This window comes from Bacteroidales bacterium (assembly GCA_013141385.1).
Classification (GTDB): Bacteria; Bacteroidota; Bacteroidia; order Bacteroidales; family Tenuifilaceae; genus UBA8529.
Map to the genome: position 1 here is coordinate 57,672 of JABFRB010000004.1, position 40,704 is coordinate 98,375.

A 40,704-nucleotide genomic window follows, 5' to 3' on the forward strand; every position below is an offset into this window, starting at 1 on the left:
CGCATTACTAATTAAGTTCCAACTTTGGTAATCGCTAAACCCTTCATCTGGTTCAAAAAGTTTCCATGTCAATCCAAGGCTGAATTCACGGTGCTTCTCCTTGGCAAGTTGCTTTACTATTTCAACCGTTGTAAATTCTGTACCACCCAAAGGAGCATCAGGGAGGTAATACTCCTGATCCATTAGGTATCCCTTCTCAATTGGGCTAATCAAAATGATATTTTGTAATTCATTGTTTACATAAGTTAGGAAAATACGATACCTCTTCCAAAGATTACCGCTATCAATATCTTTCAATGTAACCTCTACGTTATTAACCACTTTCTTCTTTTCGCACCAAGCATAAATTACATTTTGAATCTCACGATTCGTTTTTGCATCGGAATGCAGGTATTCAACCGTTTTGCAGTCTCCCTGCTCTTTAAAGCGATTTATTAAATATCGTAATCGCCTCATTTTATTTCCTTCAAGCGAGAAATTCCCAAGATCAACAATCGTTTGTACAACACCTACGGGAGTGGAAAGCAATCCATATTTCTGTTCCAAATCGATTTTCCGTTTTCCAGAATGATCTAAATAACAAAATTGATAGCCGTTTTGACTGCAATATTTTAGGAATAGATCTATCAACTCGCTTTCACGAGACACTCCACTCTCTTTCGCCCTAAAGCTTGTAGCAAAAATGAATTGCTTATCTTTCAGAAAATGGAAAAAACACTTTTTCTTCTCAGACATAAAAAGGAAAGGCCACATTTCTGCGAGAGCCCCATCCTGATTATCATTCCCCTTGATTTCGTTAACTAAGTGAAAAAAATCGCTTGTAGGAGTGATTTCACTTTTGGCAACGATTTGATATTCGGAAAGATGCTTATTTAGGTTTTCATTACCATAATGTTTTCTTGAAAATTCTGCAAGTTTGCGTAAAGGTTGCTCTTGCTTAATGAATGGTGATTCCGATGAAGGAACAGAACACACAGATACTATCTTCTGATTGTAATCCTGAATTAGATATTCGCCGAGATCTGAGATATTTTCGTATTCGAAGAAAATCGTTTTCGGGACGCTTCCCATGTCTTTTTCTAATTCTCTAATCAGATTCAAGGCCATGATGGAATCCATGCCGTAACTGCTAAATGAGGAGTTCTCATCAATTCTATTTTTTGGTACTCCCAAAACCTTATGAAAAACGTTTTTCAGATACTCTTTCACACGTTCTCTAAATTCATCTTCGGAAGAGAATAATTCAGTTTCATGAATATCGTTTTTACTTTGAACTTCTTTTCTCGCTTCATTCTGGGTTTCAATTTGCTGATATGTTTCAATTTTTTTAAGAGGTTTATTGATTGTTTCTCGAATTTTGGATAATTCACCTTCCATAATAATCACATGTGCTTCATCGGATTCAAGAGCATGGTAAAAAGCTTTAATGCCTGATGAAGTATCCATAGCACTCATTCCAGTTTCATTGGCAATAGTTTCTTCGGTTTTAAAATCAATCTTCATTCCCCCTTCTTTCCATAAAGGCCAGCCAATAGATATAATTCTGTAGGATGTTATTCCTTGTTTAAAAAGGTCGTTATGATATTGGGCAAAAGCATCCATGAAAGCATTGGCGGCTGAATAATCAACCTGTCCAATATTCCCATAAGCACCAGAAACAGAAGAGAATAGAACCATAAAATCTAAATCAACATCCCTTACAGCTTCTTCGAGATTAATTACTCCTTTCACCTTTGGAGCTAACACCTCCTTAAATTCTTCTGAACTTTTATTTAAGATAAAATTATCTCTTATTACTCCTGCACAATGGATAATTCCATTTAAACCTCCCCATTCATTTTTAATTTCTTTAACGAGTTGTTTTACCGCTTCTTTATCCTGAATATCAACTTGTTTATAAAGAATATTCACACCTATTTTTTTGAACTCACTGAGTGCTGCCTGTTTCTCTAGGTCTAACTTCGACCTACCAGTTAAAATTAGGGTAATCCCACGTCTATTTTGTGTCAAAGGGTTTTGAGTAACTTTCGATGCTATCTCTTTAGCAAAAATAAACCCCAGACCACCGATTCCTCCTGTTATCAAATAAACACCACCCTGTTTCCAAGGAATTCTAGGGTTTTCAGAAACTTTATCTATCTCTTTAAAGGAAGCGATCAAACATTTCTCAACTCGAGAATTTGTTTCATGGAAAGATTTTTCTTCACCATTATGATAGCATATTTTAAGTTCTGAAGGACATTGGGAATTTTCCTGAAGTTTAGCAACGATTCTTTCAACAGATTCATACTCATTTATTGTGATAACTTGCCCAAACAATTTTGGGTTTTCGAGATGAGCCGTTGCCAAAATTCCAGATAGGGCTGAGAATAATTGGTAAGTTCCACGAACAGGAACAAGAACCTGAAACAAAACAGGATATTTCTGCTTTTGTAAAAGGAGTTTTTTAATGTTCTCGAACAATTGAATGGAATATGATTCAAATAGTTCATCCATATTGGTATCACTGGATTCAAAAGCGATAAAAGAAGCCTCTGGTAGCAATTGCGAGCATTGCTGAAAAAGAGTTTTATCAGGATTACACCAGAAAACTTTATGATCAGCGGAGAGTTTATTGCTTATGCTTATTTCAGGCGATATTATATCCCTTTCCTTCCAATCAGGTCTGAACATAAGAAAACCATGGGTTCCATCTGCAATAGGTTTTCTTTTTTCCTCTCTATTTCCGTTCAATACTCGGGATGAGTATCCACGCATTTTTATGCAGATTTTCTCTTTTTCATCACATAAATCGATATCCAATTTCGTTTGCTGTGAACTATGAGGTGCTATCCCCGAATTACTCGAAAAACGAATCCAAGCCCACATCGATTCTGTACATGCATCTCTTATTTCCATATTTTCAAGAGCAAAAGGTAAGAGAGGAGGAAGAATTACGCCATTCCCTGTTTTGCTGTTTTTATCCTTTTCCACTCCAAATAGACCAATAGCAGCTTGAAGTGCCGAGTCCATTATGCTGGGATGGATGGTAAATTGATGCTTTGTATGAATTATAGAGGAAGGAAGTTGTAATCTAACCACAACCTCATGTTCTCCATTAGGATTTAACCCTTTAAAAATATTTTCAATAGCTCGGAAGGAATTACCATATGAGAAACCCATTTTTTCAAATGCTTCGTAATACTCCGTTGAACTATATCCATTTTGATTGTCAATATCACTGTTTTCCGATAAACTCTTTATTCTATTTCGTAAAACATCGATATCTAAAAACTTGTCTGATTTACTTTCTACATATTGATCATCAAAAATTATGCATACCATTCCTTCGCTGTGAACAAGAGGCTCTCCCAGAGATTCTTCCGTAAAGATTTGGAATGGAATATTTATATTAGAATTTTGCGTGGTATTAAATTGATTATTAAATGCATCGTCCAATTTTTCAGGAAAAATACGAATATGAACCATTTTAGGGTTCATTACAGCTATGGGACGAATCCATACTACATTTTTAAGAAATACTAATGGCTTTTCAGCAATTTCTCCTAACGTTTGTCTAACTGCTTCATAGGCCATTTCAAGATATGCTACACCAGGCAAAATTCTTTCACCCTTTACCTGATGATCTTTAAGAAAGAATTCCTCGCCTGTAAAAAAGGAACTATACCGCTGGGAAAAGAAATCTGATTTGTTTTGGTGAATCAAAGGATGCAACTCAGGCAAACTTTTCCGATCTGCATTTGAGTAATTTACTAAACTATCTGTTTTAGCAGTTTGTCTGCTTGCAGTAAACCAATATCTCTCCTTTGCAAAAGGGTATGTCGGAAGGCTAATACGTTGGGGTTTAAAATTATCATAGAGTCTAATCCAATCCAAATTCAAACCTTTTACCCACAAGTCTAGTATTCTAAAGAATTTTTTCTGAATAATCCATTTATCAATTGTTTCTTGTAAGTCTGTATCAATACTAAAGAGAGCCAATGTTTCTTTATTGCGTTTTACTTGTCCCTGATAAAAGCCCTCAATTTGCTTCTCCCCATTGATAAAAGCCCTCAGTTTCTCAACCAGCTCAACAACAGAACTAACTACAAAACCTAAGCGTTCCTCCATTGCCTCTCTGCCAACTTGAAGTGTATAGGCCAATTCATACAAATCAATACCGCTTTGCGATTCTGCATTTTGTGATTCCAAATGACTCTTGCATGTCAGAAAATCTAATAAATCATTCGCTTTTTTTAACAGTTGTTCTCTTGTTTTAGCTGAAAGAGGTATAATGATATCGCCGCTTATTCTGGTTTCTGTATGTCTGAATTTTTGATTCAATGAGGGTATGAATTCCTTAACAACTATGTGTGCATTGGTTCCGCTATGACCAAAAGAATTTAGAGCCGCCATACGTGCTGATCCATTTGGGGATATCCAATTGGATTTCTGTAGATTAATGTAAAACGGAGAATCCTTGAATTCAATCAAAGGATTGATAGATTTAAAATTCAATAACTTAGGAATCTGTTTGTATTGCATTGACAGCAGAATTTTTATCAACCCTGCAACTCCTGCTGCTGCTGAAGTATGTCCGATGTGCGATTTTGCACTTCCAACTGCACAATACTCCTGTTTATCAGTAAATTTATTAAAAGCTCTTACCAAGGCATTCGCCTCCACAGGATCTCCCAATTTGGTTCCTGTACCGTGAGCCTCAACGTATGTGATTTGCTCAGAGTTAATATTGAATTTTCGATAAATATCAGTAATCAATTCTTCTTGGGCTGTTCCATTTGGAGCAGTAATTCCATTGCTTGCCCCATCCTGATTAATTCCTGTTCCGCAAATTACTCCATAAATATGATCGCCAGAAGCAACAACATCCTCTAAACGTTTTAAGACAACCAATCCTATTCCTTCCGAGATAATAGTGCCATCCCCTGCATTTTCAAAAGTATAACAGCGTCCACTTGTGGAGAGCATTTCAATCTCATCTAAATGAATTTGAGTATTATGATCCATGCTTGCGTGAACTCCGCCTGCTAATGCAAGATCTGTTTCATAATTCCTGAGACTTTCACAGGCCAAATGAATTGCTACTCCCGATGAAGAACAACCCGTATTGACAATAAAAGCAGGACCATTTAGATTAATAAAATATGATAAACGGGAAGCTATGATTGCATCTGAATAGCCTGTAAAACTTTCACCAATATATCCCGATGGTTCTGCACCAATAAAAACTCCAGTTTTAGATCCCGAAAGATCTTTTGGATTATAACCTGCATCTTCAATAGCCTTCCAACCTTCCTGTAAAACCAAACGTTGGTGAGGGTTCATTGACACCGCTTCTCTAGGAGAAATATTGAAAAACAGGGGATCAAAACAATCCCTATCCTTAAGAATACCTCCCCATTTACAACGCGTTTTCCCGGATTGCTTTTCAGTGCTGTAATAAAGACTTTGATCTAAATAATGAGCCGGAAGTTCCTCAACACCGTCAATTCCTTGAATTAAATTTTCCCAGAATTCTTTTACATTTTCTGCTTTTGGAAACTGACCCGACATTCCAATCACAGCAATTTCCACATTTTTTGGATCACAAATTTTGGATTCATCCGTCAATTCATGGTTGAGAACCACCTGCTGTGATGATGTAATACGATCATCATCAATCCATTCATTCTTAATTTTTGAAATATACTTACTTAATCTGTTTACTGATGAATATTCGAAAATAACAGCAGTATTCAGAGAAAGAGACAGTTTCTTATTAAGTTGATCAATAAAATTAGTCCCCGAAAGCGAATCTATGCCGTAATCTGAAAAAGCAATATCGGGATCGATATTTTCAGGGGGCATCTTCAAAGTAGCAGTAAGGCAACTAAGAATAGAAGTCAGAATATATTCCTTTATATTTTGTGGGGGAATAACTGTCTGAGTCGGTTTACAAAGCAAATCGTTATTACTCTTGTTTACTGAAGTGATTTCACCTACTGATTGTGATGATAATATTTCATACGAATCACGACTATCGGTCAGTACAAAGAGCTTTTCTTTTTTGCAATTAATCAATGATTCTGATGATGGCGATACTTTCATGCATAAAACTTGCTGAAGTCTACCAACCTGCAATTCGTTTATAAAGTGTTCAAAGCATACAAAACCATCCAGATCTTCCAAAGCATAAATATTTTCAGCTGATTTTTTCTCGATCCGATGAAGAGATTTTTTCCAAAAACCCCAGTTAATTATTCCTACTGGAAATTTAGCACTACTTCTGAGATATTGCACAAGACAATCAGCATGAGTAATACCGCTAGCATATGCTGGATACTTTGCTGCTCCAGTAAAAGAATAGGCTTGACCAGAAGAGAAATAACACATAAAATCAAGAGATTCATACTCCAATGCTTTAAAAAAAATCCAACTTCCCAGAGTCTTCACATTTGAGACTTCCATGAATTCTCTTTCCGATATTTGATCGAGAAGACATTCATGACCATCGGCCATACCAGAATAAATAGCTCCATTAATTTTATGGTATTTATTTTTAATAACCTGTATAGCCCGCTGCATCGAATCCAAATCTGTTAAGTCTCCCTCAACATATAATGGCTTTTCGGCATATCCTTCAAACTGTTGGAGTGCTACTTGTATTTTCTCAGTCTTATACTCGCTCCGTCCTATCCAAACTACAATTGCATTATACTTTTGAATTAAATGATGTGTAATAATTTGACCAACGGTACCACTTCCACCTACTAGGAGATACACTCCTTTTTGTCGAAAAGGAGATGGAGCAATTGAATTCCAGCACAACTTGTAAAAAACCTGACGGTATCGCTTCCCTGATCTAATTTTATAAAGTTCACCTCGATTGGAAGGTGGTTCGCTGATAATAGTAGAAAATAAATTTTCATGTTTTGACTGATCCTTTAAATCTTCAATGGACAAATCAAGATTTCTCACTTTGAATGAGTAGTTTCCCTGAGCCAGAGAGTAAGCAATACCAGATAAGCCAGAACCCCAAGAATTACTCTGAGAATTGTCTACGGAATAGTGATCTACTGAAAGAATATAAGTGTCGATTCTTTCCTGTATCTTTTGTTTAAGGCTTTTTATGAGGCGCAATAATTGTATTTCGTTGCGTTCCTGATGGGATTTCAGCTCTTGTAATGAATCAAATTCATGTGCCTCCTCAAACGATGATAGAAAATAACATGTATCAATTCTATCCATTTTTCCAATGCAGGTCTGGAATCCTTCCTGATCTTGAATGCCACGATACCACTCATTTTCGGAAATCTGTTTTGTTTCATTTGCCAAGCGGACAATAAGCACTTTGCAATTCTTATCCTTTTCGTAATACCTCAGAATTGTTTTTTCGAATTCTAATGAAGAACCACAGCAGACAATCAAAATTGCATTTTGTATTATTGGGCTTTGCTTTAAAACCTTCTCTTCTTCCCATTTACAGACATAACTCATTCCATCCCAATATCTTTTGGGTGTCTCCTTTAAGAGCGTTTTAGCGGATGCAACAACAGAATTGCCAGACTCTAAACTTTCATTCTTTGTAACCGTTTCGGCATTATCATTATCGAGCCAATACCTCACTTTAGCAAAAGGATAACAAGGTAGGCTAATACGTTTGGGTTTGTGATTGCGATAAAGTTTATTCCAATCCAAATCCATACCCAAAACCCAGATTTTTAGAAGTTTTGATAGTTTCTTCTGCTCAAGCAATTTATCGATGACAATTCCTTTTACCTCCTCGTCCTCGCCAATGAAATTTATAGCCTCTTTATTACGTTTCGACACCCCCTGATAAAACCACTCGATATCCTGCTCTCCCTGAATATATGATTGAAGTTTTTCGGTCAGTTCTGCCATAGTACTAACTAAAAAGCCCAAACGTTCTTCCATTGCCTCTCTACCTATTTGCAAAGTATATGCAATCTCAGCAAGATTGAGATATGATTCTTCCCTACGAATGAAAATCGATAAATCCTTAACCACCTGCCTTAACTGTTCAGGGGATTTGGCAGATAGAGGGATAATGAACTGAGATTTTATTTTATGTACTTGCTTTTCAGTATGATTCTCATCCGAAAATAAATTGGGATGAGTCGTTTGTTGTTGAAATTCCTCGTCATCTTTGCTTGCAGAAACTGATATGTCAACATATTCTTGCACAACAAGATGGGCGTTAGTACCGCTGAAACCGAAGGAACTAATAGCCGCCTGACGTCTTCGATCACTCTCTAATTTCCATTCCTGCAACTGATTATTGATATAAAAAGGACTATCCTTCAGAACTATATGTTCATTTAATTTTTCAAAATTAATGGTTGGTGGTAACTGCTTGTGTTTCAATGCCAATAGGAGTTTGATAAACCCAGAAATTCCAGCCGCAGATAAACAATGGCCTATATTACTCTTTACAGAACCTAAGGCACAATAACTATTTTTACAAGTATATTTTTTGAAGGCCTCTTTCAGTCCTTCAATCTCAATTGGATCTCCCAGTTTTGTTCCAGTCCCATGTGCTTCAACTAGCTGAATATTCGCAGGGTCAATCCGATATTTATCATAAATTTCACACAATAGCCGCATTTGAGAAACTGGGCTTGGTGCAGTAATTCCATTGGTTTTTCCATCCTGATTTATACCCCAACCTTGAATAACACCATATACTCTATCCCCATCTCTCTCGGCATCTGTCAATCTTTTTAACAGCACTACACCCACTCCTTCGCTGGGTACAAAACCGTTTGCTCTCTCATCAAAGGTGTAACATTTGCCATCAGGTGAAAGCATTCCTGCCTGTGCAGTCATTGTATGCATTGAAGGTCCAGGTATCACACAAACTCCACCAGCCAAAGCTAAATCGCTGCCACCAGAAATAAGGCTATCGCAAGCACTGGCTATAGCAACCAGTGAAGAAGAACATGCTGTATCAATCGCTATACTAGGGCCTTGCAGATTCAAAAAATAAGATATACGCGCAGCCAAAATAGAGATTGTTCCGCCTGTAAAATCAAGAGCCTGTGGTTTACGATTCGGAAATAAATGATGGTAATCGCTAGTGCCACAGCCTACAAATACGCCACATCTACTACCTGATAATGATTTAGGATTATATCCAGCGTCTTCAATTGTATGCCAACAGTTCTGTAAAAACAAGCGCTGCTGGGGATCCATACTCTCGGCCTCCATGGGTGATATATTAAAAAATAGAGGATCAAAAAGATCATATTCATCCAAAGCACCCATCCACTTGCTATTGGTTTTTCCAGGAAGCACTTTTCCCTCACTATAATATAAATCATTATCCCATCTCCCTTGAGGAATTTCGCTAATACAATCAATACCCATTGCGATATTATGCCAATATTCATCCAAATTCTTGGCTTTAGGGAATTGTCCAGCCATCCCAATTACGGCAATGGCTTGTAACTTATCATTAGAATATGCTTTCTGATTGTATTCAGAGGATAATTTCTGAGTCCTTGAACTAATATCGTGTTTCAATGAAAAAACTTCACCTAGAGCAATACTGCTCTGCGCTACACCTGCCCTAGTTGTCTCAGAAATGGAAGGTTTTTCTAGCGAATTTTCGTTTCGAATTGACACATCTTGACTTCCTAGTACATTATAATTATCTGTAATACCTGTAACATATTGGCAAAACTGATTCAGTGTAGGATAGCTATAAATGCTTGAAGCTTGAATGGATGTTTTATATTTTTCATTGATTTTGCGAATCCAACTCACACCCATAATCGAATCTAAACCCAAATCTAAAAATTGAGCGTTTTCATCAATTTCGTGAACTTGCATGTGCAATTCGTTAGCCAAAAGTTTTTTAAGATTTGTTTTTATCAAATCAAATTTTTCTACATCCAACAAAGTGGATGATCTTTCTAAAGTGACCTGCTTTTCTATTGCTTTTTCATCTAATTTAACTTGACCACAATTCTGCCCCTCTACATTCAAGAAGTTATTCTGAATATGCTCTAAGGTTTCGGGCTGACCTACAAAAGTTTTTTGATGCATTTCCACCTCAAGTCGATAAGTCTCATCAATTTCAATGCGTAAATGGTGTGTTAATTGATGTTTAAGTTGAATGAGAAAACTTCGAGAGTTTTTGGCTATTCGTTGCGCTAAACTCATGGCAGCAGGTAAAACTTGCTCCCTAGGCAATATTGGTATCTGTATTCCTCTGTATTTTAATTCACGACCACTGTATTCTTGAGCAGTAAGTAATGTTTCACGTGCTAGGTTATATCCAGTTTTGTAAGGAAAAATCAACGTAGCTCCGGCTCCTGGTGTAAACCCATAGTTCATATAAGGGCTTACATACTTGCTTTCTTCGCTCATAATAGCAAAATCTGCAAACATACCAAGTACCCATCCAGCACCTATTCCATGTCCCTGCATGGCAGCAATCACAGGGATATGGCAATCCATGGTCAACTGAAAAACTCTATTATCCGTAAATTGAACACGTCCCTTATGAATAGCCAACAATGATTCTCTAGTCCCTCCAGAAGAAAAATAATGTCCATACCCTGTAAGAACAACCACCTTGTAATAAGGTGTTTGCTCTATATGCCTAAAAACTTCATGAAGCCCGTCCATTAGTGTATCTGAGAACATGTTCTTGGCTTCCTGATCTACCATCTTTATCACTAAAATTCCTTGGGGATAAACATTAGCCTCAATAACTTTGGATTTAAGGGCAACAGCTGATGGTTGGTTGGTCAATGGATTTGAATTTTTATCCGATTCTTCGTTTGCAATGGTTGATGAATCCTTCAAACTCAACCACGGTGAGTCCGACAAAAGGTTTAACCTTTCACGAATACTCAAAACTGTTTCGGTTTTCCATGACTCCAACGTACTAAGTGGCATTCTTGCCCAAGTTTTTGCCAGTTTTAAAGCTGTTGGTAAAACCTGATTTTGTTCAGCAACAATAAGTGCTTTTACTCTATTTTTCAGTTCGTTACCTGTATATCCATCAGCAGTAAATAGTATCTCCTGAACTGGGAGACCTAATCGATATGAAAAAATTGCAATAGCTTGTTTAATTAATTCAGTTCCTGAAATAGTTTCTTGTAATAGATTATCAGTTAACCAATTCAAAGAATATCTACCATTTTCGTTGTACACGCATGCATCGCAAAACTGGCTGATAAACCACGCAGGACTTTCTGCTCCTAAATCTAAAGTCATAATAATAGGAACGGGCAATTCGAAAATTAGTCGCTGTAAATCCAACAAGTATTGATACAAAACTCCTTGTTTTGTATCTGGAATAAAATCAACATATTCACTAGTTAAGACTATTGCAGAATAATCCGATGTACTCTCTTTTTTAACTTGAGAAAAAACATAAGCCAAATCCGATACTAATTCGTCTATTACATATTCTTTATTTCCTTCCGTTTCTTTTGCCTTGCATATTTTGACAACTAGTATTTTTTTCTCATGAATCTCTAATTGAATGAACGGAGAAGGGGAATTTAAATTATAATCAACTCCTCTAGATTGATCATTATTAGAAATCGTTGGATTTATTGTATCCAATTTACAAGCCAAATCGATAATGTAACGCGATAAATGTTGCTTTAAAAGTCGAAGTGAATCTTGCGATTTACTTGCTAGGTTCAATGCCAACTTTTGTGCATATCCCTCTACTTCCTCACCAGAAAGCACTGGACATGTCCATCCTTTTTCAAAAAGTTGCATACCAGTGTAACCTTTGGAAGAAATCCCATTCAGATAGAGGAAATCAGTTGCACAAACATCTCCTAATTGTTCTTTAAAAAGACGTGTAACACTTTTATTAGGGAAAATTCCCGCATCTAAGTCAGTGTAAGTATACTTTGCCTCACTATTGTAAATCGAAAAATCGCACAAATTTCCAATTAGAAAACCAACGCCGGTGGCACTTCCTCTCATAGCGGCAATGGTAGGATAAGGAAATGAAGCAAGAATTTGATATAATTTTTGTTTTAACGCTTCATTGTCATAATCACTATGATGTTCTTTGCTGCTATTTATCCTGTCAATTTCATTTACTATTGACTCTATTTCATCGGATAAGAAAGAATATTTATTTCCTTTGATTATCAAAACCTTAATCAAGGGTTCTTGTTTCATTCTTTCCAAAACCGAAATAAATTGGTTAACTAAATCGGAGGAAAGTGCATTATTTCTTTTTGCTGTATTTATTTGAATTATGAAAATGCCATTCCCATTGTCCAAAAGATCGACAAAATCTGACTCCTGATTTTCTTTGATTAATGCTGATTGGGAAAATGTATCTGAAAGCCTAACTATTGGAATTCTTTGAATAGAATGTTCTGAATTCCATTCCTTTACCATATCTACTTTATTGGGAGCAACAAGAGAAATGCCTTCTGCTCTTTTTACATTTGTAATAGGCTGCAAAGGCAACGTTTCTAGGTCTTGCTCAGAGCGTTTTCCTGTTTCAGAAAAATTTTCTTGTAGTGAATCATTCAATTCATGATTATGGGAGTCGACTCCGTCCAACCAGTATCTTTTTTTAGCAAAGGGATAAAGCGGTAGGTCTACTCTACAGGGTTTTATATCATCATAAAGTTTGTTCCAATCCCAATCTATACCCCTAATCCACAATTCAATTAACTTGGAAATCTTTTTACGAGCAATCCATTTTTCTATAGCCTCTTTCATCTCGTCATCATCACGGATGAAACTTATATCATCCTGATTTTGCTCCACGCGTCCCTTGTAAGTATCCTCAATGTATTCTTTATTAATAAAGGCTTGAAGTTTCTCTTCCAGTTGATCAATGGAGTTTACAATAAACCCTAAACGTTCTTTCATTGCTTCCCGCCCAACCTGCAGTGTAAAGGCGACCTCGGCAAGATTAAGGTTTTTATCTTTTTTGCGAATAAATGCTAATAAATCGCAAACCTTTTGTTGCAATTGATCTTGAGTTTTTGCCGATAGAGGAATAATTACCCTAGAAGTATATACATTGTCAAGAGACATAGATTCATGCGAATTTGGGTGTTCTTCTACAACAGCATGGGCATTGGTGCCACCAAACCCAAATGAACTTATTGCTGCTTGTCTCCTTAAAGCACCATTAAGTTCCCAATTCTGCAATTGGTTATTGATATAAAAAGGGCTCTCATTTAAATCGATATGCTCATTCTGATGTTCATAGTTGATTGTTGGCGGCAATTTCCTGTATTTTAAAGCCAATAAGAGTTTAATGAATCCTGCAATCCCAGCAGCTGTCAATGTATGACCGATATTGCTCTTTACCGAACCAAGGGCACAATAACCATTTTTAGAAGTATATTTCTTAAATGATTCTTTAAGCGCCTCAATTTCGATAGGATCACCCAATTGAGTACCAGTGCCATGTGCTTCAATCAGTTGAATATTGCCAGGATCGATTCGATATTTATCGTAAACATCACATTGGAGACACGTCTGAGATTCTGGATTTGGAGCGGTTATACCATTTGTTTTTCCATCCTGATTGACAGCCCAACCTTTAATAACACCGTAAATCCTGTCATTATCCCTTTCAGCATCTTTCAATCTCTTCAAGACCACAACTCCAACAGCCTCTCCAGGGACAAAACCATTGGCTCTTTTATCGAAAGTATAACATAAGCCGTCTGGAGAGAGCATTCCTGCCTGAGAAGTCATAATGTGCATAGCAGGTCCTGACATAATACAAATTCCACCTGCCAGAGCCATATCACTGTTCCCAGAGATGAGACTATCACACGCATTAGCCAATGCCACAAGAGATGAAGAACACGCTGTATCAATTGATAAACATGGCCCTTTCAAGTTCAAAAAATATGAAATACGCGAGGCTAAAATAGAAGTTGATCCACCTAATAAGCCATGAGCACTTAATTCAACTTCTGGTGAAAGACGATGATAATCACCTGTACTACAACCAACAAATACGCCGCATTTTTTTCCCGACAAAGAATTAGCACTATACCCAGCATCTTCAATACCGTGCCAGCAAGTTTGTAAAAATAGGCGTTGCTGAGGATCCATGCACTCAGCTTCTGCTGGTGAGATATTAAAAAAAGAGGGATCAAAGAGATCGTATTCATCTAAGACTCCCATCCACTTACTATAACTCTTCCCTGGCAAAATTCCTCCCTTGTTATAGTAGTTACCTATGTCCCAACGCTTTTTTGGAATTTCGCTAATACAATTTTCTCCACTAGCAATATTCTGCCAATACTCATCAATATTTTTAGCTTTGGGAAATTGACCTGCCATGCCAATCACCGCTATGGCTTCTTCATGGGGAACTGTAGGTAAATTAAAATTTGCTTTTGAGAATGACTGAGCATTTTTTTGTTTCGACTTTTCTTTTTGTTTGCACAATTTACGGAGGCACTCCTCGGTCAGATCGGTCATTTCCTTCGCCTCATGGCTAATCACAACTTTACCAACATGTTTGCCCTGATTTACAAAGTATAGGGCTTGGGCGAGTTCATGAACTGGATAAATGCGCGAAACGATGGGTACAATCTGCTCATTCTCTACCAGATTTTTCATCGTTGTTAACATTTGATGGCAAGGGAAATTCGAGTCTTGAACTGTGGCCAGCCTGCGTATATCGATACTATAAAAAGATTGGTTTTCCAATAGAGCAGATAAATCAAGTTTTGAACTGGTCTTTAAAGCATGTACAGCGAGTTCTAAGTATCGTCCAGAAGGTGCCAGACAATCCAACCCTCGCTGAATAGCTTCGCCCGAAAGCATGTTTAATACCACATCTACTCCACTATTATTAGTAAATTTGTGAATCTCTTTATCAAATTCAGAATTATAATTCAGTATATGAGAAACGCCCAATCTTCTGAGGAAAGCTGCTTTTTCTTCCTTACTCGTAGTAGCAAATGGAATTGCCCCTCTCAGCAATGCTAATTGCAGAGCCATTAACCCCACACCACCAGTTGCAGTATGAATCAAGACAGATTCTCCTCCGCCTAGTTTGGCTAATTCAAAAGCATACTGAGCAGTGATAAAGGCAACTGGCAGACTACATGCTTCTCCGAAAGAGATATTCTCTGGTTTGCGCACTGCAAACACTTCCGGCACATTAACATGAGATGCGTGACCTCCCATAAACTTACCAGTGAGGGCTATTACCTGATCTCCTAATTGAAAGCGAGTAACTAGATTACCTAACTCAACTACTACTCCTGATACTTCAAATCCTGGAACAAAAGGATACTTAGGCATTGTAGGATATAATCCATTGACACACAAAGTATCTGGGAAATTCACAGCAGAGGCTTTAACTTCAATACATATCTCATTTGATTCTAAAGAGGGAGGTGTCCATGGTTGAAATTCAAGGTTATCCAAAGAAGTTGTGGGCTCTGTAAGAACAAACCCATACGGGTCAACAGAGGAAAAACGAATCCGTTGCTTTTTGCTTTCCTCCCTTTCATTTCCCTGAGAATCACCTAACTTTAGAAGTGATTGGTGGTTTTCATCGATATAAAATTGTTCCTCTTTACCCCATGCCGAATGAAATCTATCTCTCTGAGCCGACATCGCTTTTTCAGAAATAGAAGAAGATGAAGTTTCAGGCTTAACATCTTTTTCTATTTCGTTAAGATAATTCTCCTGAAGGAATTGGGCTAACCTATTTACCGTAGAATGCTCATAAATTTTAGCCGCTGTTAAATTGATACCATATTTCTTATTAATAATGCGAACCCATTCTACTCCAACTATGGAATCCAAGCCGAGTTCAACAAATGATTTATTGACATCTATATCTGAATCGAAAAGGTAAAGAGCTTGTGCTAGGCTGTGTTTCAATTGCTGTCTTAATTGCTCCAAACTCATCCCATTTGACTCCTTCACTGTTGCTTGATTTTTCTTTTCAAGTAAATACTGTGAAGGTGTTATTATTGGTTTGGCATTTATTTCTGTTACATCAAGATATTTCTCTTGAAGAAACTGGGCTAAGTTATTCACTGTAGAATGCTCATAAATTCTAGCCGCTGTTATATTTATGCTATATTTCTTATTAAGATCGCGCACCCATTCTACACCAACTATGGAATCCAAGCCGAGATCAACAAATGATTTATTGACATCTATATCTGAATCGGAAAGGTAAAGAGCTTGTGCTAGGCTGTGTTTCAATTGCTGTCTCAATTGCTCCAAACTAATTCTATTGGATTCATTCACTGATATTTCGCTTCTCTCTTCTCGCAATTGTGTTGATGAATAAGTCAAATTCACATCTGTTATATTCATCTCTCTTTTTTGAAGATTTAGTTGTGTAGATCTATTTTCTTTTCCAAATTGAGGTGAACTTTTATCTCCAGCCCAATGGCGTTCTCTTGCAAAGGGATAAGTAGGAGCACTTATACGGTAAGGTTTTTCATCGCTATATAATTTCTGCCAGTCAATATCAATACCTTTTACCCAAAGAGCAAGTAGACCATTATAATCATTATCGAGGAACAGTTTCTCAATAAAATCATGCAAGTCTTCATCCGTTTTAAATGTTTCAGCAAACTCGTGTTTGCGCTTTGCTTGTCCGATGTATATTCCATCTTTTTCTTCTCCACTCTCAATATAACTCTGGAGTTTTTCCGAAAATTCCTTGATCGTATAAACGATGAAACCTGCTCGTTCTTCCATCGCTCCACGTCCTACCTGCAATGTATAGGCAAGGTTAACTAGATTGATGGAAGAATTTATGTCGTACGAATCTTGATCCAAAAGATCAAGTTCTTTACTATTTTGAATGAATTGTTGCAAACTCAGTGCATAATCGCGCAAACGGTCACGGTTTTTAGCGGAAAGCGGAATGATCACAGGAACTATCGAAGCAATATTTTTGCTATATTGTTGGGGTGAAACAAACTCTTCGATAACCAAATGGGCATTGGTTCCACTAAAACCAAAGGAACTTACCGTTGCTATCCTCCTTTTACCAGCATCAACTATCCAGTCTCGGTATTCTGTGTTTACATAAAATGGAGTTTCCTCTATTCTGATATGCTCGTTAGCTTCTTCATAGTGCAATGAAGGAACATACTTCTTGTGTCTCATACAAAGCAGAACTTTAATCAATCCTGCCACACCCGCCGCATAACCCGAATGACCCATATTGGTTTTTATGGATCCTATCGGGCAAATTTGTTTTTTATTAGTATACTTCCTAAATGCCTTTGTGAGTGCACGGATCTCAATAGGATCTCCCAACGGAGTGGCTGTCCCATGAGCTTCTACATAGCTTATATCCGTTGGGTTAATATTAAACTTCTCATAGATATTGGTGAGCAATTCTTCTTGAGCAAGCGCACTCGGTGCAGTAATTCCATTGGTTTTACCGTCCTGATTAAAATCAGAACCCTTTATTACACCTGCAATGGAATCCCCATCCCTAATAGCATCTTCCAAGGGTTTTAGCAGAACAACACCACAACCCTCTGAAAAAACAGTTCCATCAGCTGATTTGTCAAAAGAGGCACATCTTCCTTTTTCCGACTGCATTCCGATTTGATAAGTGAGAATGTGCATCAAAGGAGTGAAGTTTAAATAAATACCTCCAGCTAAGGCTAAATCATTTTCTCCATTTCTAATACTTTCACAAGCTAAGTGAATTGCAGCCAAAGACGAAGAACATGCCGTATCAATTGCTAATGCGGGTCCTTTTAGATTTAAAAAATACGATATCCGGGCAGCCAAAATAGCACTTGATGTCCCAGGAAAGGTCTGAGCCATTGTATCCTGCGAATGTAATGCTAGAACCCTACCATAATCACTAGTGGAACAACCAACATAAACACCGCATTTTTTATCGGTCAATGAAGATGGTGAATACCCTGCATCTTCAATTGCCTTCCACGCTTCTTCTAAGAAAACACGTTGTTGAGGATCCATTAATTGTGCCTCATGAGATGTAATATCAAAAAAAGAGGCATCAAATCGATCAACATCATCTACAAATCCGCTACGTTTTAGAGGTGCAGTATGTTTTTGAGTAGGATCTGGGTGATACCAGTCTTTGAATTCAGGCCAACGATGCTTAGGAACGTCTTCAATACAATGAACACCTTTTTTTAGTACTTCCCAAAATTCGCGAATATCTTTGCTGGAAGGGTATCGACAAGACATTCCCACTATAGCAACGTCCCTAGTTTTTTCCGGCTTAAAGGAATCTACTTGATTGGGGGTTTTTACTTTTAAATCGCCAATTGATTTAATCGAATTTCGTATTGCATCTTCTTTTACCCGCTGAAGTTTAATAGTTTCGACACTAAACACAACTTGATTAGATTCATCAACTATTTCAAAAAACAATTCGATACTATCTTCTTTAATATCTTTAATTTCAGCATTACAATAATAGACCATGCCTGTAAAAGTCCCAGCAATAAATAGATTGTCTATTTTATAGGGCAAAAAGGCATCATCATTTACTTCGTATTGTTTAGACAATTGAAAAGGGCCAAAACTCATAACTGTTGCAAGCCCACCACTAATAATCGAAGGCTTAAGCAAAAAACTATCTTCTTTTTCAATCAATCGAATCTCGCTCTGCGCATTCCGACTGCCAAACGAAAGTTTTTGTAAAGTCTTATAAAACGTTCCAACTCTAATATTTTTTGAAGAATAAGGAAGATAATCTTTGACATTGACCTCAACTAAATCGTTGATTGCGTGCTTTTCGTATTCGGAATACAATTGTTGTTTTTCATCAGCGGGATAAATAAAACCGCTCACATGCACTTTCTCCTCGCTAATATGATCTGATAAGCTCGACTTAACTACAAACCTGAATCCTTTATCTTTTTGCTTATAAAAAATTATTCTTACATAATGATTTATACCATCTTTTCCAACAAGAGGATTTACAATAGAAACATCTTTTAGAACAATTGATGATTTGGTTTTAAAACAATTTGTAAACGCAGCATAAACGAATTCAATATAAGCATCGGTTGGTAACACACATTCTCCGAAAACAAAATGCTCCCTTAAGCAGATATTGTTTTTAAGATTAATGATGAATTTTACTGACAATTCATTATTACCTTCGAAACTTTCCTTAACCGTTTCACTAAATTGATGCTCTGACTCAAATAAAGGAATAACCCTTTCTTCTGTAGGGTTTTCCTTAACTTGGGTTCTCATCTCATTTTCCAAAAATTTTGAAAATCTTATAATATTAGGGTAACTATAAATCTCTGTAGAGATTATTTTAAGTCCATATTCCTTATTCAAACTCTTAATCCATTCCACTCCAACAATGGAATCAAGTCCCATATCTGTAAATGGTTTGATAGGATCAACGTCCTTCGGTTCCATATACAAGGCCTTTGCCAAGCTTAGTATAAGTTCTTTTTGCAAAGATTCGCTGGAGCGTTTTTTGGGGAATTTCTCTTGCTCGTTTAAATTTGTTTTAACTAAGGGTTTAACTGGAATTGGAGTTCTATCTATAACTTCGGAAAATTCATTTGATAGTTTAATTTTTTGCGGTTTACCAATTGAAGATGCTAAGGGAAAAGAAAGATTCGAAGAATTATGCTCCACAGATTGTAATAAATTAAAAGAAACAATATCCGAATCACTACTCTTGGTTTGAAAGTGACGTGATGTTTGTTTTACATCAGGCCAATAATGCTCTTTAGCAAAGGGATAGGTTGGTAATCTTAGGCGCTGAGGTTTAATATTTCCATAAAATTTTCCCCAATCAAAATCAGCTCCTTTCACCCATATTTCAAGAAGTTTGGAAAGTTTTTTATTTGTAATCCATTTATCAATAGTTTCCTTCATATCATCATCCTGATAAATAGTATTCATATTATCAGAATGCACCACATGTCCTTGATATAGATCCTCTAAATCATCGCCAATTACATAAGACTGCAATTTTTCAATCAACTGCTCAATTGAACAAACAATGAAACCTAAACGTTCATCCATGGCATCCCTACCTACCTGCAAAGTATAGGCAATAGAAAGCAAATTCATACTGATGAAACTATTTTCTCTGCGAATAAAATCAAGTAAGTCGACTACTTTCTGCTTCAACTGTTCCTGAGTTCTTGCTGAAAGAGGAATAATAACTGATGAGTTACTGGATGATGGCAAATTACTCATCGGCAAAAATTCCTTGATAACTACATGGGCATTGGTACCGCTCCGCCCAAAGGCACTTACCGCTCCTGTGAGAGGTTTATTCTGCTCCCTTTTCCATTCACATGTTTTTTTATTTACAAAAAAGGGACTATCAGTCCAATTAATATATTCGTTTTCTTCCTCACAATTAACGCTTGCAGGGATTTTGTGGTTTTCTATCCCTTTTAAAAGACTTACAACGCTAACTAAACCTGAAGCCGCTAAGGTGTGCCCGAAGTTACTCTTGCAACTAGTTAGCGCACAATAAGGATACTGCTTTTTGTAAATATTTTTACTATTCAATAAAGCAAATGTGCTATTAAGTGCATCTACCTCCACAGGATCTCCAAGTTTTGTACCTGTGCCATGCGCAACAAGATGGGTGATGTCAAAAGCATTAATTCCAAAACGAGAGTAAATATTCTCTATTAATTCTGCCTGTCTTTTCCCGCTAGGAGCTGTAACACTAGTTGTCTTCCCATCGAAATTAATGCCGCTAGCTATGATTGTACCATAAATAGAATCCCCAGCCGTAATTGCAGCCGAAAGCGGTTTGAGCATTAGTACCACTACGGCTTCTCCCACTCCTATGCCATTAGCTTTATTCGAAAAACTATAACATTGTCCATCTTCAGAGAGCATTCCTGCTTCACTCATCATAATATAATCTGATGGTGAAAGTGTAAGCGAGATACCTGCCACTAGAGCCCCTTTACATTCCCCTTGCTGTAAACTCGACACAGCCTGATGAAGAGCAACCAATCCTGATGAACAAGCTGTATTGGTAGCAATTGTTGGACCACTTAAATCTAGAAAATAGGAGAGTCGTGAAGAGATCATTGCACTACCACTTGTTGTCACTCCATTTTTCTCCGAGATCAAATGATAATGACTCTCCTCCATTCCTACAAAAACACCTATATTTTCTCCACAAAGTGATTGCGGAGATATCCCTGCATCTTCTATTGCTTTATAAGCCTCCATCAACAATAAGCGCTCTCCGGGATCCATCTCCATAGCTTCGCGTGGCGAAATTCCAAAAAACATAGGGTCAAACTCATCTACACCATCAATAACGCCTCCTTTATTGGTGGTGATTTTATTGCGACTATCTCCAACTACAGTAAAATAATCCCTCCAATCCCAGCGTGTAGCTGGAATTTCTGCAATGGCATTTCTACCTTCCGCAAGCAAAGTCCACAACTCTTCAACAGTCCTTGCTTGAGGGAAACAACCAGACATTCCTATAATGGCAATTGGCTCAAAGTGCGAATTACTTCCTACATTGTTCAATTCTGAACTTTTATCATTCACATCTACCTTAGATTGAATATGGAAAGAGTTTACATTTAGAGTGTTACTCAAAATATTCGAATCAGAAATATCGGTCTGAAGATGTTTGTAAAAATTTTGCAATTGGGCAAAGTGTTCCGTTATGTAATAATGAACCAGATGTTTAATTGTTGTCCTTTTAAAAAATAATGCGGGGGTTACATGTATTCCAAAATTAGCAGTCAAAAGTTTGGCAAACTCACCTAATCGGATTGAATCAAAACCAAAATCCATTAAACTCGTTAATTCATCAATTTTGGCAGGTGATAATTTTAAACATGCAGAAATCAATTGTTTTATATCTCGCAAGAGGCATTCTTCTAAGGAAAAACCCTGATAGGAGAAACGTTCTTTAGGTACTTCAAACTTAAGAACAGGCATGGTGTCAGAAACTCCAAAGAATAGTTCTGAGCGATAAAATTGCTTTAAAATAGAATTAACTCGATCAACATTTCCAGTCATAACAAGTGTCTGCTGATGATCTGCCTGCAAAAGATATTGCCATATATCTATTCCGTCAGCAGTTGATAAAACACTTTGTCCACTATACTTCAAATTCATTTCAATCTGATCACGACCGCCTAAACTAATACTACCTTCCTGCCATAGAGGCCAGTTAACAACTATTGTTCTACCCAATTGTTCCTTAGTTTTCTGGCGATAATACCCATGTGCCATTAAAAAACGATTTGCAATTGCATAATCGCAACGTCCTAAGTCACCCAACATTGCGGATGTAGAAGAAAAGTAACAAATAAAATCTAAGTTCCTAGCACCAAGTATTTCATCTAACAGCATGGTTCCAACGGTTTTGGAACTCAAGACTGCCTCAGTTTCAGTTGGAGATTTTTCGTAAAAAGCCTTTACGGAGTCAACACCCGCAGCGTGAATAACTCCAGATAAGTCAAGAGGCAACTCTTTACCCAAATCTATCATTGCCATCCTATCACATATATCAACAGAGTGGTATTGCACTTCTCTTGCACCTACCTGTCTTAATATCTCCACCAGTTCTTGGATTTCAGGGGACATTGACCGCCTACCCACAAGAATCAATTTTGCTTGATATTTTTCAGCTAGATAATTGGCGAATTTGAAACCCAGAGCACCACAACCACCTGTAATCAGATAACTACCACTTTGCTTAATAACTGGCTCTTGCTTTGTCTTATTTAAATCAATAGGTTTTAAGGATAATGTAAATCTTCGACCTTCTTTATACCAAAGAACACCGCTCATTTGGGTTGCATCCAACAATTGTTGAAGCGTAAATTGGGATATATCTGAGTATAACAATGTGCATTTCACATGAGGCAAAAGTAACCTTAAGGATCTCTCAAATCCAATCCAAGAATAATCCCAGCAGGTGTTTGCAAGAGAAGGATCATAATGACCTACCAAAGTAAGATGATAATTAATATTTTGCCATACCCTAACGGTCTTAAACAATTGAAATAGAATTTGAACTCCAACTTCTCCCCTATCTTTTGCCCATGTATAAACAACTTTCAGTAATGGGTTTCTTCTATCCAAATATTGATGAACCTGATCGAAAACTTTCTCTAAATCAGACAGATCATTAAAACGGCAATAAAAAGTTCTTTCATCTCTTTTTTCGAAATGATCAGCCTCGATTACTACAAAAGCATTTGCTAAATGTTCCGATTCAGTATCGTTTTCAATTTGCTTTTGAAATTCTGTATCGATAAAGAGTAGATATTGATCGGATTTATTATCTAGTTTAACTTGTGAAATTGGTTGCGCTTCCCAATATTCTTGAAAAAAAAGTTCTTTCTGTATTTCTTTAATCAAGATCGCTTGTTCATTAGAGATAACGTGATCTTCTTGCTCATTGCCAAAAGTATCTATCCAATATCTGTCCTTCGCAAAAGGATATGTGGGTAGACCTATACATTGTGGGTTGTTCTTGTCATCAATGTCATTGTAGAGTCTCTTCCAATCAATATCGACACCGGTCGTCCAGACTATTCCAAGCTGATTCCAGTCCTTTTCGCATATCGCCCGCTCAATTAATTTTTTTCCAGTCTGCCCTTGCAATAAGGACGGAATGTTTGCGTTAGAGGAACTGATCTGCCCTGACCAGACATTGGGATCATCTTTACCGTTCAACCACAGTTTCAGTTTGCATTGCAAATCATGCCAGTCTTTAACTTTGATTGCCAAACGCTGCTTCATGGCTGTTCTACCAACCTGCCAACTATAAATCGCATCAATAAAATTAACATCTCCAGCATTCTTTTCTGCCCAATCTATCACCTGCTGAGCATAAACTTGTAAGCGTTCACGATCTACCGCCGAAAGAACAAACAAGTAACTATCGCATGACCAAGTATTTATTTCTGAATGTTTATTAATGACATATTCCTGCACAACAACATGTGCATTTGCTCCACCAGATCCAAAACTGCTCACCCCTGCCACTCGTGGATACTTTGCATCCCAATTCTGATGTCTTTCCTGAATATAAAAAGGAGTATCCTCTAAAATGATCCTAGGATTTAATTGCGTGAAATTTAAATTTGCAGGCAATTGCCTATATTTCAAACTCAAAATTACTTTGAGTAAACCAGTAATCCCAGCGGCTGATTCAAGATGTCCCATATTACTCTTAATGGAACCTATCCCACATTTGGATTGACCCTCTGGTTTCAAATGAGACCATGCAGTTTTAATACCTTCTACTTCAATTGGATCCCCTAAAGGAGTACCTGTACCATGGGCTTCTATATAAGTAATGTCATTTGCTGATACTCCTGCACTCCTCCATGCTGCAACCAACAACTCACCTTGCTTTTGAGGATTAGGAACAGTTAAACCAGCCGCTAATCCTCCATGATTTATTGCACTACCCTTAATCACAGCATAAATTTGATTTCGATCCCGAACAGCATCGGATAGCGGCTTGAGTAACAACATTACAGCTCCCTCTGAACGCACATATCCATTTGCCTGAGAATCAAAAACCTTGCACCTTGCATCTGGAGATAGCATGCCGGCTTTATAATATGCAATGGAAAGTTCAGGATAACATATGAAATTTACTCCGCCTACAAATGCCATTGAACATTCGCCTGCACGCAAGGATTGAATAGCCGTATGTAAGGCCACCAGAGAAGATGAGCAAGCAGTATCAATAAGCAAACTTGGACCTGCAAAATCGAAAAAATATGAGATCCTGTTTGCTAAAATGGCAAGTGAGGATCCAATTGCATGATGAGCCTCAGTCTCTAATTTTGCATCTTGAATCAGTCTACCATAGTCGCTATTGCTAGCTCCAATAAAAACACCAGTACTTGTATTTTTCAAGGCAGATGGTAACAGAGTTGCATTTTCAATGCATGACCAAGTTAATTCAAGCAGAATACGTTGTTGGGGATCAGTAATTTGCGCTTCAGCAGGAGAAATGCGAAAAAAAGAGGCATCAAAAGTATCCCCATCTTTGATAAAACCGCCCCTATCAATACCTGATTTGTCAGCACTCATGGGCCATGCTCCTCTTTCATTGGGATAAGAACTGATAACAGAGCACCCTGAAGCGAGCATCTGCCATAATTGATCCTGTGTTTCAATACCGCCAGGGAGTCTACAGGAAACCCCGATAATAGCAATATCAGATGAAAGATTTTTTTCAATATTTTCATCAAAAGCAACAACTTGCCTGGGTAGTTTTTTTTCTGTCTGTTTTATATGATTTCCAGTTATTGTGATTGAACTCGTTGAATGAAGAAGAACTATCAAATAGTCGATCACTTTACGCATACTATTATATTGGAAAAAAAATCCAGGATGCAATTCCCGATTAAATTTTGCTGCAATTTGCTGTTGCAAGACTAGCAAATCAGATGAGTTAAGTCCCATCTCCATAAGAGGGTGCTCGAGGTCTAATGCTTTTTCAGGCGTATTCAGCAAAATGTTTACAATGCCTTCCAAAAAAAGACGAATGTGCTCTGGATTTATAGGAACTTGCGAATTATTTTCATCCATTTGTTTTTCGCCTGTATCGCATCTTTGATTCCATCTAACCCTTTGGTAAACATTATATTCTACTAAAACACCATAACCTTGATTAGCATTATCACGTGGTCTATAATTGGCCAAAGGTTTGACAATTTTTGCACCGTGCATATAATGAAAGGCTAATATAGGATCCTGCTTGTACCCCTCTTGTTGAATATATTGCTCAAAAGATTGGTTTCTTTCAACATCATAATTTTTGCACAGAGTCACACCAATAATCTTAGTAATCCCTACCATAAGACTGCATCTCTGCAACATAAACTCTAGCAATTGGTCGCCATAACCAAAATTCTGAACATTTGGATTGATATTGACTGCCAGCAATTGAATAATAGAGCCTGATGCCTGATGCAATTCCTGAATATTTGTAGCATTATATTTTTCTAACGCATCAGTATTAGCAATACGCTGACTGTAGATTACACCCAAAACCCGACCCTCCTTTACCAAAACAAATTGGCCTTGCGGATATTGTTGCAGGCGCATGCGAATTTGTTGATGGGGGGATCGTAATTGTTTTGGCCAGCAGAGTTCTTCCAACTGATAAAGACTTTCCAAATCTTCCATGGCGGCAAAACGGATTATATAATCCCGTTTAGTCAAGTGATGAAGGCTTATTCTGCAAAAATCTGCCATTTTCGGATAACGTTTCGCAGGATATGAGTTAAACAATCCTGCATTTGCAGCCAGAGTTATAAAAACTTCGGCAGTGATTAAGTATTGGTGTGAAAAATAGTGTATTGTATCGAAATAGAAGTTTTCTGATTTGTCTATATTCCTATGAACAATTTGGGCTGGTAAAGCATGCGCCTCTAAAATAAGTAAATCCGATCCAAAGATATTTTGAGCCCAAGAAGACAAGTGTCTCTTCCAATGACTTAAAACTGTAAAACTACTGAGCAACTGACCATGCTGATCAAGGTAGTAACTGGGATGTTCACCTGCTAGAATATCTAGTCCTCTGTCAATCAACCGTTTCGAGTCATCTAGGAAAAGGACATCATTTGTATCGATAGAAATGTTATGATCCAAGAAAGAGCGAAGATGAAGAACCTGCACTCCATTTAATCCAAACTTCTCTAAAGTTTGATTGATTTCATCTGGTTTATTAATATCACCTAAAAAGGTAATATGTTTAATACCAAGTGAGGTTAATGTGTTTTCAGTTTCTTTCAGAGCCTGCAGATTATAATCAACACCGATCAAATCCAGTGAAAATAATTCTAAATTCTGTCCACGAACTGTATGTTCTTTAATAGTTTGATAAATCTCCTTGAGCAGAGAGCCATCACCACAACCAACATCAATAATCGACTTGGGCTGTAGTTCCAACGGAAACTGGTTAAAAATATCGATTACAGTTTGACGAATATCTTTAAAATACGTTCCGTGTTGTAGTTCGTTAGAAACTAAATTAAGTTGTCTATCCAAATGACTTTCTTCACCATGCTGGTTTATGCTAAAAACTCGCTTACAATTCCCAAATAAAAGATCTTCCATTTCAGCAAGCATAGGTCTATACGAAGCTGCAATGTCAAATACGCTTGTCTCCAGCATGTATTTACCTGCATTGGTCAGTTGGTTTCTATCGACTGACAGCCATTGCTGCTGAATAAATAATTTTTCTATTGCTTGAGCAAGCAGTACATCCCTTTTCTTAATTTCTTCAATTAATTTATCCTGCTCCAGTTCTCTCAATACAAGAATCAATGGGAGGATGACGGCACCTTGCATCAGTTTTGATGAAAGTTTCTTTTTCATTTGCATGTGAAAAAAAACTGAACTTATTTTTTCACTAAGTATACTTGCATTTATTGGCTGCTGTACCAATTGTTTTAAATCAATTGCATAAAGCGGACTCAGATTCAAGCAAAAGGAATCATAATCTGCTTGCTCAGTTATTTGATAAGCGTCTCTGGTATTTTTTTCAAGCCAACCTAGCGACTCAAGAGCCTGAAGCGCAATTGTAAAATAGCCCTCATTTGCTTTAAGATTTTTAATAAGCCATGAACGTTCCTTAAATTTATTCTTATTGAATAATTCGAACAATCCATGTTTCCGACACGCCTCAATAATAGGGGTGGCGACATAACCATGGCAATAGATATTTAACGAACTTAACATTTTATTTACAATGTAGTATCATAATGGTAATTAGTGTCTGCAAGAAAACCACAGATAACCTTAATCAGAGGGATTGTAAAGAAATCTGCACTTTGAAAAATCTGAGGTTTCTTTATCGGGATCGAAACTATATTTGGTTTGTCCAATGGACACTTGGTTTTAGAGATATAATAATAACTGGCTAATTTGAGATTCGAGATGAAAAATGTAAGATTATATCAATTCATAGAAAACTTGCAATTTTTAACATATGGATTTTTAGAGACATAGAATTATTCCTCAAAAAAATATGAGTTTTTTGAGGAATTATCTTTTCTTGCAGATACTAATTATCATTTGAACAACAGATATTTTCATTCAAATGCTAAAGTTTGGATGATCCAATTCAAACGTGAGCAGGGACAACAGTGTTCTAACCAAAGGCATCAATGGAATATCAAAAGAGGGTATCCAAAAAACCCATTTTTTTGAAGATCCTCATTGCGAACGAATAGAAGCAATCTGCTGATCAGAAGAAGATTGTCTCTGTCGTTCCTACTTCGCAATGATGGTTTTCTAGGTTTTTTGAATACCCTCCATATTCTGGAAGAAAAACTACTTTCTATGATTTATTCCACAGGCTTCACTTCCCTTAAATCGAAATAACCGTTATACCCCTTTAAATAGATCGCTATTGATAAAACTTTTAGCACATTTTTTGAGGCACCGAGTGGATTCGAACCACTGAAATAAGGTCTTGCGAACCTTTCCCTTAACCACTTGAGTACGGCGCCTTTTTTCATTGCCCGCTAGGGCAATGGGAAGTAACAAAAAGTAATGATTGCTTACTTCATTTATTTATGATGAAATCTAAACTACTTTACTGGTTTCACCTCCCTAAGATCGAAGTACCCATTGTAACCTTTCATATAGACTGCTGCCCTATGACCAAATAGCACTACCGCCTCGGTACGGGTTTCTAACTCCGTATCGTAGAGTTCTGAGGTTACCTTAGTTCCTATTGGATAGGTTTTGTTCCAGTTCTCAACCATACTTTGCGGATCTTGCTGTCCTTTTTGCTTTGATGCAGGCTTTTCTTTCTTGGATTCCAACTCCTTGTTCTTTGCCGATGCCTCAACTTTGGGATTATCCAATACATTATCAAGGCTTTGCTCCTTATTAGATTCGATTTCCTGCTTGGGTTGATCCTTGGTAGGTTTTACGTTTGGAACGTAATCTTTCTTAATCGTTCTAATTAACTTAGTAAGAACATCTCCCACTCCAAGTTCCTCAATTTCCATCTCACCCTGATCCAATATATATGTAATACTATCCGACCACCTTACACAGTTGGATATCTGATCTATTAGGTTTTGAGCAACCTTTTCTGGCTCATATGGTTTACCTGTAACATTTGCAATTACTGGTATTTCTGGTTTAGAAAATTTTGTTTTCTTTACGTGTTTTCCAAACTCAGCTTCAGCCTCTTTCATATAACGTGAGTGAAACGCCCCGCTAGTATTCAATGGAATGAACATAGTATTTGCTTTTTGAAAAAACGCCTGCGAATTATTTACTTCTTCTTTTAAACCGGAAATTACGATTTGATTGGGAGAATTATGATTAGCAATATCAATAGTTGTAAGATTAGCTTCTTTCAAAATTTCCTGAATTTGCTTTTCAGAAGAGTTTATAATTGCTGCCATCCCACCATTCTTAGCTTGGCTCATTAGTTCACCTCTCTTTTTAACCAGTTTAAGACCATCCTCAAAGCTAAATACTCCAGCTGCCTGTAATGCATTATACTCACCTAAACTATGACCTGCTACAAAATCGGGTTTTTTTCCATCATCCTTAATTTTTTTTTGATAGGACAAAGCATTCACTACATACAGTGCTGGCTGAGTATACTGGGTTTGACCTAATTTTTGTTCGGGATCGTTTAGGCAAAGTTCTTTAATTGAATATCCCAAAATATCATCTGCCTGTTTAGTCAACTCTGCAAAATCATCAAATAGAGTCCCTCCCATTCCTTTTTTTTGTGATCCTTGGCCTGGAAATACGTATGTTTTCATAATTTTCAATTTATTTAATCGAGTTATTTTCTCATTAATACAAATCTTATTCTGTTCTATGTTTTAATACTATAGATGTGTTTATTCCACCAAAACCAAAAGAATTACTCATGGCAACATCAATTCGGTGATTAATCGCTTCGACACCACAGAATTTTAGATCTTTACGAATTGGCTCTTCCAAATTTTTATTTGGGTGAATAAACCCTTCTCTCATCTGTAATACAGTAGCTATTGCCTCAACTATTCCTGCAGAATATAAACAATGACCAGTTAAGCCTTTAGTAGCATTTAACCACAAATCCGAAGTGTGGTTTCCGAATACATGGCTAATGGCCTCTGCCTCTGTTATATCTCCCAAAGATGATGAACTTCCATGTGTATTTAAATAATCAACCTCTGAGGCTGAAATTCCGCTCTGGGCTAAAGCCGAGAGCATAGCTTTTATTTCACCATTTACATTAGGGTTTGATGAACTATTACTATCAAGGTTTATTGAACTACCTATGATTTCGGCTTGGAATGGAACCCCTCTTTGGGCTGCACTTGATTCAGACTCAAGAATAACACATGCACAAGCTTGTCCATATATAAATCCTTCATGCTGAGTATCAAATGGACGACAAGCTTTATCTGGCTGATTAGAGTATTTTTTTCCTCCCATGGCTCCAATATTAATAAATCCTTGAATATCCATAGGGGACAGATCAGCAACAATACCAACCACTAAACATACATCTACCAAACCGAAAAGAACTTGCTGATAACCTTTAATTATACCCACATTTCCAGTTGCAGAGGCACCACCAACAACAAATCCTTCGCCTTTGATGTCGAATAACTCACTTAGAATCCCCACTTGATTTGTCTCTAAAAACTCAAGCGCATATCGGGGGGAAAGATACTCAGGGTTTTCCCTAAATTTTGGAATTAAATTGTATTGGTAGTTTTGAGTACCGTTTTGCCCGGCTATAATCAGTCCTATTCTTTCTGGTAAAGTTTTGTTGCTGAATAACTGTGCATTTTGCCATGCTTCTAATGCAGATATTATGGATGTTCGAATAGCAAAAGGTGCTCTTTGTCCTAACCGCTTAGCATCAGCCAATGTTTTTTCAGGTACGCCTTGAAAACGATTTAGTAATTCTGAAAAGGAAAAATTCTGAATTTCAGCAGCAATATCAACTGATATCTTTGGCTCTTTTATGCTTGTCGCTTGCTTAATACCGGATTTCCCATTTTTCAAAGAATTACAAAATATAGAAACATTATCACCTATGGAAGAAACTATTCCCATCCCGGTAATTCCGACTTTATTTCTCATCAACATTATTTACCTCGTATTACTTAAAATAGTTAAGGCTAATCTGTACTCTATTGCAATTGATGGTAAATCGTAATTCTTATTTATTGGCATAATTTTCGACTAGTACATCAACCATTCCCTCGATGTTGCTGACCTGTGCAAAACTCATTAATGGTATTTTCAGGCCTAGCTCTTCCATTGACATCGTAACGACTTCCATCCGATCGATTGAGTTTGCCCCCAGATCTTTTAATGCTTTTTCAATAGTAATCATCTCAGGTTTTACATCTGGAAGAACCTCCATGATAACATTTTTAACTACTCCGTAAACGTGTTCTTTTGACATAATTCTTCTTCTTTTAGATTAATAATTTCAGTAAATTCCTTCGAGGCGCCGAGTGGATTCGAACCACTGTATAAGGTCTTGCAAACCTTTCCCTTAGCCACTTGAGTACGGCACCTTACTTATTACTGTTTACTAGAGCAAAGAAGAATATCAAAGTCAATAAAACACTCCTTTGACATAATTCTCTCTTCCTTTAAGAATGCTGTATTTAAAGATTACTCTTGAGGCACCGAGTGGATTCGAACCACTGCATAAGGTCTTGCGAACCTTTCCCTTAACCACTTGAGTACGGTGCCTTGTTTATTACTGTTTACTAGAGCAAAGGAGAGTATCTAGGTCAATAAAACACTCCTTTGACATAACTCTCTCTTTCTTTAAGAATGCTGTATTTAAAGATTACTCTTGAGGCACCGAGTGGATTCGAACCACTGCATAAGGTCTTGCGAACCTTTCCCTTAACCACTTGAGTACGGTGCCTTTTTTTTTGTAACTGATGGTTTTAACAATGAGGTATATCAAATTCGTAAAAATGACATAATTCCCTCTTTTTTTAATTATTCTGTACTAATAGACTTTTATTGAGGCGCCGAGTGGATTCGAACCACTGAAATAAGGTCTTGCGAACCTTTCCCTTAACCACTTGAGTACGGCGCCTTTCTTTTTTATTAGTGATATGGTTTACATCACTTTTTACGGTAATCAAATATTATATAAATACTTAACAAAAATCAAAAAATTTAAATATGTTTTGCCCTTTTCTTAAACGATATTTAGCAAAGTCATTTTCGTTTTTAAATTGCAGATATATATTATCCTTTAATAGAAGTGAAAACTTTTGACCTGGCGGTTTCCCGTAATTATGGCCAGGGAAAACATTCGTTTCTGGTTTAAGCCTGCTTTTTAGATGCTCCAAACTTGCCCACATAGTGTGGGCGGCTTGTGTACCAGAACACAAGCCACAACCTTCTGCAAACAGGGTATCGCCAGTAAATAAATTATCTCCTACTAGGTAACAAACACTTCCAGATGTATGGCCTGGCGTAAGTATAGGTTGAATCAGCATATTACCAACTGGCCATGGGATTTCATCTATACCAACCAATTGCTGAGCATAAAATCCTGATGTCACTATTTCTTCATTAGACATCCATATTGGACAATGGTATTTTGCTGCTAGGGGCTTGGCTAAATGAATGTGGTCAGGATGGGAATGAGTTAGTAAAATTCCACTCAGACTTGTTTGAGTACTCGCTAAGGCCTGATCTATTTTGTCCATCTCCCACGCTGGATCTACAATAACAGATTGATTGTTAACAGGATCAATTACTAGATAATTGTAATTGATCATAAACATACATGTCATTTTCAACACAACAACTTGTGGTACAATCTCACAACACTCTATACCTCTATAATCTTTATTCATTATTAAATCGCCAAGTTTCATTAACATCTAAATTAATCTGTTTAAACTTGTTAACGCATTTTTTTAGAGGCACCGAGTGGATTCGAACCACTGAAATAAGGTCTTGCGAACCTTTCCCTTAACCACTTGAGTACGGTGCCATGGTTAAATATTTTTAAACCCCAATGTTCATTGAATACTTATAGATTTTCCTTAGCGTTTTTTTCATTGTACAAAATATCTATTAACTCTCCAAGGTTTACAATTTTTCGAATAAAATCGTACACGGCATCAGAAAAAATATCCTCATCATATAATCGGAAATTTTAATCGGAGTATGACTTTTGATGTCATAGTTGCTTCGACTTTACCATTCCTAAATCTTTGAATATTATCGTTTCATTGCAATTAGAAAATCACTTTACATCCTAATAGCAAGAGAGATGGCAGCATAATGTAAAACCTCAATATTTTCCCTGTCATATCCTCAAAAATTGTCATTTTAATTACACGAAGAGGACTCCCATACCTTTTAAGCGTTGAATCAAAAGTTCACCTTTGAGAGCTTAGTCAATTCAAACACTCATTACTGCTTAAAGAAACGTTTGTTATATGCGGCAAAACGCTCACGAACCTGTTCCTCTTTCAACCCGAATTGCTCCAAACTATATTGGTGCTTGCCGTGCTTATGTTGGCAATTTTCAGCAAGGAATAATTTCATCTGCTGTTCGACAGAAGATGACCATGTTAGTCCGCACTGATCATACAAATCGCGCATGGTGGCAATTGGGTCAACAACCAGATCTTTATAATTTCTGTCAATAAAACGCACTTTAGAATCCGGGTTAGATTCAGCCTGTTTGCGGTCTTCCATGGCCTGATCAATCCATAATCCAATCAAATCCAAAGTGAATTGTCCCACTTTTTCTGGAAGAACCTTATCATGAAAAATTGACCAAGATGTCATAAACAGACTGGCTGCTGATGGAATCGTTTCTATTGGATCACGGTGTAGATGGATAATACAGGCATCAGGGTAGACCTGCATCAAAGATTTCAGTGAACGAAGATGCCCCGGGGCTTTCAATACCCACCTCTCCCCACGATTCCGGTATTGAAGCAATTGAAGTTGTTTTTTATGTCGTTCATAAAGAGGTCGCAGAGGTTGCTTATTCAACCATTGATAATAGTCTGGCAGATCGAACTCTACCATCAAAGAATCGCTTATTAAATCATTCTCGAAGAGAAGGATGCATTCATCAGGCAGGCGCGCTCCAAGTTCATGAATCGCCTTGAGCTGTGGGGCAATCCTGTATACCATGCTGAGTTTTTTCTCTGCTTTCTGAATACGCTGGTCAGTTGCATCGGTCTCCTTCTCTGGTGGCGGACATGGACGCTCCATTTCCCAGTACTTCGGACTCCTCAGTCTTGTATCCTGAGCAAATAATCGTTGAAGAAGCGTTGTTCCTGTTCTCGGCAGACCTGTTATAAAAATTGGCCGTTCGATGGGCTGCTCGAGAATATCAGGAGAGGCGGCAAGCGTTGCGTCTATCTGTAAACGATTCGAAACACGCTCCATGATCAAATTTCGAAAGGCTATTCGCCCCATAGGCTTAAAACTGGGCTGCTGATTTGCGCTTTGCACTAGCACTTCAAGTGGTTCTCGAAATGAATCATCTATGATATTATTGATCTCGGAGTTCACCATAGCCTTCTGAATTATGGTTTCGGCATTCGCATCACCTACACGTATACCGATAGAACGGAGCAACCGCCCCACCATGTTGAAGATGCTAAATATTAATAAAATTATTCTATCTGACGGTTTCACTGACGGCTGTTTATTCTCCATTTTTTTATTCTTAATTTATTGATTCTGGTATTCGAAAATTCTGTATAAACTTTTTATATTTCTTGTTTAAATAAAACGTTTACATGAAATGTGTTGTAGAAGAACCTCTGCTTAAGATTTTGAGGGATTAATAGGCTTCACTTCCCTTAAATCGAAATAACCGTTATAACCCTTCATATAAACCGCCGCCCGGTGACCAAAAAGTAACATTGCCTCAGTTCTAGTTTCTAATTCTGTATCATAAAAGTCTGAGATTACTTTAGTTCCTACCGAATAGTCCTTATTCCATTGCTCAACCATATTTTTCGGGTCAAGAATTTCCTTTGATTCAACTGCTGGTTTTTCTTTTTTTGACTCTGACTCTTTGCTAATTACTGATGTTTCCACTTTCGAATTATCTGATGTGGTTTTGTCACTTTTCTCCTTGGTGGATTTGGCTTTTTGTTCGGGTTGATCCTCTGTAGGTTTTCCATTAGGAACGTATTCTTTTTTTATTGATCTAATTAATTTTGTCAGAACATCTCCTACTCCCAACTCTTCAAATTCCATCTCTCCCTTATCCAGTAAGTATTGAATGCTCTCAGCCCATCTTACGCAATTGGACATCTGATCAATTAAATTTTGAGAAATCTTTGTTGACCCGTATGGTTTGCCTGTTACATTGGCTATTACCGGGATATTGGGTTTTGAGAATTTTGTTTCCTTTACAAATTTACCAAATTCTGTTTCGGCCTCTTTCATATAGCGAGAGTGAAAAGCCCCGCTAGTATTTAACGGAATGAACATGGCATTTGCTTTTCCGAAATATGGCTGTGAATTATTAATATCTTCTTTCAACCCAGAAATGACGATTTGTGATGGAGAGTTAAGATTCGCAATGTCTATTGTGGTCAGATTCGCATCTTTCAGAATTTCCTGAATCTGTTGTTCTGTAGAATTTATAATAGCTGCCATCCCTCCGTTCTTGGCTTGGCTCATTAGTTCTCCTCTTTTTTTAACCAATTTCAGTCCATCCTCAAAACTAAATACTCCAGCAGCATATAATGCGTTATATTCTCCGAGGCTATGCCCTGCTAAAAAATCGGGTAATTTCTCGTCATCCTTAATTTTCTTCTGGTATGACAGGGCATTCACTACATAAAGTGCTGGCTGAGTATATTGGGTTTGATTCAATTTTTTATCAGGATCGTCCAAACAAAGTTCCTTTATCGAATATCCCAATATGATATCAGCTTGTTTTGTTAAATCAGGGAATTCATCAAACAGGTTTTCGCCCATTCCTTTTCTTTGTGATCCTTGGCCTGGAAATACGTATGTTTTCATAACTTTCTACTTGTTTAATCGAGTTATTTTCTTATTAATATTATTTTACCTGCCCCACACTTTAAATACGATAGATGTGCTTATTCCACAAAAACCAAATAAATTATTTATTACTATAGACATTATACTGATTAGATTATAATCATGCTGATTATCAGTGCTAAATATTACCAACTGATGCTTAATCTATATAAATTTAATGTCAATTTCAAAATTAAACTTTAATGTTCGTATATATTCGATTTATTCTTTAGCAAAAGCTCCTTTAAGGAAAAACATTATTTCTTTATCAGGAAAATCTATTTTTTCTGCTCACAGATATGAATTACAAAAATATTGTGAATAAAACTAGCCTTTCTTTTATACTAGTGCCTCTTCCGATAAACTGATTCCCAATTTCTCTATAGCTTTCAAATCATTTCCAAATTGATTTATCATTTGTAAAGAAATGGAACGGGAATCAGATGAAAGTATATACTTAACAAAAGTAGCCAGAGTTCCACTTGGACCTACATCGATAAAAATATAATCCCCCTTTTTAAGCATCCATTCAATTGTTTTCATAAAATCGACCGGGTATCGGATAACTTCCCAGAAATAATTCTTACTAATCTCATGGAGTGTCTCATTTTTCAATGAAGAAATCATTGGAATACCGATGGAAGATATATTTAATTTTGAGATCATCTGATTAAACTCCGATTCAATGGGATCTATTAGTTCCGTATGAAAACCATATTTGACCGGTAATTTTTGAGAGATTAAATTCATTTTATTCAAACCTTCTTGAAGATTCCTAATATCACTGGACAAACCGCTCACCACAAAACTCCTCTGAAAGTTTTTCCCAGTGACCCAACAGTTTTTAAAAAGGTCGGGGAATTCAGTCGTAATTTCTAACGATTCAATTACAGCCAGCATCTCTACTTGTGGCGTATTTTCTTCAGCAAGCCTTGCCATACCAACTACTACCTCAATACCTTCTTCCAATGAAATAGCCCCAGAAACAACAGATGCTGTTATCTCCCCAAGACTGTATCCCAGCAGAAAATCGGGTTGAACACCCATTTCCATGAGTACACGAACCAGACTGTATTCAATACATAACAATGCTGGATTAGTATATAAAAGATGGTCAAATGATTCACTTTTTTTGCGCCCAGAATAAAGGATATCAATCAAAGAGATTTGAATATGAGGTTGAACTATTTTATCACAATGATCCATCCATAATTTGAATTGTGCATGATTTTCATAGAGCTCTTTTCCCATGTGATAGTATTGAGAACCCTGACCCGAAAACATAAATATGATCTGTCTATTCATTGAAATATTCGTAAATCGTAATGTTTTTTCCAAAACCAAAACAACTATTAACTTCTTGTATTTATCTAACTCTATATCTGAATGAAATTAAAAACATTGTCATGCTTTTTATTATATCCTCAAATCAATTTCCAAATAAAGTCTTGATTCGCTCTCTCACCTCTGGTTGATGGAATGTTTTTTCATGCATTACTAATTCCTGATCGATCACCTTTGAAAGTCCTTCACGGAGGTAGGCAACCAAATGATCTTTTAAAGTAACGAGTGATACTCTCGGTTTCTCTGCAATATTTATGGCCAAGTCCAAAGCATACTCCATTACTTGTTCCCTCGGAAGAACTGGAAAAGCAATTCCTCTCTTCTGCAACTCTTCTCCACGGTAAGTCCTAGCTGAAAACATCATTTCTTCAGCTAAGCTAATTCCCAACTTTTGGGGAAGGATTAGGGTGGCTCCCATACCCGGTGTAAAGCCGTATTTCATAAAGTTGGTGGCATAAATACTCTCCCGACTTAAAATCACAAAATCAGCAAACATCCCCATCACAAAACCACCTCCAATTCCATGTCCCTGCATTGCCGAAATAACTGGTATAGGACAGTTCAATGCCAAACTGTAAAGATCATGATCCGTAAATTTTGCTTTACCATCAGAAAGATCGAGCAATATTTCTTTAGTACCTCCACTGGCAAAATAGCTATCATAGCCAGTTAAAATTACTACTTTATATTGGGTTTGGGTTTTGATAGTTTCAAAAGCATCGATTAAGCCATCTGTCATCTCGTTAGAGAATGTATTCTTATTAACTTTATCTTGCATTTTGAGTTGAATAATTCCATTACCCACCTCACTCAGTTCAATGACCTGATTTGACATATCTAATTTCCCTCCCAAGGGAATTGTCCCGTCAATACGTACTGTGCAATCTTTTCCATGTTATTTTGATCGGAAAATACTTCTATATTAGCTTCAAGTGCTTTGGATTTAGATTTCACAAGAACTTCATCCAAAGTACTCATGTACCGTTTGTAACGAGAAATCCCTGTCTTGGAAAGCCGTCTTAGTCGTAATAAATGTTTTCTCAGCAAATTTTCACTCTTCTCTTCATAGGCATCCACCAATCCCCAATCATGAGCCTGTTTTGCTGATATAGGTTGTGTCATCAGGGTCATATAATTCGCTTTTGAGAAGCCCATTCTGCGAATCAAAAATGGTAAAACACAGGCTGGCATCAGTCCAAAAAGTAGTTCAGATAAACTGAATACTGCCTTCTCTTCACATAGCACTACATCACACGCTGCAACAAAACCAACACCTCCGGCATTAGCCTTCCCTCTAACATGAGCAATCGTGATATAGGGACCAAAAGCCAGTTTTAACCACAAATTATACAAAGGTTCAGGATTTTGTTCTTCGTGTTTTTCTACATTTGTAAGATTTTTTTGAATCCCCTTAAAGTCTGCACCAAAACAAAACACTTCTGGTGAACCTTCTAACACAACAATTTTTATAGACTCTTCGCACAGTGCAAGCACTTTGGTAAACTCATCAATCAAGCAGTCATTAATTGTGTTGTTCTCCTCCGGGCGATGTATTTGAATAAAACAAACATCAGAATCAAATCTGACCCGAATCGTTTCATATGTTCTTGTTATATCCATTCGTACACTCTATGAAATTCTTTTATCTCTTTTAAAAATAGTATTTCTTTGCCCTGAGCTTTTCTAGCTTGAGGAATGAAACTCGTATCTAAAATTACGTTTCTTGTACCAAATTTTACTGCGTTGCTTCCCACAAGCAGGTTATCGTATTCTTTCATCGACAACTCATATCTTTTATCCAGATGGTCTTTAATTTTGAGTGCTCTCAATCGTTCCTGACCTTCTTTTCTGGCAACACCACTAAAAAATTCCGAACAACAGCCAGACCCATAAGAAAAACAACCTATCCTTTGAGGTGTTTCAAAATTACCATGATCAATTGTACTAGCAAGAGACAACATAGCTGTAGCTCCCATAATATTGGCTACACGCTGACAATAGATCAGGCTCGGAGTTACTCGACGTTGAAAATCTTCCTCGATCTCTTCTGGTTTAGCCCTAACTATTTTACGCATCAAGTTGCGATGGGCTCCCTTAACCATACCTCCGAAAGGAGTGTGAAAAGCCAAATAGCCGAAACTCTTTGTTAGGTCAACACCTTCAACTCGTTTTTTATATTCAAGAAATGCGTTTTCACAACAATCTAGATAAGAAAGCAATGATAAGTCAGAATCTCCAGCATCTCCATCTGCTGTAGGTCGACATGTATCCATCACTTCATAACCATAATAACCATTTGCACCAACATCTATCTGAAAAACATATGGTTTATCACTTACCAGTACTGCTACAGATCCAGAACCGTTACTGGGTTCTGCAAAAGACCAATCCTGCGTGAGTGCATCACCTCCTTCTTCAACCATAAAGCGAGAAACATCCGCAGCAATCACCAAAGCTTTAGCTCCTGGGGAAGCCTGAGACAAAATAAAATTGATTGCCATTTGTAAACCAGCCACACCCGAATAACAAGCGTTTTTTATTTCAAACAAACGACAATTACGATTTAAACCCAAATGATGATGAAAATATGTGCTCAACGATTTACCAAAATCAAAAGCCGATTCTGTACAGGAAATGACAAGTTCAATACGATCTTTTTCTTCCGGACTCAGAGCGTCAACAATTGGTTTAGCCGCATTTACTCCAAAGGTAATAGGATCTTCATATGGCAAGGCTACGGTTTTCTCATTCATCAGAAGATTTTTAAATCGAGTTGTATCCAACTTACGATGTTCAGCAAGTTTTTCCACATTTAAGTAAGCAGTTCCTGCGAAAACATTCATTGCTTCAATTCCAACTATACTCATAGTATTTTTCCTTATGTTAGATTATTAGAAAGATGTTTTTATTTTAAAATTGTTAATGCTATTCCTTATTTTATGATTTTGGAAAATATTTTTCGGCTTAATGGACATTTTTAATGCTTAATATATTCTGAAAACTTTACTATTATTGACTCATATGGAATTCAAAACTTTCAATGGAGTCTTAAATTTATTCAAGCAAACTGTTGAAATGAGAATCACCTACCAAATGCTCCGTCTCTCAAAGTTATTTCTCATTTCAACAGTTCATCATAATCATCATATTTTTTTGTAATTCATATCAAAAAATATTAAAAATGTCCATTGTAATAAAATTATCTTGTACTTTATAAAATTTACTTATTAATGCGAATTAAGGGTTGAAACTACTTTACTAATTGGCTAGTTAAATATTTGAAAATCAATAAAATAGTGTCGGGAATATTTGTTTAAAACATTGGGAATCAGTATCTTAAACGATTAATCTCACTTAATCCGTCTAAGCATGATTCCC

General features: G+C 37.0%; 11 protein-coding genes and 6 tRNA genes (1 of these 17 cut by a window edge). All 17 read right to left on the bottom strand.

Annotated features, from left to right (window positions below; genetic code table 11):
• A protein-coding gene (locus HOO91_03720) for an SDR family NAD(P)-dependent oxidoreductase (GenBank protein ID NOU16652.1) crosses the window boundary here: on the bottom strand, positions 1-27,678 show its 5' portion. It extends 411 nt beyond the left edge of the window; only the first 27,678 of its 28,089 coding nucleotides appear in the window; the start codon lies at positions 27,676-27,678; its stop codon lies beyond the left edge, outside the window.
• A gap of 700 nt (positions 27,679-28,378) precedes the next feature.
• Positions 28,379-28,451: transfer RNA gene (locus HOO91_03725), tRNA-Cys, on the bottom strand.
• An 81-nt stretch (positions 28,452-28,532) separates the two neighbouring features.
• The gene (gene fabD / locus HOO91_03730; GenBank protein NOU16653.1) at positions 28,533-29,735 is read right to left on the bottom strand and encodes an ACP S-malonyltransferase; all 1,203 of its coding nucleotides are present in this window, start codon (positions 29,733-29,735) and stop codon (positions 28,533-28,535) included.
• A 43-nt stretch (positions 29,736-29,778) separates the two neighbouring features.
• A complete protein-coding gene (locus HOO91_03735) occupies positions 29,779-31,056 on the bottom strand; it encodes a beta-ketoacyl-ACP synthase (protein NOU16654.1) in 1,278 nt (425 codons plus the stop codon).
• Positions 31,057-31,132: 76 nt separating this feature from the next.
• Positions 31,133-31,381, bottom strand: coding sequence for an acyl carrier protein (locus tag HOO91_03740; GenBank protein NOU16655.1), 249 nt, complete (start codon positions 31,379-31,381; stop codon positions 31,133-31,135).
• Positions 31,382-31,424: 43 nt separating this feature from the next.
• A tRNA-Cys gene (locus HOO91_03745) sits at positions 31,425-31,496 on the bottom strand.
• 109 nt (positions 31,497-31,605) lie between these two features.
• Positions 31,606-31,677: transfer RNA gene (locus tag HOO91_03750), tRNA-Cys, on the bottom strand.
• Positions 31,678-31,786: 109 nt separating this feature from the next.
• Positions 31,787-31,858: transfer RNA gene (locus HOO91_03755), tRNA-Cys, on the bottom strand.
• A 104-nt stretch (positions 31,859-31,962) separates the two neighbouring features.
• Positions 31,963-32,035, bottom strand: a tRNA-Cys gene (locus tag HOO91_03760).
• Between the two features lie 64 nt (positions 32,036-32,099).
• Positions 32,100-32,828 carry an MBL fold metallo-hydrolase gene (locus HOO91_03765; protein ID NOU16656.1) on the bottom strand — a complete coding sequence of 243 codons (729 nt, stop codon included), beginning with the start codon at positions 32,826-32,828 and terminating at the stop codon, positions 32,100-32,102.
• Positions 32,829-32,874: 46 nt separating this feature from the next.
• Positions 32,875-32,947 (bottom strand) — tRNA-Cys (locus HOO91_03770).
• A 425-nt stretch (positions 32,948-33,372) separates the two neighbouring features.
• Positions 33,373-34,638 carry a sulfotransferase gene (locus tag HOO91_03775; protein NOU16657.1) on the bottom strand — a complete coding sequence of 422 codons (1,266 nt, stop codon included), beginning with the start codon at positions 34,636-34,638 and terminating at the stop codon, positions 33,373-33,375.
• A 111-nt stretch (positions 34,639-34,749) separates the two neighbouring features.
• Positions 34,750-35,961 carry an ACP S-malonyltransferase gene (gene fabD, locus HOO91_03780; GenBank protein ID NOU16658.1) on the bottom strand — a complete coding sequence of 404 codons (1,212 nt, stop codon included), beginning with the start codon at positions 35,959-35,961 and terminating at the stop codon, positions 34,750-34,752.
• A gap of 360 nt (positions 35,962-36,321) precedes the next feature.
• The gene (locus HOO91_03785; protein ID NOU16659.1) at positions 36,322-37,287 is read right to left on the bottom strand and encodes an acyltransferase domain-containing protein; all 966 of its coding nucleotides are present in this window, start codon (positions 37,285-37,287) and stop codon (positions 36,322-36,324) included.
• A gap of 124 nt (positions 37,288-37,411) precedes the next feature.
• On the bottom strand, positions 37,412-38,161 hold the full coding sequence (locus HOO91_03790; GenBank protein ID NOU16660.1) for an enoyl-CoA hydratase: 750 nt from the start codon (positions 38,159-38,161) through the stop codon (positions 37,412-37,414).
• Positions 38,162-38,163: 2 nt separating this feature from the next.
• Positions 38,164-38,946, bottom strand: coding sequence for an enoyl-CoA hydratase/isomerase (locus tag HOO91_03795; protein ID NOU16661.1), 783 nt, complete (start codon positions 38,944-38,946; stop codon positions 38,164-38,166).
• Positions 38,937-40,193, bottom strand: a complete 1,257-nt coding sequence (locus HOO91_03800) for a hydroxymethylglutaryl-CoA synthase family protein (GenBank protein NOU16662.1) — start codon at positions 40,191-40,193, stop codon at positions 38,937-38,939. Before HOO91_03800 ends, HOO91_03795 begins: the two co-directional genes overlap by 10 nt.
• Positions 40,194-40,704: the final 511 nt, after the last annotated feature.

Bases quoted from the DNA above. Each gene is read 5' to 3' on its own strand.
- HOO91_03740 (NOU16655.1), bottom strand. From the start codon at position 31,381: ATGTCAAAAGAACACGTTTACGGAGTAGTTAAAAATGTTATCATGGAG.
- HOO91_03765 (NOU16656.1), bottom strand. From the start codon at position 32,828: ATGAAACTTGGCGATTTAATAATGAATAAAGATTATAGAGGTATAGAG.
- HOO91_03790 (NOU16660.1), bottom strand. From the start codon at position 38,161: ATGTCAAATCAGGTCATTGAACTGAGTGAGGTGGGTAATGGAATTATT.
- HOO91_03800 (NOU16662.1), bottom strand. From the start codon at position 40,193: ATGAGTATAGTTGGAATTGAAGCAATGAATGTTTTCGCAGGAACTGCT.
- HOO91_03785 (NOU16659.1), bottom strand. From the start codon at position 37,287: ATGAATAGACAGATCATATTTATGTTTTCGGGTCAGGGTTCTCAATAC.
- HOO91_03775 (NOU16657.1), bottom strand. From the start codon at position 34,638: ATGGAGAATAAACAGCCGTCAGTGAAACCGTCAGATAGAATAATTTTA.
- fabD (NOU16658.1), bottom strand. From the start codon at position 35,961: ATGAAAACATACGTATTTCCAGGCCAAGGATCACAAAGAAAAGGAATG.
- HOO91_03795 (NOU16661.1), bottom strand. From the start codon at position 38,946: ATGGATATAACAAGAACATATGAAACGATTCGGGTCAGATTTGATTCT.